Raw genomic sequence first — 54,491 nt, 5'->3', positions numbered from 1 at the left:
GCAGTGCGGCGCGCTGGCCCGGCTTGGCGGTGATGACGGCAAGGACGTGGATCATTGAAAAAGTCTCCGGTGCAGGTAGGTGAACAGACAGATGGATACGGCTGTCGAATCTAAGAGATCGGGCGCTTGCGCGTGGGTCCGGTCCGCGACAACCGCACCGCCCCATCGATTCGCGACGCGCCCCTATCATCGCCCGCATGTTCTTCCCGCTGCCGCGCAAGGCCACCGCGCCCTTCTGCCCTTCCGAGGTCAAGGGCAGCGTGGCGGTGCCGCAGGATCTGCCCTTCTTTCGCAAGTTGCTGCGCTACGCGGGCCCGGGGCTGCTGGTGTCGGTCGGCTACATGGACCCGGGCAACTGGGCCACCGACATCGAGGCCGGATCGAAGTTCGGCTACGGCCTGCTCTTCGTGGTGCTGCTCGCGAGCCTCGCGGCCATGTTGCTGCAAACGCTGTGCGTGCGGCTCGGGCTGGTCACGCAGAAAGACCTGGCGCGTGCGTGCCGCGCGCATTACTCGCCGCGCGTCAACCGCCTGCTGTGGCTCGGTGCCGAGCTGGCCATCGTGGCCTGCGACCTCGCCGAGGTGCTGGGCAGCGCGCTGGCGCTGCATCTGCTGTTCGGCGTGTCGATCCCGGTCGGCATCGGCATCACGGCCTTCGACACCTTGCTGGTGCTGGGCCTGCAGGGCGCGGGCTTTCGCCGCGTCGAGGCCATCGTGCTCGGGCTGGTGGGCACCATCGCCGGCTGCTTCATCGTCGAGCTGGCAATGGCCCCGCCCAACTGGTTCGGCGTGGCGATGGGCTTCGGCCCCAGCCTGGAGCGGCTGCAGCAGCCGGGCGCGCTGTACCTGGCCATCGGCATCGTCGGCGCGACCGTGATGCCGCACAACCTGTACCTGCATTCGTCCATCGTGCAGACGCGGCTGATCGCCGACACCGATGCGGCCCGGCACGAGGCGGTGCGCTTCTGCACGCTCGACGCGGTGGTGTCGCTGTCGCTCGCGCTGCTGGTCAACGCGGCGATCATGGTGCTGGCGGCCAGTGCCTTCCATGCCACGGGCCACCGCGAAGTGACCGAGATCGACGATGCCTACCGCCTCATCGAGCCCATCGTCGGCAGCGCGCTCGCGGCCACGCTGTTCGGCATTGCGCTGCTGGCCTCGGGGCAAAGCTCGACCTTCACCGGCACCATCGCGGGCCAGCTCATCATGGAAGGTTTTCTGGACCTGAAGATCCCGTGCTGGCAGCGCCGGCTGATCACGCGGGGGCTCGCACTGGGCCCGGCCTTTCTGGGCGTCTGGTGGTTCGGCGATGGTGGCGTGGGCAAGATGCTGGTGCTCAGCCAGGTGGTGCTGAGCTTCCAGTTGCCGTTCGCGATGTGGCCGCTGATCCGCTTCACCAGCAACCGCCAGATGATGGGCGGCTTTGCCAATGGGCCGGTGCGGAAGGGGCTGGCGTGGCTGCTGTTCGGCGCGATCAGCGCGGCCAATGTGTGGCTGGTGGCGTCGGTGCTCGTCGGCGGCGTGTAGGCGAAGCACGACGCCGGGTCAACCGCCGTAGGCACAGTTACCTGCCAGACACACACGCGCCCGGCAGTCGCCCTGCTCAGGCCATAGGATCGGGGCTTCCGCACTACCCGCGATCCCGCCATGTTCATCGTCACCCTCACCTACATCCGCCCGCTCGAAGAACTCGACGCGCTGATGGACGCGCACCTCACCTGGCTCAAGAAGCACTACGCCAGCGGCCTGTTCGTGGCCTCGGGTCGACAGGTGCCGCGCAAGGGCGGCGTGATCCTTGCGCGCTCCGGCGATCGGGACGGGCTCGACGCCGTGCTTGCGCGCGATCCGTTCGTGCAGAACGGCGTCGCACGCACCGACGTGATCGAGTTCATTCCCAGCATGACCGCCTTGAGCGTCGAAGTCCTCAAGACGTTCTGACGCGCGCCTAAGCCGCAGGAATTTCCTCGCGCCCGCCCGGATGCCGCGCAAAGCGCGCCGCATCGTGCGCGTGCACCGGCGCCGAATCGTCCCAGGGCCAGCCGCCGAACTGGGTGCGGCGGTAGTCGGCCATGGTCTGGCTGATCTCGGCCTGCGTGTTCATCACGAAGGGGCCGTACTGCGCCACCGGCTCGGCGATCGGGCGGCCCTGCAGCACCAGGAACTCGCTGGCTTCGTCGTTGCCGTTGGCAATTTCCACGTCTGCATTCGCGCGCAGCTCGATGGCGGCCGGGCCTTCCACACGCTGGCCGGCGATGTGCGCCACCGCGCCCTTGAAGAAATACAGCATGCGCCGCGTGCCCTCGCCCGTGGCGGCGGGCAGCGTCCATTGGGCGCCGGGCGTCATCTTGATGGTCCAGATCGCCACGTCGGCATCGGCCTGCGAAGCCCACGAGTCGGGCGGCGGTGCGAGCGGCTGGATCGGGTCTTGTCCGTTGGCGGCGTCGCCCAGGCGGCCCGCGATCACTGCGACGTCGGTGCGGCCGCCCTTCGCGTCGTCGGAGGCGAAGCGTGGGATCGCATCCGACCAGAACATGGTGAAGTGCGGCTCGGCCATCTTGTTCTTCGCCGGCAGGTTCAGCCAGATCTGGAACAGCTCCAGCGGATTCGGCGCGCCCGCGTCGAGCAGCGGGAACATCTCCGAATGCACGATGCCCTTGCCGGCCGTGAGCCACTGCACATCACCGCCGCCGAAGCGCGCGGTGGCGCCCAGCGAGTCGGAGTGATCGACCAGCCCCTTGCGCACGATGGTCACCGTCTCGAAGCCGCGATGCGGGTGCGAGGGAAAGCCCGGCACCGTGTCGCCGTGGTACATGCTCCAGCCGTCCTTGCGGCTGAAGTCCTGGCCGATCTGGCGCCCGGCCAGCGAGGCCTGCGGTCCCATCTGCCCATTGGCCTTCGGGTACGCGTCGTCGTGATAGACGCAGAACAGGAACGGGTCGATCGTCTGCCACGGAAAACCGAGGGGTGCGATCTGGACGATGGGGCTCTTGTTGTTGTCGGACATGCTGCTATTCCTTTCCGGGTGGGGCGCGGCCAATGATGCCGTGCCAGTGGATGGAATATCGGGGCGGCGGCGCCTTCCGGTAGGCACCGTCCGTGCAACAGTGAAGAGCGCGTATGGAACGATGGGCATCGTTCGGGGTCTTCAGCCGCGTGGCGTCACGGGTTCTGGTGCGTCACGACGGCGTTCGGGTCCATGTACATCAGCTCCCACAGGTGGCCGTCGATGTCCTGGAAACCGTGGCCGTACATGAAGCCGTAGTCCTGCGGTTCGCGCGGCACCGTGCCGCCGGCGGCCACCGCCTTGGCGACCATCGCATCGACCTCGGCGCGGCTCTCGCACGAGAGGCACACCAGCACCTCGGTGCTCGTGCGGGTGTCGGTGATGCTCTTGGTGGTGAAGGTCTTGAAGAAGTCCTCGACCAGCAGCATCGCGAAGATGCTGTCCTTCTCGATCACCATGCACGCGGCATTCGCGTCGGTGAATTGCGCGTTGAAGGAGTAGCCCAGCGCGGCAAAGAATGCCTTGGTCTTGTCGAGGTTCTTGACGGGAAGGTTCACGAAAATCTGTTTGTTGGCCATGAGGTTTTCCTGGTTCGATGAAGGTGAAGTCGGCGTTTTTGCAAGGTCTTGTGTACGCCGTCCACAAAAGATATCAAAGAAAATGGACGGCGTCCACATGATTTTTGAATCGCTTGCGCGGTCAGGGTGTGGGGAAAAAGACGGGGCATCATGGCCACCATGGAAATCGAGTTCAAGTTCTGCATTCCCGCCGACCGCCTGAAGGCCGTCGAAGCCGCCTTGCGGCGCGGCACCGTGGTCCGCACCCGCCTGCAGGCCCGTTATTTCGATACCGCCGACCAGCAGCTCGCCGCGCACGGCATGGTGCTGCGGCTGCGCAAGGAGGGGCGGCGCTGGGTGCAGACCGTCAAGGCCACGGGCGACAACGCGCTGCATCGGCTGGAGCACAACGTCGACCTGGGTGCGGCCAGCGCGACACCCGATATCGATCCGCAACGTCACCAGGGCACGCCGGTCGGCGACCGGCTCACCCAGCTGCTGGCCGATGGCGGCGCGCCGCTGGTCGAGCGGCAATCGACCGACATCGTGCGGCTCACGCGCGACGTGCGCGTCAGCGGGCCCGGCGGCGCGATCGTGGAGATGGCGCTCGACGTCGGCAAGGTCGTCGCCCATGCGGGCACGCCCGAGCAGCGCGAATCGCCCGTGTGCGAGCTGGAGCTGGAACTCAAGCGTGGCGATGTGCAGGGGCTGGTGTCGCTCTCACGCCGCTGGTCACAGCAGCACGGGCTGTGGTTCAGCACCGTCTCGAAGGCCGAGCGCGGCGCGCGCCTGCTGGCCGCGCAGGACATCGTGCCCGCCGTGAAAGCCGAGGCGCCGCGCTTCGCCACACAGCATCCCGACGGCCGCGCCATCCAGCAGGCCGTGGTCGCGTCCTGCCTGGCGCAGATGCTGCCCAATGCCAGCGAGATCGCGGCCGGCAGCACCGACGAAGAGCAGATCCACCAACTGCGCATCGGCATCCGGCGCCTGCGCACCGCGCTGCGCGAACTGGCGGGGCTCGACGTAGCCTCGGGCCTGTTCGATGCCGGTGAATGGGAGCCGCCGCTGGTCGACGCCTTCCGCGCGCTCGGCGCCCTGCGCGACCGCGAACAGGTCGTGAAGCTGGCGCAGCCGCAACTGCGCGATGCGGGCGCGCCGGACTTCGATCCGCTGGCTGGCGACGACACGGCCGCCCGTGGGCCGTCGCCCGGTGATGCGGTGCGTGCGCCGGCATTTCAAAGCGTGCTGGTTTCGCTGATCGGATTCACGGCCGCCGGATCTGCGGAGGCCGCGCCGACGCACAACGCCGAAGAAGCCCCCGAAACCCCGTCAGTGCCCGCTCCGATGAGCGCTGACGACGCCTACCGATTGCTGCGCAAGCGCCTGCAGCATCTGCACAAACAGGCTGTGCGCGACGGTGCCCGCTTCGAGTCACTGGACACCGAAAGCCAGCACCGCGTGCGCAAGCGGCTCAAGCGCCTGCGCTACCTCGCCGAGTTCATCGCGCCGCTGTTCGACGCGGAGGGAAAGTCGTCGTCAGCCGCCGAGCGCTACCTGAAGCACCTGCGCCCCGCGCAGGACGCGCTGGGCGAGTTCAATGACGAAGCCGTCGCGCTCGCGCTCTACCGCGAAGCCGCGGCGCGCGATGGGCGTGCGTGGTTTGCGGTCGGCTGGTTCAGCGCGAGGCATGCGGTCCATGCGAAGACATGCCGCAAGGCGCTGGGCGGGATTGAGGAGGCACCGCGGTTCTGGAAGAAGGGCGACTAGCTGCCTAGATCCAAGATCAACTGAGATCCTGGGAGCGATGGATCGATGTGGCGCCTCGCGAGGTTATGGGCGGCGAATCCGGCCGCCCAAGCAAAGAAGCCGATCCATGAAAGCCACAGGGCGAACACAATCAACATCACCAAAGCCCAGCGCTGATCGCTCAGCGCCTTTCTCATGAATTCGGGAGCGGTCTCTGACTTCAGAACGCCGCAAAGAACGCCGACCTCCTGTTCAGTGAACATCGTACGCGCTGCATTCGCACTCGCAGCTTGCGAGCAGTCGGCGACCCGTAATGCGTTCGCTGTGAGAGGCCAAAACGGCGTCGCTTCATTTGCGCTCCCCCAGAAATGCCGCTGTGTGCTGTTGAGCGTTAGAAGCGGCTTCGACGAGGAGAGGCTTACCACGCTGACGAAGCCGATTGTCACCGCCGTAAAAAGTCCGACGAGTCTCCAAGCCTGAGAAAACCGCGACGGCAGCTTGTGGACCTTGATCTGGCGAAGCTCTGGATCGAAGAGTTCTCCGCACACGCTCAACGTGCGCATCTGCACCCCATTTAGTTTCGTCCACTCAATCAGCTGGTGCGCCGCCTCCAGGCTGGTGACCGGCACGCCCGAAAACATGCGAAATGAAATCAGGCTTGTTTGCTCGTCGACGAATGCGCGGACTTCCGGGTCGGAAATCTCCTGCTTCCCATGAACCAACTGCCACAGGCGGCTGATCAGTACATGGCGTGATTCGGTGCGCCAGACAACCCATAGAAAAGCGGCCCCGATGAGCAAGGGCGCGACGACGCCGAAAACGCTGGAGATGTTGGAAGCGTTGGGGAAATCCATGACCTAGGCTACAGGTCAGTGGTGGTGCCCGTGCGCCCCATGCACATGCTTGTGCTCGATTTCCACTGGCAGCGCCGCGCGCACGTCCGTCACCTGCAGGCTGAAGCGCAGCGCCTTGCCGGCCCACGGATGGTTGCCGTCGAGCAGCACGACCGGGCCCTTGATCTTCATCACGGTGAACACATGCTCGGTGCCGTCGTCGAGTCGGCCCTGCAGTTGACCGCCGACCTTCACGCCCGGCGGAAACTCGGCCTTGGGGATGCTGCGCGCCAGCGCCTCATCGCGCTGGCCGAAGGCGTCTTCGGGCGAGAGGTCCACCACGGTCTGGTAGCCCTTCTCCTTGCCATCGAGCGCTTCCTCGATCTTGGGCAGCGTGTTCTCGTAGCCGCCATGCAGGTAGGCCATCGGCTCGGGGCTGGCTTCGATGAGCTTGCCCTGGGCGTCCGAGACTTTGTACTTGATGGTGACGACGGTGTCTTTTTCGATTTTCATGGGGTCGCATTTTCAGTGGAAACGAAAGAGCGCAGGCGGCTAGGCTTTCCCCGGCGGTGCAGGCTCCTGCAGCACGTCCATCTGGCCCAGCTTGCCGATCACCATGTCGATGAAGGTCGACACCGCCAGCGGCAGGTGCTTGCGGCTCGGGTAGACCACGCTCAAGCCCCGGCCCGTGTACTGGTACTGCGGCAGCACCGGCACCAGCCGGCCTTCCTGCGCGTCGCGTGTGGCCATTGACGGCGGCAGTTGCGTGATGCCCAGCCCGGCCAGCGCCGCCTTGCGCAGCGCCTGCGCGGTGTTGCCGGTGAAACGGCCTGTCACCTGCACTTCTTCTTCCTCCCCATCGGGGCCGGCGAGTCGCCAGGTGGTGTGGCCGGTGGGGTGCGGCGGGGTCACGCAGTCGTGGTTCACCAGGTCCTGCAGGCTCGCGGGCTGGCCGCGCCGCGCGATGTAGGCGGGGCTTGCCAGCAAGCCGCCGCTGCGCGTGGCCAGCCGCCGGCCGATATAGCCCGAATCGCGCAGCACGCCGCCACGGAACGCCACGTCGATCCGCTCCGCGATCAGGTCGGCGGGTGCGTCGCTGAGCACGAAGTCGAGCCTGACCAGCGGATGGGCCGCAAGGAAATCCGCGACCCACTCCATCGGGAAGAAATCGAAGAAATCCGCCGGTGCCGCCACCCGCACGAGCCCGCTCGGCGCCTGCCCGCCCGCTGCCAGTTCCTGCCCGGCCGCCACCAGCCCGTCGACTGCTGCCGCGCACCGGTCGTGAAATTCCTGCCCCGCGCTCGTCAGCGTCAGCTTGCGTGTCGAGCGCTGCATCAACCGGGTGCCCAGTTGCGCTTCGAGCTGCTGGATGCGCCGGCTCACGGTGTTGGGCGGCAGGCCCAGCCGCCGGCCGGCCTCGGCAAAGCTGCCGTGGCGCACTACCTGCACGAACACGGCGATGTCGTTGAGGTCGAGCATGGCGGGTTGATTCCTTCAAATTTTGGACGAGTGCAATCCGACTCTACCGTCTAGTCGATCAGTGGGTGCATGCCTAACCTTCTGCCCATGACTTCCCCACTCCCCACTTCTCCCACCCAGCGCCGCATCGTCTGGGGCGTTCGCATCCTTCTTGCGCTGGCCTTCGCCGCCGCCGGCGTATCCAAGCTGGCCGGCGTGCCGCAGATGGTCCAGGTGTTCGATGCCATCGGCTTCGGCCAATGGTTCCGCTACGTGACGGGCCTCGTCGAGGTCGGCGGCGCGGTGCTGCTGCTTGTGCCCGCAACCGGCTTTTTCGGCGGCCTGCTGCTGGCCGCAACGATGGTCTGCGCCGTCGCCACGCACCTCGTGCTGATCGGCGGCAACCCCGCGCCGGCCGTCGTGCTCGCGCTGCTGTCGGCTTTTGTCGCCTGGCGCCTGCGGCCCGTGCCGTCGTCGGCTGCCGCGACTGCCTGAGCCTTCTTCCCTACCCCCTTCAAACCAGGAGCGTCCCCATGACCCAACAACAACCCCGCATCGGCATCATCCTCGGCTCGACCCGCGAAGGCCGCTTCGGCGAGAAGCCCGCGCAGTGGATCCACGAGATCGCCAAGCAGCGCACCGACCTCGCCTTCGAGCTGGTCGACCTGCGCGACCATCCGCTGCCCTTCTTCAACGAGGCCGGCGCGCCCGCCTGGGGCCCGGTGAAGAACGAGGCCGCGCAGCGCTGGCAGGCCAAACTGGCCACCTTCGACGGCCTCGTCGTCGTCACGCCCGAATACAACCACGGCCCCAGCGCGGTGCTGAAGAACGCGATCGACTGGGCCTACAAGGAATTCATCCGCAAGCCGATCGGTTTCGTGGGCTACGGCGGCGTGGGTGCGGCGCGTGCCATCGAGCAACTGCGGCTGATCGCGGTCGAGATGCAGATGGCGCCGGTGCGCAATGCCGTGCACATCGGCATGGTCGAGTTCCTGGGCATCTGGCAGCAGGGCAAGACCTTTGAAGACTTCCCGCACCTGGGGCAGGCCGCCAAGGGCATGCTGGACGACATGGCGTGGTGGGCCAAGGCGCTGAAGACCGCGAGGGACACCGCATGACGACCGCGACTGCACTCGCCAGCGCCGCAGCCACCGAAACCCGCGCCATCGTCTACCGCACGCGCGGCTCGAAGCACGGGGCGATCACGCGGCTCGTGAGCCCGGGCGACCTGGGCGAATTCCTCAAGCCCTTCGTGTTCCTCGACCTGTTCGGCTTCAACACCGAAGGTGGCCACAAGGGCTTCGGCCTGCATCCGCATTCGGGCATTGCCACGTTGACCTGGCTGATCGAGGGCGACACGCTCTACGAAGACACGACCGGCGAACAAGGCGTGCTGCTGGGTGGCGGCGTCGAGTGGATGCGCGCCGGCAACGGCGTGTGGCACACCGGTGCGCCCGCGCCGGGCGTCAAGCGCGTGCAGGGCTTCCAGCTCTGGGTGGCCTTGCCGGCCTCGGAAGAAAACGCGCCGGCCCAGAGCATCTACCTTGCGCCCTCGCAGGTGCCGCAGGAAGGGCCCGCGCGTGTGCTGCTCGGACGCTATGGCGCGGCGCAAAGCGCCATTCCGGCACCGTCCCCGATGAACTACCTGGCCGTGCAGTTGAAAGACGGCGAACACTGGCGCTACACGCCGCCCGCTGGCCACACGGTGGGCTGGGTCGCGGTCAACGCGGGCCGGCTCGGCGCGGGCCACAGCGCGGGTGGCCCGGTCGATGCCGGCGAACTGGCAGTGTTCGAGGAATCCGACACGGCCCTGGACTTCGTGGCGCATGGCGACACGTCCTTCGTGCTGGGCTCGGCGGTGAAGCATCCGCACGACCTGGTGATGGGCCACTACTCGGTGCACACGAGCCGGGCGACTCTGGACCAGGGCGAGGCCGAGATCCGGCGCGTCGGGGCGAAGCTGCGGCAGGAAGGGCGGCTCGCTTGAGCCGACGCGCGTAAATCAGCATGCGCCCGGTGGGCGGCTGCGCCAGAATCGTTCGCTTCGAACGACTCCGCTGCAGCTCCCACCCACCATGAACATCGTCGACTCCTTCGCCGCCAACGCCACCCGCTTCGTCGACATCCGGCGCGACATCCACGCGCACCCCGAACTCGGTTTCGAGGAACACCGCACCTCCGAAAAAGTCGCAGGCCTGCTCGCCAAATGGGGCATCGAGGTGCACCGCGGCATCGCCGGCACGGGGCTGGTGGGCGTGCTGCGCAAGGGCACGGGCACGCGCACCATCGGCCTGCGCGCGGACATGGACGCGCTGCCGCTGCACGAGGCCAACGAGTTCGCCCACAAGTCCACCCACGCCGGCCGCATGCACGCCTGCGGGCATGACGGCCACACGACGATGCTGCTGGCTGCCGCGTGGCACCTGTCGCAGCAAGGGCCAGACGATTTCGACGGCACGGTGCACTTCATCTTCCAGCCGGCCGAGGAGATGGGCAAGGCCGGCGCCAAGAAGATGATCCAGGACGGCCTGTTCGAGCGCTTCCCCTGCGACGCGGTCTTCGCGCTGCACAACTTCCCGGTCGGCGACGTCGGCCGTTTCGCGCTCAACGAAGGCGCGCTGATGGCGTCGAGCAACACCTACAAGATCACGGTGCGCGGTCGCGGCACGCACGCCTCGATGCCGCACACCGGCATCGACCCGGTGGCGGCGGTGGTCACGCTGGCGCAGCAGTTGCAGACCATCGTGCCGCGCACCATCCCGAGCACCGAGCGCGCACTGCTCGCTGTCACGCAGTTGCAGGGCTCCGATGCGCCCAACGTGATTCCCGATGTGGCCACCGTGGGCGGCACGATCCGCACTTTCTCCATCGAAGCCATCGACAAGATCGAGGCCCGCCTGCGCGAAGTGGCCGCGGGCGTGGCGGCGGCGCACGGCTGCACGGCCGAGGTGTTCTTCAATCGCTCGTCGCCGCCCACGGTCAACCACCCGGCGGAGGCGCGCTTCGCGGCGGGCGTGATGCGCGAGGTGGTGGGCGACGACATGGTCACCGACGACTTCCCTGCCGTGATGGGCGCCGAAGACTTCGCCCACATGCTGCTCGCGCGGCCCGGCTGCTATGCCTTCCTGGGCAATGGCGACGGCGACCACCGGCTCGGTGGCCACGGGCCCGGCCCTTGCATCATCCACAACACCTCGTTCGACTTCAACGACGAGATCATCCCGATCGGTGCCAGCTACTTCGTGAAGCTGGCGCAGCGCTGGCTGCCGTCGGGCACCTGAAATTCCTTCTCTGTTGATGATGAAAAAGAAAGCGGCCCTCGCGATGCCTTCGACCCTGTTCTCCCGACGTTCTCTCTGCGCGCTCGCAACCGCTGCCGCGCTCTGTGCCTTCGCACCAGCCCATGCGCAGCAGCGCGTGCTGCACATCGTCGTGCCCTTCGGCACGGGCGCGGTGCAGGACACGGTGGCGCGCGCCTTCAACAACGAACTGGGCACGGCGCTCAATGCCAGCGCCATCGTCGAGAACCGCGCGGGTGCGGGCGGCACCGTTGGCGCGGCCATCGTGGCGCGCGCGCCGGGCGACGGCAACACGCTGCTCCTCGCAGCGGCCAGCCACAGCATCGCGGGCTTTCTCTACAACAAGCTCAGCTACGACCCGCTGAAGGACTTCGTGGGCGTGGCCAACGTCGGCAACGCGGGCTACGTGCTGGCGGTGACGAGCGGGCTCAACGTGTCGAACACGGCCGACTTCATCAAGGAGGTCAAGGCCCACCCCGGCAAGTACAACTACGCCTCGGCCGGCAACGGCAGCGCCACGCACCTCGCGATGGCGTCCTTTCTTGCCAAGGCGGGCCTGCAGATGACGCACATCCCCACCAAATCGACCGGCGAGGCCGTCAACGAAGTGCTCGCGGGCCGCGTGCAGGCCGTGATCTCGTCGAGCATCGGTGTCATCGGCTTCCAGGACGATGCACGCGTGAAGCTGCTGGCCTCTACCGGCCAGTCGCGCAGCCCCTTCCTGCCGAAGCTGCCGACCGTGGCCGAAAGCGGCCTGCCGGGCTACGCCTTCGATTCGTGGATCGGTTTGCTCGCGCCGGCCGGCACGCCCAAGGCCGAGGTCGAGCGCATCAACATCGCGGCCAACAAGGTGCTGGCCGACCCGGCGATCCAGGAGCGCTTCAAGCGCCTGGGCGTGGAGCCGCGCAGCCAGAGCCCGGAAGAATTCCAGAAACTGCTGCGCGCCGACTGGGACGCGATGGGCGCGGTGGTGAAGGCGTCGGGCGCGAAGATCGACTGACATGGTGTGACGGCCGGCAGGCTGTGTAGGACGCCGGCGGATTGACAACGCGCCGGCCTCGGCCATGCTCCCTGATGGGTTCCGATGCATCCAGCCTCGGACAGAAAGGGACTTTTTCATGGACTCGACGACACCGCTCAATCCCCCGCCGGGGCAGCAAGCGAGCAAGTCGCCCAAGGCGCTGTGGGCCGTGATCGGCCTGCTGGCCGCGGCCGTGGTGGCGCTCGGTGGCGTGCTGCTGCACAAGCAGGGCACCGACACCAGCGCCGCCGGCGCACCACCGCCGGCGGTGCTGGCTGCCGCATCGCCCCAGGCGCCGGACGATTTCAAGCCGCAAGCCATGCCCATGGCGCCTGTTGCGCCGCCCACGGGCGCGGGCGTAGCGCCGCCGGCAATGGCTGCCGCGCCGATGCCGGCGCCTGCCAGGGCACCTGAGCCGGCTCCGATGCAAGCCATCCAGCCCGGCCCGGCGCCGGGTGCGAACGCGCCGATGGTCGCAGCCCGGCCGGCACCGCCGCCTTGCGCGGTCTGCGGCCATGTCGAATCGGTGCGGCCAGTGCAACGGGAGCAGCGGACCACGGGCGTTGGTGCGGTGGCCGGCGGCGTGGTGGGCGGGCTGGTCGGCAACCAGTTCGGCCACGGCGGCGGACGCGCCGCGACAACCGTGCTGGGCGCGGTCGGCGGCGGCTTCGCGGGCAATGCCATCGAGAAGCATGTGCGCACGGTGACGGTCTACCAGGTGAGCGTGCGTATGCAGAATGGCACGCTGCGCACGGTCGAAACCAAGACGGCACCTCCCGTCGGCAAACCGGTCACGCTCAAGGGAGGGGTGCTGCGGCCTGCGGACGGCCGCAAGTGAACATGAAGGAGACGCAACCGATGGCGGAACTGTCCGACGACATTCACGAAGAGATCAAGCGGCTGTGCGCGCAAGGCGACGCGCAGGCGGAGGCCGGGCAGTTTGCCGCGGCCTCCCCGCTGTACTGGGCGGCCTTCGACCTGCTGCCCGAACCGAAGACCGACTGGGAGGCCGGCACCTGGACATTGGCCGCCATCGGCGATGCCAATTTCCTGTCCGGTGATTTCGAGGCCGGCCGCGACAACCTCTCGAACGCCATGCATTTCCCGGACGCGATCGGCAACCCCTTCCTGCACCTTCGGCTGGGCCAGTGCCAGTTCGAGCTGGGCAACCTGGACCGCGCGGCAGATGAGTTGATGCGCGCCTGCATGGGCGGCGGCCCCGAGCTGCTGGCCGACGAAGACCCGAAGTATCTGCAGTTTCTTTCGACCCGCGCCGAGGGCATCGCGCTGCCCGGAAAGCCTGCGAAGCGCTGGCAGTTCTGGAAGAAATGAAACGGGAGCGCGGCGAGGGGATCGCCCGCGCCCGTCGTTAGCCCCGGTATCACACAAACCAAGCGTCTGGAAGCGCGCTTGCCCTACGGATATCCATTGGATATATTATTAATATATTTAGATCGCGACGTTTTCCCGCCGCACATTCCACAGGAGCGACACCGTGAGCAATCCCCGCTGGCAAGGCATCTTTCCCGCCATCACCACCAAGTTCCACGCCGACGAAAGCATCGATGCCGAGGGCACTGCCCGCCACATCGACTTCCAGATCCGCAATGGCATCCACGGCCTGGTCACCTGCGGCTCGCTGGGCGAAGCCAGCACGCTGACGCTGGAAGAAAAGCTGCAGGTCGCCAAGATCGCGCTGGAGGCTGCCGCCGGCCGCATCCCGGTGCTGGCCAACGTGTCGGAGACCAGCACGCGCGAGGCGCTGCGCTACGTGGACGGCGCCAACAAGCTGGGCGTGGCCGGCTTCATGGTGATGCCCTCGGTGATCTATGTGGCCGATGCGCGCGAAGCCATGCTCAACGTGCGCACCATCGCCAATGCCGCGCAAAAACCCATCATGGTCTACAACAACCCGGTGGCCTACCGTGTCGACCTCAAGCCCGAGCACATGGTCGAGCTGGCCGACTGCGAATGGATCGCGGCAATCAAGGAGAGCACCGACAACATCCGCCGCATCACCGACCTGCGCAACACCGTGGGCGACCGCTACCAGCTCTTCCTGGGCGTGGACGACCTGGCCTACGAAGGCCTGGCGCTGGGCTGCGATGGTCTGTTGGCCGGTGTCGGTTGTGCCTTCCCGCGCGAGACCGTGGCGCTGTACGACCTGATGAAGGCCGGCGAGTTTGCACAAGCGCTCAAGCTGTACCAGTGGATGACGCCGATGCTGCACCTGGACGTGTCGACCAAGCTGGTGCAGAACCTCAAGCTCATCGACCTGCTGGTGGGCGTGGGCTCCGAGCACATGCGCCGCCCGCGCCTGCCGCTGATCGGCGAGGAACGCGCCTTCATCGAAGCGGTGGTCAAGAAGGCGCTGGCTACGCGTCCTGCCCAGTACCAGTCGGTCATGTAATCGCTTACAACAAAAGCCCTTTTCATCGTCCCTAACCTAGGAAGAAGCATGAAGACAAAAGCACACATGGTTCCGTTTCTAAGCCTCGTGGCCCTCGCCGTTGCAGGCCAGGCGTACGCGCAGGAGCAGGTGGTCAAGATCGGTCACAGCGGCCCGCTGTCGGGCCCCAATGCCTTCGCGGGCAAGGACAATGAAAACGGCGTGCGCCTGGCCGTCGAAGAACTCAACGCCAAGAAGATCAGCGTCGGCGGCAAGACGCTGAAGTTCGAGCTGGTCTCCGAAGACGACCAGTGCGATGCCAAGACCGGCGTGAGCGTGGCGCAGAAATTCGTGGACGACGGCGTGAAGTACGTCATGGGCCCGTACTGCTCGGGCGTGGCCATTCCGGCCTCGCGCCTGTACAGCGAGGGCGGCGTGCTGCTGTCGACCGTGGGCACCAACCCCAAGGTCACGCAGGGCGGCTACAAGAACCTGTACCGCATCATCGCCAGCGACAACCAGATCGGTGGCGCCATGGCGGTCTATGCGGCCAAGGTGCTCAAGGTCAAGAAGGTCGGCGTGATCGACGACCGCACCGCCTTCGGCCAGGGCCTGGCGGAAGAGTTCACCAAGGAAGCGAAGACGCAGGGCCTGACGATCGTCGGGCAGGAATTCACCACCGACAAGGCGGTCGACTTCACCGCCATCCTGACCAACATGAAGGCCAAGGCGCCCGAGGCCATCTTCTTCGGCGGCTACGCGCCGCAGGCCGCACCGATGGCGCGCCAGATGAAGCAGCTCGCGGTACCCGGCAAGCTGCTGGGCGGCGACACCGTCTGCAGCCCCGCCACCGGCAAGCTCGGCGGCGATGCGGTCAACGACCTGGTGTTCTGCGCACAGGGCGGCTCCATCCTCGAGAAGGCGCAAAGCGGCCCGGCCTTCAAGGCCAAGTTCAAGCAGCGCTTCAACGTCGATGCCGACGCCTACGCCGCTTCGTACTACGACCAGGTCATGTTCATCGGCCAGTCGATGCAGAAGGCCAACTCCATCGACCCCGACAAGGTGGGCGCCGAGCTCTACAAGACCACCTACAAGGGCGTGGCCGCCACCTACGCCTACGACGACAAGGGCAACATGAAGCAGGCACCGATCACGGTGTTCACCTTCAAGAACGCAGCCCCGGTTCCCCTGGCCAGCTACTGAGTCCGAAGACATGCACCGCATCCAGATCATCGACTCGCACACGGGCGGCGAGCCCACGCGCCTGGTCATCGGCGGCTTTCCCGATCTGGGTGGCGGCAGCATGGCCGAGCGCCGCGCGCTGCTGGCCGACCAGCACGACAAATGGCGCGCGGCCACCGTGCTGGAGCCGCGCGGCAGCGACGTGGTGGTGGGTGCGCTGCTGTGCGAGCCCGTATCCAAAGACGCGGCGGCCGGCGTCATCTTCTTCAACAACGCCGGGTATCTGGGCATGTGCGGCCACGGCACCATCGGGCTGGTCGCGAGCCTCGCGCACATGGGGCGCATCGGCGTGGGCGAGCACCGCATCGAAACGCCCGTGGGCATGGTCACGACCACGCTGCATGCCGATGGCTCGGTGAGCGTGCGCAACGTGCCGGCCTATCGGCACCTGCACCAGGTGGCGGTCGAACTGCCCGGCCACGGCACCGTGCGCGGCGACGTGGCCTGGGGCGGCAACTGGTTCTTCCTGGTGAGCGAACACGGCCAGCGCGTGGCGAGCGACAACCTCGCCGCGCTGACCGACTACACCGCGGCGCTGCGCAAGGCATTGGCCGCGCAGGGCATCACCGGCGCGGACGGCGCGGAGGTGGACCACATCGAACTCTTCGCCAACGATGGCGATGAAGGCGCGGACAGCCGCAACTTCGTGCTGTGCCCCGGCAACGCCTACGACCGCTCACCCTGCGGCACCGGCACCAGCGCCAAGATTGCCTGCCTCGCGGCCGACGGCAAGCTCGCGCCGGGGGCCGTGTGGACGCAGGCCAGCGTGATCGGCAGCCGTTTCGAGGCCAGCTACGCGATGGACGGCGACAAGGTCATTCCCACGCTGCGCGGCCGCGCACACATCAGCGCCGAAGCCACGCTGCTGATCGACGACGAAGATCCTTTCGGCTGGGGCATTCGGCTCTAGTGCCGGGCGGCATGGACGCGGATGTCATCGTCATCGGCGCCGGCATCGTCGGTGCCGCGTGCGCCCACGCGCTGGCACAAGCCGGCCGCCGGGTGCTGGTGCTTGATGCCCGCATCGGCGGTGCGACGGGCGCCGGCATGGGCCATCTCGTGGTGATGGACGACAACCCGGCTGAACTCGCACTGAGCCGCGATTCGATTGCGCGCTGGCGCGCCCTTGCGCCGCGCATGCGCGAGGACTGCGCGTACAGCCCCTGCGGCACGCTCTGGATCGCCGCGAACGACGAAGAAATGGCCGAGGCTGAACGCAAGCAGCAACGGCTGCGCGCGCACGGCATCGACAGCCGCCTGCGCGACGCGGTCGCGCTCGCGCAAGCTGAACCTGCATTGCGCCGTGGCCTGTCAGGCGCGCTCGAAGTGCCGGGCGACGGCATCCTCTATGCACCGAACGCGGCACGCTGGCTGCTCGATGAAGGCGGCGATGCAGTCCGTGTCGAGCAGGCGAAGGTCGAGGCCATCGAAGACGACGGCACGCTGCGGCTTGACGACGGCAGCCGCCGCACCGCGCTGCAGATCGTGCTGGCCAACGGCATCCAGGCGACGACGCTGTGCCCCGAGCTGCCGATACGCCCGAAGAAGGGGCACCTGCTGATCACCGACCGCTATCCGGGCACCGTGCATCACCAACTGGTCGAGCTGGGCTATGTGACCAGCGCGCACCACAGCGATGGCGACTCGGTCGCGTTCAATGTGCAGCCGCGCCCCACGGGGCAGTTGCTGGTCGGCTCGTCGCGCCAGTTCGACACGACCGACCCCACAGTCGAGGCGCCGATGCTCGCGCGCATGCTCCAGCGCACGCTCGATTACCTGCCGGGGCTCGCCCATCTGAGTGCCGTGCGTTCGTGGACCGGCATGCGCGCCGCCACACCCGATGGCCTGCCGCTGCTGGGCAAGCATCCGTGGCGCGACAGGCTCTGGCTGGCGGTCGGGCACGAAGGCCTGGGCGTGACCACGGCGCCGGGCAGCGCGCACCTGCTCGCGGCGCTGATGACCGGCACTGTTCCCGAATTCGACGCAGCGCCCTACGCGCCGCGCGGCTTGCTGGAGACGGCATGAGCGATCACACCTTGCTGCACATCGATGGCAACCTCGTTCGCGTGAAGACCGGAAGTTCGGTCGCGGCTGCACTGCGCATTGCAGGCGGCATGGGCGTGGCGCGCACCTCCGTCAGCGGCCAGCCGCGCGCGCCCTTCTGCGGCATGGGCGTGTGCCAGGAATGCCGCGTGCTGGTCGACGGCCGGCGCAGGCTCGCCTGCCAGACCGTCTGCGGCGAAGGCATGCGCGTGGAGACGGCGGAATGAGCGTCGCGGCACTGGAACACTGCGACCTGCTGATCGTCGGCGCGGGCCCGGCCGGCATGGCTGCAGCGGTCGCGGCAGCGCCCAGTGGCGCATCGATCGTCGTCATCGATGACAACCCCGCACCTGGCGGCCAGATCTGGCGCGACGGCCCCGGTGCGACGCTGCCCACGGCGGCGCGCAAATTGCGCGAGGCGCTTGCACGGCACGCCAACATTCGTGTGTGCAGTGGCACCCGCATCGTCGCCGTGTCGGCGCACCACGAACTGCTGCTCGAAGATGCCGAGCGCGCCACGCGCATGCATTGGAAGAAGCTCATCCTGTGCACCGGCGCGCGCGAGTTGCTGCTGCCCTTTCCCGGTTGGACGCTGCCCGGCGTGACGGGCGCGGGCGGCCTGCAGGCGCTCATCAAGGCGGGTATGCCGGTCGAGGGCGAACGCATCGTCATCGCGGGCAGCGGACCCTTGCTGCTGGCCGCCGCAGCCACGGCGCGCGCGGCGGGGGCGAAGGTGCTGTGCATTGCCGAGCAGGCGTCGTTCGCATCGGTCGTGGGTTTTGGCGCGAGCCTGCTGCGCTGGCCGGGCAAGGCCGTGCAGGCGGTGACGCTGGCCGATCCGCAGTACCGCACCTCATCGCGCATCGTCTCGGTACAAGGCGCAACGCAAGTCGAATCGGTGCGCCTTCGGCAGGGCGACCGCGAGATTGAAATGGCCTGCGCTCGCGTGGCCTGCGGCTTCGGCCTCACACCCAACACGCAGTTGGGCCAGATGCTCGGCTGCGCGCTCACGCCTGCGGGCTTCGGCGTTCAGGCCATCACGGTCGATACGCGGCAAGCCACCAGCGTCCCTGACATCTACGCAGCCGGTGAATGCACCGGCTTCGGAGGCAGCGAACGCGCGCTGGCGCAGGGCACCATCGCCGGCTACGCCGCCGTGGGCAACGAGCGCGCCGCCAAAGCGCACGAGGCCGAACGCGCCCGATGGAACGCCTTCGCCGCGCGGCTGCATCGCAGCTTCGCGCTGGCCCCCGACATCCGGCAGATGCCGCAGCCCGACACGCTCGTGTGCCGCTGCGAAGACGTGCCGCTGTCGGCACTCTCGAATTGCAGCGGCTGGACCGATGCCAAGCTGCACCGCCGCTGCGGCATGGGCGCCTGCCAGGGCCGTGTGTGTGGCGACGCCGCGCAGTTCCTCTTCGGATGGACGCCGCCCGCGCCGCGGCCGCCGCTGTCGCCGGTCCGCATCGCCACGCTGGCCGGCCTGGCAGGCAATGAGGAGGCCCGACAATGACGCCGCAGCAGCGGCATCCGCCGCAGAAGAAACCCATGGCCCCCCCGAAGAAGACCGACACCCGCCCACCGCCCAAGCGCCGCGCCGCCGACCTTGCGTACGACGCCATCGAGACGCTGCTGTCGACCATGCAGCTCGAACCCGGCAGCCAGATCGCCGAGGCCGACCTCGCCGAGCGCACGGGCCTGGGCCGCACGCCGGTGCGCGAGGCGTTGATGCGCATGGTGTCGATCGGCCTCATCGTGCAGCAGCCGCGCCGTGGGTTGCTGGTGTCGACCATCGACCTGGCCGACCACCTCGACGTGATCCAGACCCGGCGCGTGCTCGAACTGCTGATTGCCGCCTGTTCGGCGCGCCGCGCCACTGCACTGCAGCGCACGGCCATCGTGCGCTGCGCCGAGGCCATGGTCGAAGCGGCGGGCCGTGGCGACCTCAACGACTACATGAAGGCCGACCGCGCGCTCGACCTCGTCAACCACCAGGCCAGCCACAACGACTCGGCGGTGAAGGCGGTGGTGCCGCTCATCGTGCAGTGCCGCCGCTTCTGGTACGCCTACCAGCACGAGGGCGAGATCGTGGAGGGCGCCAACGCGCACCTCGAACTGGCGCAGGGCATCGCGACGGGCGACGAGGCGGCGGCCATCGCGGGTGCCAACCGGCTCATGGACTACCTCGAAGTCTTCGCCCGCAAGATCATCGACAAGTAGGTCCAAGGGCCTCGCCCCGACTTCGGGGAATTCCGCGTGTTCCCTCGCACCCATGCGGCGCATACTGGCCCGCATGGCCGCTGCACCCCGTGCTCAACCGGAAGATTTCTTCTCCACCGAAGAGTGGCAGGCGCTCACCACGCGCTCGTCATGGAAAGGGCTGTGGCTGGTGGTGCATTGCTGGGCCGTGATCGGCGCGGCGATGCTCATGGGCATCGTGTGGCCGTGGACCATTGCGCTGATGGTGCCGATCGTCGGCACGCGGCAACTGGGGCTGTTCATCCTCATGCACGACGCCGCGCACGCGGGCCTGCACCGCAACCGCAAGGTCAACGACTGGGTCGGGTACTGGCTGTGCTCGTCGACGCTGCGCGACTACCGGCCGTACCACCTGCAGCACCACCGCTTCGTGCAGCAGACCGAAGACCCGGACCTCGTGCTGTCGGCGCCCTTCCCGATCGCGCGTGAATCGATGTGGCGCAAGGTCGTGCGCGACCTGAGCGGCCAGACTTTCTACAAGCAGCGCTTCGGCCACATCGCCGAGGGCATTCGCAAGCGTGCGCAGGGCGAGTCCGCGCTGAAAGCGTTCGGCAGGGAAATCGCGAAAGACCGGCGCTTTCTCATCGCCAATGGCCTCGGCTTTCTGGCGTTCGCGCTGGCCGGCTACGGGTGGGCCTGGCTGCTGATGTGGCTGCTGCCGATGGCGACATGGCTGCCGCTCGTGAGCCGCGTGCGCAACATCGCCGAGCATGCGCTGGTGGCACAGAACGAGGCCGATCCGTTGCGCCAGGCGCGCACCACGCACGCCGGCTGGCTCGAACGCATCTTCGTGGCGCCCTACTGGGTCAACTACCACTGCGAGCACCACATGTTCACCAACCTGCCCTGCTGGGCCTTGCCGAAGGCGCACCGCCTGCTGCAGCGCCAGGGCGCGACGGCGCGCATGGAAGTGCAGCCCGGCTACCTGAGCCTGCTCAAGCGCGCCACTTCGCCGCAGCCCGCTTAGCTTAGTCAGCGCGTTGCAGGCGCTGCGCGCACCAGCGGCTGGGCGCCACGCTGCGCCTGCTGGCTGAGCCAGATGCTCGCGATCACGATGAAGATGCCCACGACCTGCAGCACCGACAGGCTCTGCCCCAGCAGCGCCCAGCCAAGAATCACCGCCGTCACCGGGCTCAGGAAGGCCAGCGGCGCGATGGCCGAGGGCTCCAGCCGTGCCACGCCACGGAACCAGACGATGTAGGTCAGCGCAGCGCCGACCAGCCCGAGCCAGGCAAAGCCGATCCAGTTGTTGAGGGTGAGTGCGGGCAGCGGCGGCTCCAGCAGCAATGCCACCGGCAGCAGCAACAGGCCGCCAGCGGTCAGTTGCCATGCGGTGAAGACCAGCGCCGACACTGGCGGCTGCCAGCGCCGGCTGAGCACCGTGCCGAAGGTCATCGACACGGCGGCTGCAATCGCGGCGGCGATGCCGACAGCGTCGAGCGCGGCATTCGGCGTCAGCACCAGCAGCGCGACGCCACCAATGCCGACCACCGCCGCAGCCACCGACAGCGCACGCACCGGCGAGCCCAGGAAGACACTCGCCAGGAACACCACGAGCAGTGGCTGCACCGAGGTGATCGTCGCCGCCACACCGCCCGGCAGCCGGTAGGCCGCGAGGAACAGCATCGCCCACAGGATCGAGAAGTTCAGCGCGCCCAGGATGAAGATGCGCCCCCACCATGCCCGCTCGGGCAGCTTGCGCACGATCAGCAGGAGCAGCAGCCCCGCCGGCAGCGCGCGCAGCAGTGCCACCGTCAGCGGGTAGTTCGCCGGCAGCAGCTCGGTGGTGACGATGTAGGTGCTGCCCCAGATGGCCGGCGCGGCCGCGGTAAGGAGGACGTCGGTGGCGCGGCGGGTCATGGCTGGCTCTCTCTTTGAATGGCGGTGTGTGCCGTCAAATCTAGTCAATTGACCCTTGGTTGTGAATGACTGAATAATGAATTGATCATTTACCCTCAGTCGTGAATCAAGCGTGGACCATCTCACCGCCCTCAAGGTCTTCCGCACCACCGCGAGCACCGGCAGCTTTGCCGGCGCTGCGCGGCAGATGGGGCTGTCGGCGGCAGCCGTCAGCAAGAACATCGCGGAGCTGGAAGCGCACCTGAAAGTGCGGCTCATCAACCGCACCACGCGCAGCATGAGCCTGACCGAAGCGGGCGCCGCGTACCACGAGCGGCTGTCGCGCATCCTCGACGACCTCACCGAAGCCGATGCCGCACTAGCCCCCATGGGCAGCAGCCCCGGCGGCGTGCTGCGCGTGAGCGCGCCGCTGACCTTTGCGCTGACCTGCATCTCGCCGCACATCCCGGCCTTCATGGACCGCTACCCGAACCTGCGGCTGGAGCTGAACCTGCAAGACAGCCGCACCGACCTGATCGGCGAGGGCTACGACCTGGCGATTCGCGGCAGCGACCGGCTCGAAGACTCCAGCCTCGTCGCGCGCGAGCTGATGACCATGGCGCATGTGCTGTGCGGCGCGCCCGCGTACTTCGCTGCCGCCGGCCGACCCGTGCAGCCCGAAGACCTGAAGGCCCACAACTGCGTGCAGTTCACGCTGTCGGGCCACGCGAACAAATGGACCTTCAGCCGTGCCGGCCGCAGCGTGGCCGTGGCCATCGACGGGCGCTACAAGGTCAGCTCCAGCATCGCCGTGCGCGACGCGCTGCTGGCCGGCTTCGGGCTCAGCCTGGTGCCGCGCATCTATGTCGCGCAGGAGCTGGCCGAGGGGAGGCTCGAAGCGGTGCTCGGCGACTGGGAGGCCGACAAGACGCCGGTCTACGCGGTTTACCCCTCGCGTCACTTGGCGGCCAAGACGCGCGCCTTCGTCGATTTTCTGGTCGAGCGCTTTTCTTCTTCTTTGCGCTGACCGTTCAGCAGCCGCCCGATGGGCGTGTGCCGCACCAGCAACTGGTAGCTGGCCAGCGCCACCAGCGAGGTGGCCGCGATGTTCAGGCCCATCTTCGTCAGTGCGCCGATGGGCGCGTTGAACAGCAGGATGCCGAAGCCGACGGTGCCCAGCATGTGCACCAGGTACACCCAGTACGAGCTTTGCGAGAGGTACGCCAGCACCGCGTTCTGGCGCGGCAGGTAGCGCACGAAGCCGCCGATCAGTGCCAGGCTCCAGAGCCACGCGCAGGCGTTGTAGGCCAAGGCGATCCAGAACGCGGGGTGCGGCAGTTGGTGCGGGCCGCTGGTCTTCGACGCACCGAGCAACACCACGGTCGCCGCGAAGAACGCCAGCCCGGCCAGCGCATGGCCCTTGCAGCGCGCCGCGAACAGCGCCAGCAGGCGATCTTGTTGCGCGTACAGATACCAGCCGAACACGAAGAACAATCCGCTCTGCACCCACTCGGCAAGCGGCGGCAGGAACGAGCTGCTGGTCGCCACGATGCCCGACGGATAGAACGAGCCGACGAAAGCCAGTGGCAGCGCGAGCACCGCGAAACCCCAGCGGCGCGAAGCCAGCCCGGTGAAGCCGCGCGCGATGGTCTCGCGCAATGGCGCCGGCACGAAGCGCTGCAGCCGCACGCCGGCCCTGGCCGCCACGCTGAGCCAGAACAGTTGGTACAGGAACCACAGGTGCATTGTGTTGAAGGGCGAGCCGCCCGGCTGGCGCGCGGGCGTCAGTGCGGTGTCGATGCCCGGCACGCCGCGCGCCGTCAGGTGGATGTAGACCATCGCGAGCACGGTGGTCAGCGCGAACAGCGGCGGCCAGAACAGCGCGAAGGGCAACGCCAGCCGCAGGCCACGGTTCTTCAGCATGCCGTTCGCGCCGCGCCGCTCGACCAGCAGCGCAACGAAGAAGCCGGCCAGCACGAAGAACACCGGCATGCGAAAGCTGTGGATGAAGATCAGCAGCAGATCGGCCACCGGCGATGTTTTCGGGTCGCGCCAGGGCAGCGGCGAGTCGGCGAGGGTGAGGTGGTTGATGGCCACGTGCAGCACGATGCCGAGCCACATCATCAGGGCGCGCAGGTTGTCGAGCGCGTGGAGCCGTTGGGGTGTGTTTGCGTTGTTCATGGAGGCCGACTGTTGGGCCTCACGCAACGTCAGGGTCAAGGGGTGGCGGGGCCGGCCGCCGGACTTTTTTGTTGGCGTATGGCGATGGCCTGCAGCAGGTAGTCGCGCACCGCGGGGCCGACCACGGCGGCCGCCTGCAACACGGGCTCGGTGGCCATGGCCTTCATCAGCCGCGCGGCCAGCGCCGGGTCGTGGTCGGTGAAGGCATCGAAGAGCCGCACCCAGGCGAGCGCGATGGCTTGCACTGCATCGTCCCCGGGCGGCACGTTGCGGGCCTGAAGCGCAGCGAGTTCTTCGCCGAGGCGGCGCCATTCGTCTTCGGGCGGCTTGCCCAGGCGCGCGAAGTCTTCGGTGTCCAGGTGGCGCAGCAGCGCGGCCATGCGCAGGCCGATGGCCGCGCCGATGTAGTCGATCAGTTCGGCCGGCGGCCCATCGTCGCGCCGCGCCACCGGCTCGCGCCGGTACATCTCGCCCCAGCGCGTGACGAGGTCGTAGTTGCCGTCCATCCACTGGCCCATGAGGTTCATCCAGCGGTAGGCGAGCGGCTGCACCTCGGGCGCATCGGAGGGCACGCCACGCGCCATCAGCGCGGCCACGTCGGCGATGAGCGGCGGCCACTGGCTGGCCACGGCGCTCCAGTTGGCCATCAGCGACTTGATCTCTGCGGGGCTGAAGTAGCGGCCGTAGGCGGTCATCTGCTCCAGCGTGGCGAGCCAGTCCTTCATGTCGGGCTGGGCACCTTCGGCGAGCCGCTCTTCGAGCAAGGCGAGCCGTTCGCGCAGCGCCGAGGCCTGGGCGATCTGCTGGTCGAGCGATGCGATCTGGCGCTGGATGATCGCGGGCAGCGATCCGCTTTCAGCGCCGAGCAGCCCGCCGATTTCCGCCAGCGGCAGGCCCAGCAGCCGCAGCGCCTGGATGGCGTGCAGGCGGCCGATGTCGGCGGCGTTGTAGAGCCGGTAGCCGGCCTCCGAACGTGCCGAGGGCGCGAGCAGTCCGATGGCGTCGTAGTGATGCAGCGCGCGCACCGTGAGGCCGGTGTATCTGGCGAGTTCTCCGACTTTGAGCAGCACGAAGGGCTCCTTGGGATCAGCGTTGAAGGCGGATCATCTCGTAGCCGCGCGCATCGGGCAGCGCGTCGACCACTTCTTCCGTGTTTTCCTGCCCGGCCGCGAAGCGATAGACGAGGTAGCGCTTGCGCGTTTCGATCCGTCCGCCGGGCGGGAACACCAGCAGGCGGTCCTTGGGGCCGAGGTACAGCCAGCCGGGCGCATTGCGCTCGGCGAAGGCGAGTTGCACGAAGCGGCCCGTGCGCGGTTCATGAAGGACGATCAGTCCCTTCGGATAGCCGGCCGACATGAACTCGCCCTGCACCACCATCGCGCGCTGGCGCTTGCCTGCGCATTGCACACGCACATCGGCACCGCGCGAATCGTCGGGCTCACCATCGAACAGCGGGCGCGGTGCCGCGCGGCCCTGTGTCAGGTGATAGACGGCGGTGTCGGCGATGGGATGGTTGCGCGAGACCGTCACGACGGCATCGCGCCCGCTGCCCAGTGCGCACGACATCGGCATGTGGCCGGCCAGCGCGGGAAGCGGAAGGAGCGAGGACAAAAGCAATGCCGCGGCAACGCGTTGCATGGCCGTGTCCGTGGCTCGGTCAGTCTTCGGTGGGGGCCGGCTCGGGGCCTTCCCAGCCCAGCAGCTCGGCCAGCCGCTGCACGATCCATCCGGCTTCGGCGGCCGACACGCCTGCTTCGGGCGTGGCCAGCCCGGCGTGAATGCGGCGCAGGATTTCGCTTTCGACCGGCACCTCGGTGTGGTGCTGGATCTGCGCATGGCCCACGAGGTGGTTGGCGAGGTCCTCGCAGATCTCGTAGCGCTCGCGCACCACGCCGATCGGTTCGCGCAGGCGCTGGCGCGCATCGCTGTAGACCACGAAGAACGAGGGCGGGATGAAGATCTGGTTGTCGTCGGACATCGCGGTCTTATGGCTGGCCCAATGACAAAACGCGCCCGAGGGCGCGTTCGTCGTGGCTCCGGAGAGCCATCGGGGGCTGGATCAGCCGCCCTTCTTGGCGCGCTTGCCAGGGTTCTTCTTGCTGCGCGTTGCGGTGCCGCGTTCCAGGCTGACCTTCTGGCCGCCGCCGGTCTTCGGCAGCGTGTAGCCGGGCAGCGGCGTCGGCTTCGGGGTGGCAACGCGTTCGGCTTCGGTACGGAATGTCTTGGGCATGAAAAGCTCGGGTAAAAGTAATGTTCGAACTCGCAATTAGGCCACATCGAGGATTTCATATGCCAATAACCGAAACAGGGGGTGTCGCCGAGCGCCCGCGCTTCGTTTCGGGGTCGCTGCTGCGCCATGTTTGCATCATGGCTGGCACCGGTGCCATCGGGCTGATCGCGGTGTTCGCGGTCGACCTGATCAACCTCTTCTACATCTCGCTGCTCGGGGAGAAAGCGACGGCTGCGGCGGTCGGCTTCGCGGGCGTGGTGGGCTTCTTTCATGCATCGCTGTGCATCGGGTTGACCATCGGCATCGCGGCGGTGGTGTCGCGCACGGTGGGCGCTGGCCGCACCAGTGATGCGCGCCGTATCGCCACTGCGAGCCTGGTGCTGATGGCGGCGCTGTCGGTGGTGGTGGGCAGCGGCACGGCCTTCTTCCTGCACTCTGCGTTGCATGCCCTCGGCGCCGAGGGCGAGACGGCCCGGCTCGCGCAGCGCTACCTGGCGGTGACGGTGCACACGCTGCCCCTGCTGGGCATCGGCATGGCGTGTTCGGCGCTGCTGCGTTCGGTCGGCGATGCGCGCCGCTCGATGGTGGTCACGCTGGCGGCGGCCTTCGTGACGGCGGTGCTCGACCCGATATTGATCTTCGGTTTCGGCCTGGGGCTCGACGGCGCGGCCATCAGCGCGGTGGTCTCGCGCGCGGTGCTGGCGGCCATCGGGCTGCATGGCGTGCTGGTGAAGCACCACATGCTCGGGCGCTTCGATGCGTCACGGCTGGCTGGCGATGCGCGCGCGTTGGCGGGCGTGGCGGGGCCGGCGGTGCTGACGAACCTTGCCACGCCGGTGGGCGCGGCCTTCGTCACGCATGCCATTGCGCAGTTCGGCCCTTCGGCGGTGGCGGGCGCGGCCACCATCGACCGGCTGACGCCGGTGGCTTTCGGGCTGGTCTATGCGCTCAGCGGCGCGGTCGGGCCGATCCTGGCGCAGAACCTGGGCGCGGGCCAGTACCGCCGCGTGCAGGAAGGGCTGCGCGACAGCCTGCTGTTCATGGTGGCGTCGGTGGCCGTCGCGTGGCTGGTGCTGGCCTTGGGCCAGGGCGTGCTGATCCGCGCGTTCTCGGCCGAAGGGCAGGCGGCGGAGTTGATCGCTCTGTTCTGCACCTGGCTGGCGCCCAGCTTCTTCTTCGCGGGCGGGCTGTTCGTGGCGAACGCCTCGTTCAACAACCTCGGGCATCCGCTGCTGTCGACCGCGTTCAATTGGGGGCGCGCGACGATGGGGACGATTCCGTTCGCCTGGTGGGGCTCGCACCACGGTGCGCCAGGCGTGCTGATCGGGCAGGCTGTGGGCTCGTCGCTGTTCGGGTTGTTCGCCGTGGTGGTGGCGTTCCGGCTGGCCGCGAAGCTGGCGCGGCAGCAGGCGCCAGACGTGGCGCCTGCGCCGGTGCTCGATGCACCGGTGGCGCCGACCTCGGCGCATGGCGAGGCCGCGGCGCTTGCCACGCCACAGCCCCCGGCCGTTACTGGTCCAGGTCCTGCAGCGTCAGCAGCCGCACCCTGACCGACTTGCCCTTCACGCGCCCGCTCGAGAGCTTGCGCACGGCTTCTTCGGCGATGGTGCGATCGACCGCCACGTAGGTCGAGAACTCGTTGACGTTGATCTTGCCGACCTGGTCCTTGGCATAGCCGCAGTCGCCGGTCAGCGCGCCCAGCACGTCGCCGGCGCGGATCTTTTCCTTGCGCCCGCCCACGATCTGCAGCGTGGCCATGGGCGGCTTCATCGGCTCGCCCTTGCCGGGCGTCAGCTCGGCCAGTTCGTGCCATTCGGATTCGCGGCCCTGCAGCTGCTCGATCTTTCCGACGCTGCCCATCTCGTTCATGCTGGCCAGGTTCAGTGCCAGGCCTTCGGCGTCGCCCGACTGGCCCACGCGGCCGGTGCGGCCGACGCGGTGGATGTGGATTTCGGAGTCGGGTGTCACGTCGACGTTGATCACCGCTTCGAGCTGCGAGATGTCCAGGCCGCGTGCCGCCACGTCGGTGGCCACCAGCACCGAGCAACTGCGGTTGGAAAACTGCACCAGCACCTGGTCGCGCTCGCGCTGCTCCAGCTCGCCGAACAGCGCCAGCGCGCTGAAGCCCTGGGCCTGCAGCACCTCGACGAGGTCGCGGCACTGCTGCTTGGTGTTGCAGAAGGCCAGCGTGCTCACGGGGCGGAAATGGTCCAGCAGCAGGCTCACGGTGTGCAGCCGGTCGCTGTCCTTCACCTGGTACCAGCGCTGGCGGATCTTGCTGCCTTCATGCTGCGCCTGCACCGTGATCTGCTGCGGGCTCTTCATGAACTGCTGCGCGAGCTTGGCGATGCCTTCGGGGTACGTGGCCGAGAACAGCAGCGTCTGGCGTTCCTTGGGGCACTGGCGCGCCACCTTCACGATGTCCTCGAAGAAGCCCATGTCCAGCATGCGATCGGCTTCGTCCAGCACCAGCGTGTTGAGCGCCGAGAGGTCGAGGTTGCCGCGGTCCAGGTGATCCATGATGCGGCCGGGCGTGCCGACCACGATGTGCGCGCCGTGCTCCAGGCTGGCGATCTGCCCGCGCAGCGCGACGCCGCCGCAGAGCGTGACCACCTTGATGTTTTCTTCCGCACGCGCCAGTCGGCGGATTTCGGTCGTGACCTGGTCGGCCAGCTCGCGCGTGGGGCACAGCACCATCGCCTGGATGGCGAAGCGGCGTGCATTGAGGTTGGCGAGCAGCGCCAGGGCAAAGGCGGCGGTCTTGCCGCTGCCGGTCTTGGCCTGCGCGATCAGGTCCTTGCCGAGCAGTGCCGGCGGCAGTGCGGCCGCCTGGATCGGCGTCATCTGCGTGTAGCCGAGCTGCGTGAGGTTGGCCAGCATCTGGGGCGAGAGCGCCAGCGCGGCAAAGCCGTTGTCGGCTGGGGCCTGGGCTTGCGGGCCGCCGGCTGTGGGATTGGGTGTGGTCATCGTTCAGCAGCCGGGAGGCCGAATGGGCCGGGGATGCGCAACAAAAACAAAAGCCTTGCCAGCGCCTTTTGCGAGGCGCCGCAAGGCTTTTCGTCAGTCGCGGATCAGCGGCGGGGTGAGTTGTTGCCGCCGGAGCTTGGCGGCGGGCCGCGGCGCTCCAGGTGACGGAAGGTGATACGGCCCTTGGTCAGGTCGTAAGGCGAGAGTTCGAGCGACACCTTGTCACCCGCCAGGATGCGGATGTGGTGCTTGCGCATCTTGCCGCCGCTGTAGGCGATCAGCTGATGGCCGTTGTCGAGCGTGACGCGGTAGCGCGAGTCGGGCAGGACTTCGGTCACTGCGCCGTTCATTTCGATCAGTTCTTCCTTGGGCATGGGTGATTACCTCTGAATCGTTCGATGTGTGTTGGAGATGAAATCGGGCGTGATTGTTTCAGCCCGCGCACGCAAGTGCGAGCGGAGCGTTGTGGCTGCGCGGGTTGCGTTCGCGCACCCAGCAAAGACCTTGGTCGAGGGCGTAGCGCACCGCGGTGGCATGGCTGGCAAAGCGCGGCGTGAAACGCATCACGCGGTCGTGCATGCCGCTGCCGTGGCCGGAGCGGATCGAGACGGAGGCGGCGAAATGGCCGTCGTCCTGATGTCGAATGAGCGGGGAAACAAGGTACTTGCCCACCGCGATACTGTGTTGAATGATGTCCATGGAGCCTTGGCGCAGCGCGTGAATGTAGAACAACGCGAAGAGCCTGAAAAATAATTGAAAACGGGCGTGGGCCGGCCGGAACGGCGCGGCGGACGCGCTATTCGCTTCAACAAGAACGAAGGCAGTGGTGGCAATCATGGGCGCCCGGTCTGGCGCTCCAACACACTGTGAAGCCGGCTGAAAGTGAGGGGGCCTGAAAAATCCAAGGGACAGTGCAGGTCAGCCGGCAATATGACGAAGTGCTTCGTCGTGGTATCGAAACGAACCCGCCATTATAGCTTGCGGGGCATGACAGTTGCTTGCTTTAAAAACAACGATTGAATGAATCAGGCCTCTCGCGGCCGTCATTCGTACGTTGTTTGCTATCGAAAATATAGTGAATTGCGGCGCAATCAGGCGGCGGCCGGGGCAGCCGGGAGCGAATTCGCAGCCCGCGCCCTGTGTGCAGCGTGCAACAACAGCATCAATCCCGCCAGTTGGCTGGCCCCGCCCACCCAGCCCACTGCGCTGACGCCGAACAGGTCGATGGCCGCCCCGCCGAGTGCCGAGCCCGCCGCAATGCCGAGGTAGATCGCCGAAGCGTGCAGCGACAGCGTCATCGGCGCGCGCTCCGGTGCCAGGCGAATCAACCGCACCGCCTGCGCCGGGCCGAAGCCCCAGCCGGCAAAGCCCCACAGCGCCGACAGGCCCACGATCAGCGGCAGTGCCAGCCCGTGCGGCAGCATCTGCGCCGAGAACGACAGCCCGCCCAGGATCACGACCAGCATCAGCGCGAAGCCCTGCGCCATGCGGTCCGCGCCGAAGCGGTCGGTGGCCCAGCCGCCGGCCGCGGTGCCGAAGGCGGCCGCCACGCCGATGGCGGCGAACACCGCGCTCACGCCCTGCGCCCCGAAGCCCAGCGTGCCCGACAGGAACAGCGAGAGGTACGTGTAGAAGCTGAAGCCGCCCGTGGCCCAGAGCATGCTGACCAGCAATCCCGGCAGCACGCCCGGCGCGCGCGCCACGGCAAAGGCCGGCGTGCGTTCGGTCGCCACTGCTGCTGCCAGTGCCAGCTTGCGCGGCAGCCCGAGTACCAGGCCCCAGGTCGCCAGCGCCGCCACTCCAGCGATCAGCAGATAAGCCATGCGCCAGCCGCCCCAACCTGCGATCCATGCGCCCAGCGGCACGCCGAGCGCCACCGCCAGCGTGCCGCCGCCGGTCACGATGGCCAGCGCCCTTCCGCGCAGTGCCGGCGAAACCATCGCCGCCGCCACCGCGCTCGCCGTCGGCAGGAACACGCCCGCCACCAGGCCGAGCGCCACCCGCGCCAGCGCCAGTTGCGCGAAGCCATGCGCCATCGCCGCTGCCAGCGTCAGGCCCGAAAAGGCCGCAAGGCTGGTGATCAGCAACGGCCGCCGGCCGAAGCGCGCGAACAGCGCGGCCATCAACGGCGAGCCGATGGCGTAGCTCAGCGCGAACAGCAGCACCAGTTGGCCGGCCCGCGTGGCGCTGACCTGCAGGTCGGCTGCCAGCACCGGCAGCAGGCCCGCGACCATGAAGCTTTCGGTGCCGATGGCGAAGGCGCCCAGCGCGAGCCACGCCAGGCCGAGTGGCAGGCGCTCGGCTTGCGGCTGCGGGGTTGTTGCGAATTCGGTGGTGTTCATGAAGGACTCCGTGGAATGGATGTTCCGAGGCCTTCAGAATAGGTTTGCAAGTGGCTCTTCAAAAGAACCACAATTGCCGAACATCATGGAGCCACTTTTCGAACTCGCGATCCGCCTGCCCGACAGCGGCTCGCGCGACCTGCTGCGCGAGGTGCACCGCCAGTTGCGCAGCGCCATCCTCGACGGCCGGCTGCAGCCCGGCGCGCGCCTGCCGGCCACGCGCGCGCTGGCGCTGCGCCTGGGCGTCTCGCGCAACACCATGCTCGCGGCCTACGACCTGCTGCTGAGCGAGGGCTACCTGCTGGCGCGCCCCGGCGCCGGCACCTATGTGGCCGACACCCTGCCCCAGTCGCGGCGCGGCCGCGCTGCCAGGGGCACGGCCGCAAAGCGCGATCCGCGCCTCGTGCCGCTGAATGTGCCGGGCGCCGACCTCGCACCCACCTTGCAACCGAGGCCTTCGCGCGACGACTTCCGTGTCGGCCTGCCCGACGTCGCAGCCTTTCCTTTCGACATCTGGCGCCGCCTGTCCGACCGCGCGCTGCGCCGCGTCGCGCGCGAGCCGGCCGACTACGCCGACCCGCAGGGCCAGGCCTCGCTGCGCGAGGCCATCGCGAAGCACGTGTCGTTCACGCGCGCGGTCGGCTGCACCGCCGACGACATCGTCGTCACCGCCGGCGCGCAGCAGGCCTTCGGGCTGCTGGCGCGCATCCTCATCGTGCCGGGGCGCACGGTGGTCGCGGTCGAGGAACTGTTCTACCCGTCGCTGCGCGAAGCCATGATGGCCGCCGGCGCGAAGGTGGTCACCGTGCCGACCGACACCGAGGGCCTGTGCGTGGAGCGCCTGCCGCCCGAGGCGCGCGTGATCTGCGTGACACCTTCGCACCAGTTTCCCACCGGCGTGGCGATGTCGCCGCAGCGGCGCGCCGCGCTGCTGGCCTTCGCGCGGGCCCGCAACGCCGTGGTGATCGAGGACGACTACGACAGCGAATTCCGCTTCGCCGGCCGCCCGCTCGACGCGCTGCAGACGCTCGACCGCGCCGAGTCGGTCTTCTACATCGGCACCTTCTCCAAGAGCCTGTTCCCCGCGCTGCGGCTGGGCTTCGTGGTCGCGCCGCCCTGGGCGCGCGCGGCGCTGGTGCGGGCGCGCGAGCTGGCCGACTGGCACGGCCCGGTGCTCGGGCAGGAGGCGCTTGCGGCCTTCATCGCCGAAGGGCACCTGGCGCGCCACATCCGCAAGATGCGCAAGCTGTACGGCGCGCGGCGCAGTGCGCTGCTGGCGGCACTGGTGCGGCATGGCGCGGGGCGGCTGGAACCGATCCCGTCCGATGCGGGGCTGCACCTGTCGGCCTGGCTGCGCGGAGACACGCGTGCCGACACCGTGGTCGAGCGCGCCGCTGCGGCCGGCATCACGCTGCCGCCGCTCTCGCGCTTCGCGCTGGACCCGCTGGCGCCCGATGCACCCAACGGCCTGGCCTTCGGCTACGGGCTGATCGGCGAATCGCAGATCGACGGCGCGATCCGCCGGCTCGTGCAACTGCTCTGAGCGCCGTTCTTGCGCGCACGCATTGGCGCTGTGCTCCTACAAGGCCGCCCGCGGGCGCGCCGGATCGTGAGTCGTTGCAAGCCCTCCACGCTGAAGGCAGAAGGAAGACCCACGATGAACACCGCCACCCTTTCCACTGCACCCGTTCGCTTCGACCCGTCCGTCGAGACCGTGACCGACGACGAAGCCAAGACCCAGGCCGAGCTGGTCGCCACGCTGCTCGGCATGTCCAGAACCATGGCCGACCACACCGGCCATGCGGCGCGCAGCGTGCATGCCAAGAGCCACGGCCTGCTGCACGGCGAGCTGCACGTGCTCGACGGCCTGCCCGAGCCGCTCGCACAGGGGCTCTTTGCCGCACCGCGCAGCTACCCGGTCGTGATGCGCCTTTCAACGCCACCGGCCGAGATGCTGGACGACCGCGTCTCGCTGCCGCGCGGCATGGCGCTCAAGGTGCAGGGCGTCGAGGGTGAGCGGGTCGAAGGCGCGGAGGGCGGCCACACGCAGGACTTCCTGTTCGTCGACGGACCCGTGTTCCCCGCACCCGACGCCAAGGGTTTTCTCAAGAGCCTCAAGCTGGTCGCAGGCACCACCGACAAGGCGCCGAATGCCAAGCGCGTGCTGTCGAGCGTCTTGCAGGGCGTGGAGAAAGTCGTCGAGGCCGTCGGCGGCCAGAGCGGCACGCTGATCGCGATGGGTGGCCACCCCGAGACCCATCCGCTCGGCGCCACCTTCTTCTCGCAGGTGCCGATGCGTTACGGCGCCTACATCGCCAAGCTGCAGTTGGCGCCGGTGTCGCCCAATCTGCTGGCGCTCGAAGGCAAGCCCATCGACCTGCATGACAAGCCCGACGGCACGCGCGAGGCGGTGGTCGACCTGGTGCGGCAGCAGCCCGCCGAATGGGAGCTGCGCGTGCAACTGTGTACCGACCTGGAGCGCATGCCCGTCGAAGACGCCTCGGTCGAATGGCCGCAAGAGCTGAGTCCCTTCGTGGCCGTGGCGCGCATCCGCATCGGCCCGCAGGCCGGCTGGAGCGACGACCTGGCGCGCGAGATCGACGACGGCATGGCCTTCAACCCCTGGCATGCGCTGGCCGCGCACAGGCCGCTGGGCAATGTGATGCGGGCGCGCAAGGCGGCGTACGCGGCCTCGTCGAACTACCGCAGCGAACGCAACGGCTGCCCGCTGCACCGCTGAAGTTTCAGCCCAGGCCGAGCATCTTCCGGTTGGCCGTCACGTCGACGCCGCCGGCTGCGAAGTCGTCGAAGGCCCGATCGGCCACGCGGATGATGTGATCGGCAATGAAGTTCGCGCCTTCGCGCGCGCCGTCTTCCGGGTGCTTGATGCAGCACTCCCACTCCAGCACCGCCCAGCCCGGAAAGTCGTACTGCGCCATCTTCGAGAAGATGGCCTTGAAGTTGACCTGCCCGTCGCCCAGCGAGCGGAAGCGCCCGGCCCGGTTGATCCAGTTCTGGAAGCCGCCGTACACGCCCTGCTTGCCGCTCGGGTTGAACTCCGCGTCCTTCACGTGAAAGATCTTGATGCGCTCGTGGTAGTGGTCGATGTAGGCCAGGTAGTCGAGCTGCTGCAGCAGGAAGTGGCTCGGGTCGTACAGCAGGCAGGCGCGCGGATGGTTGTTCACGCGCTCCAAAAACATCTCGTAGCTCACGCCGTCGTGCAGGTCTTCGCCGGGGTGGATCTCGTAGCCCACGTCCACGCCCACCGCGTCGAAGGCATCGAGGATCGGGCGCCAGCGGCGCGCGAGTTCGTCGAAGGCTTCCTCGATGAGTCCCGGCGGGCGCGGCGGCCACGAGTACAGGTAGGGCCAGGCCAGCGCGCCCGAGAAGGTGGCGTGCGCCGTGAGCCCCAGGTTGGCTGACGCCTTGGCCGCGAAGTGCAGTTGCTGCACCGCCCATTGCTGGCGCCTGACCGGGTCGCCGCGCACCTCGGGCGCCGCGAAGCCGTCGAAGCCCGCGTCGTAGGCCGGGTGCACCGCGACCAACTGGCCCTGCAGGTGCGTCGAGAGTTCGGTGATCTCCAGCCCGTGCTTCGCGAGCGTGCCTTTCACTTCGTCGCAGTAGGTCTTGCTCTCGGCGGCCTTCTTCAAATCGAACAGGCGCGCGTCCCAGCTCGGGATCTGCACGCCCTTGTAGCCCAGCCCGGCCGCCCAGCCGGCAATGCCGTCGAGCGTGTTGAAGGGGGCGGTGTCTCCCGCGAACTGGGCCAGAAAAATGGCGGGGCCCTTGATGGTTTTCATTGGCTTGTCTTCCTTATTCGGTGGGGCGGCGTTGAAAGCATACTTGGCGTGTCGTCCGACCCCGTGCGAGAGGCCAAAGAGCCACAATGGATTTTCCTTTTCGCACACCTCGCTCAGTTCGCACTGACAGTCCCGCGATGACACAACCTGTTTCCGCCCGGCTCAAGATCGGCCTGTCCGCCTGCTTCTCGCATGCCGACCCGGCCCGCTCGCTCTTCACCAACAAGACGCTGCAGTACGTCGAGCAATCGATCGCGCACTGGCTCATGTCGGCCGGCGCCATGGTCGTGATGGTGCCCTGCCCCACCGGCGAAACCGCGCGCGGCGACACCAAGCTGTCGCATTACGCCGAGTGGCTCGACGGCGTCGTGATGCACGGCGGCGCCGACGTCTGGCCAGGCAGCTATGGCGAAGTGCCGCTGAAGGACGCCTGGATCGGCGACCGCGTGCGCGACTTGTACGACCTGGCGCTGGTCGAAGCCTTCGAGGAAGCCGGCAAGCCGATCTTCGGCGTGTGCCGCGGCCTGCAGCTCATCAACGTGGCCTTCGGCGGCACGCTCTACCAGGACATCGAGGCGCAGCATGACGGCGGCCTGCGGCACCGCGACCCGGTGACCTACGACCAGAACTTCCACGAGATCGAGATCGTGCAGGGCACGCGGCTGTCGAAGCTGTTCCCCGAAGTGAAGAGCGCGCGCGTCAACAGCATCCACCACCAGGGCGTGAAGGACATCGCACCGGGCTTCGACATCGAGGCCTGGAGCCTGCCGGACCGCGTGCCCGAGGCCATCCGCCGCCGTCCGGAAAAGGGTCGCAGCTACATCGCCGCGACTCAGTGGCACCCCGAGTTCCACAAGTACGGCAGCACCGAGACGGTCGACGATTCGCCGATCCTGCACGACTTCCTCTGGGCCTGTGCCACTGCCCGCGTGGCGCCGCGCACCTCCATGCGCGAGATGCCGGGGCGCATCCGCAACCGCGCGGCCCGACTGCTGCGACAGGCATTGCTGCGGCGCTGAACCGCGCGGGCGGCCTTCAGGCCGGCTCGCGCAGCAGGTGCTTGAGCAGCTTGCCGGTGGCCGTGCGCGGCAGCGTCTCGCGCAGCTCGTAGACACGCGGGATCTTGTAGCGCGCCAGCTTCTGTTCGAGAAAGCCGGCCAGCGCACCCGCATCGATCGCACGGCCCGAGCGCGCCACCAGCACCGCCGTCACCGTTTCGCCCCATTCGGCATGTGGGCGGCCGATGACGGCCACGTCCTGCACGTCGGGGTGCGCACCGAGCACGTCTTCCACTTCCTTCGAATAGACGTTCTCGCCGCCCGTGATGATCATGTCGCGCAGCCGGTCGACGATGAACAGGAAGCCGTCTTCGTCCACCCGCGCGAGATCGCCCGTGCGATACCAGCCGTGCGCGTCGAAGGCCTCGGCCGTGGCCTGCGGGTTGTCGAGGTAGCCCTGCATCACCGCCGGCGAGCGCAGATGGATCTCGCCGACCTCTCCTGCCGCGCAGCGCCGCCCGTCCGCGTGGCGCACCTCCACCGCCACGCCGGGCACGCCCGCGCGACCGATGGAGCCGGCCTTCGCGATCGCGTCTTCCGGGTACAGCACCGTGCCCAGCGGCCCCGATTCGGTCATGCCGTAGACCTGCACGAAACGGTCGCTGCGGTAGCTCTCGGCCAGCTTGCGCGCCATGTCGGCGCCCAGCGGGCCGCCGCCGTAGGCCCACAGGCGCATGGCGCTGAAGTCGTAGCCGGCCACGTCGGGCACGACCGACAGCGGCGCGAGAAAAGCGATGGGCGCGCCGAAGGTGAAGGTGATGCGCTCGGCCGCCAGCGTGTCGAGAAAGGCCTTGGGCGCGTACTCGCGCAGCAGCACCACGGTGCCGCCCATCAGCAGCGTGCCCAGCAGCCAGTTGTTGAGCGGCGACGAATGCCACACCGGCATCGCGATCAGCGTACGCTCGTTGCGCGAGAGGGACATGCCGGCGGCTGTGCACACCGCCGCCATGAACACGTTCTGGTGGCTGTGCAGGCAGCCCTTGGGCTTGCCGGTGGTGCCCGAGGTGTAGAGAACTTGCGCCAGCGCATCGCCTGCAGGTGCCGGTTCGTCGGCCAGCGGCTCGGCCCGCGCCAGCAGGTCTTCGAGCAACGGCATGCCCTCGGCCGCGTTCTCGGTCGCGATCCAGTCGCAACGGTGCTGTACGCGCGCGGCTTGCGGCGCGAGCGTGCCATCGAAAACGCACAGCCGCGCGCCGGAATGGGCCAGCATGTAGTCGATCTCGGGCGCCTGCAATTTGTGATTGATCGGCACCACTGCTGCGCCGAGGCGCCAGGCCCCGAACATCGCGATGACGAAGCCCGGCGAGTTGAAGCACAGCAGCGCCACCTTGTCGCCGGGGCCGATGCCTTGCGCACGCAGCACGGTCGCCGCACGGCGCGTGAGGCCGGCCAGTTCGGCGTACGTCCAGGCGCGGCCTGCCAGGCGCAGGCATTCCTTGTTTGGCTGGATGCGGGCGTGCTGGTCGAGAAGGGAAACGAAATCCATCCCTGCGGCCCTCAATGCCAGGCGGCGCGCACCAGCGCGCCGGGGTCGCTGGTGCCGGCGCTGATGCCGGTGACCGGGCCCCAGTCGGGGTCGAAGCGGCTCGACACGAAGGCGGCCGAGGCCTCGACGCTCGCATGTTCCAGCATCAGGCAGGCCTGCGTTGCGCGCACCAGCCGCTGCGTGAAGCGGCGCGCCTGGCGCTCCAGCTCCTGCGGCGGCAGTTGCACCATGCGGCGCAGCACGTCGATCTCGGTCTGCAGGCGCGGCTCGCCGGTGGCGATGTCCTGCAACTGGTCGAACACCAGGTGCACGTCGTCCGGGTTGCGCGAGACGGCGCGCAGCACGTCCAGGCACATCACGTTGCCCGAGCCTTCCCAGATCGAGTTGACCGGCGCCTCGCGGAACAGCCGGCCCATCGGGCCGTCTTCCACATAGCCGTTGCCGCCGAAGACTTCCATCGCCTCGCCGGTGAGGGCCACGGCGCGCTTGCAGTTCCAGAACTTGGCGGCGGGCGTGAGCAGGCGGCGCCAGGCCGTGTCCAACGGCGCGGCGGAACCGAAGCGCGAGGCCAGCTCCATCGCCAGCAGCGTGGCACTTTCGGATTCGAGCGCCATGTCGGCCAGCAGCTCGGTCATCACCGGCTGGTCGACCAGCGCCTTGCCGAAGGCGAAGCGGTTGCGCGCATAGTGCGCGGCCTGCGCGAAGGCCTGCCGCATGAAGCCCGCGCTGGCGAGCGCGCAGTCCAGGCGGGTCACGGTCGCCATCTCGATGATGGTCGGGATGCCGCGGCCCTCGTCGCCGACGCGCACGCCCCACGCGTCCTTGAACTCGACTTCGCTGCTGGAGTTGGAGCGGTTGCCGACCTTGTCCTTCAGCCGCTGGATGTGGATCGGGTTCTTGCTGCCGTCGGGCCGCCAGCGCGGCACGAAGAAGCACGAGGAGCCGTGCTCGTCGGTCTTGGCCAGCACCAGGTGCCCGTCGCACATCGGCGCCGAGAAGAACCACTTGTGGCCGGTGATCAAAAACTCGTCGCCCCACGGCCCGCTGCCCGCGGGCACGGCGCGCGTGGTGTTGGTGCGCACGTCGCTGCCGCCCTGCTTCTCGGTCATGCCCATGCCGACGGTCATCGAGGTCTTGCCTTCGAGCGGGATGTCGCGCGCATCGTGCTCGTTCGATGCGAGCTTGGCGCTCAGGTCGCCGTACAGCGCGGCGTTGCGGCGCATCACCGGGATGCAGGCCTTGGTCATGGTGGTCGGGCAGGTCGAGCCCGACTCGATCTGGCTGTGCATGTAGAGCGAAGCGCCGTAGCCGACCCAGGCCGAGGGCCGCTCGTCGAAGAACGGCAGGTTGGCGATGCCGTTGCGCCGGGCGATCGACATCATCGTGTGCCATGCCGGGTGGAACTGCACCTGGTCGATGCGCTCGCCGATGCGCGAGTGTGTGTGCAGCTCGGGCTCGTGGCGGTTGGCGTCCTCGGCGGCGCGCAGCGTGGCTTCGGCGCCGTATTCGGCGCCCTGGCGTACCAGTTCGTCATCGCGCCATGTGGCGCCCCCGCGCGCGACTGCGCGGCGCAACGCGGGGTCGCTGGTGTAGACGTTGTAGTCCTTGAGTTCGGGAACTTGGTTGTCGGGGTGGATGCCGGTGGTGGTCATGTGCTTGTCTCCGTGGTCGGTGAAGGTTCAGGCGGCCGCGCGCTCGCGCAGCACCAGCGTCTGGGTGGCGATGCCGATCGGGCCGCGCTCGTCGTACAGGTGGGACACGGTGAGGCCGGCGCCATCGCCGTGCGCCTCGGTGGTGGACCGCAGGCCGATCCATTCGCCTTCGGGCATGCGGAACAGGTTCAGGCTCATGTCGGCGTTGGCGAACAGGAAGCGATCGGGCGGCAGCACCCAGCTCAGGCCGTTGCCGAAATCGGCGGCGGCCGCCGCCCGCATGGCGGGCGAGGTGGCCACGCCCTGCACCAGCGGCACCGCAAGGCGGAACCACGCGGCGCAGGGGCCCGGCCGGCTGGCGTCGCCTTGCGCCACGCGCGATTCCATGGCGGTCTGATAGAACGAAATGCCTTCGGGCAGGCCGGGAATGCGTATCCGGTCCTTGCAGTCCCGAGGCAGCGGCAGCAACGGGTGCGGCGATGCGCCCGGCAAATCGGCCGGCAGCGTCAACGGCTGTTGGTGCAGCAGCAGCGCATGCGCCCGCGCCACGACCACATCGCCCGCCAGCAGGTCGATGCCCACGCGCACCGTGGCGCGCGACGACTGCACCTGCGCGCGCGTGACCAGCGGCGCCACGGGCACCGGCTTGACCAGCTCGACCGTGAGCCGCGCGAGCTGCCAGCCGGGCCCCGGCGCGGCGCGCTCGGCCACATGCGCCAGCAGGCCGCAGGGCGCGCCGCCGTGCTGCGCGCGCGGGTCCCAAGGGCCGCGCGACAGTTCGCCGGGCTGCCAGGCGTCGCCTTGTTCTGTGTAGACGGCGGTGCTCGATTTCTCGGGGACGGAGTCGGTGTGGGTCATTGCAGAATGCCGTTCGATGGGTCTAAAAATTCTAGGAACAACCGAGGCACAAGGTGTTCGGGTTCGGCGCCGATGACAAGCGCCCGCGCACCGGCCGCCGCTCCGAGGAGAAAGCCGCGCCAGTCCCGCGCGCGCCACACCTCGCAGGCGTTGCAGGAAGCCTTTGTTCGGCTTTTGGTCGAGCAGGGTTATGCGGCGATCACCATCCGCGAGATCGTGGCCGTGGCAGGCACGGGGCTCGGCAGCTTCTATGAATACTTCGCGAGCAAGGACGACCTGGCGCGCGTGTGCCTGCACCTGCGCTCCAAGGCGTTGCTGCTGGGAATGCGCGAGGCTGTTGCCGCGCATGCGGGGCGGCCGCTGCGGGAGATCGTCGATGCGGTGATCGATGCGCAGATCGACGGGCACCGCGAACAGCCGCTGGCCTGGGGCGCGCACTACCTGCTGGAGCGGCACCTTTCCAGTCCCGAGGCCTATCGCAAGATGTACGACCGTTTCGTGGCCGAGTGGGTGGGCGTGCTCGATGCCGCCGGAGACCTGGCGGCCGATTGCCCGAAGAAGGAAGCGGCCCGCGTGTGCCAGACCATCATCTACGGCCTGGTCGCGCACACCCACATCGGCACGGGCGGGCGGCCCGACCTGCAGGCGCTGTCACGGCAGTTGCGCGGCGCGCTGCACGGCTATCTGGCCGGCGTGGCCTGAAGGATCAGGATCAGCGCGACTGGGTCTTGTAGCCGCTGACGCCGGCGTCGATGGTGCCGAACACCGTGACGCCACTGCCCGACGAAGCCGGTGAAGACGACGAACTGGCGCTCGTACCCGACGAGCCCGTGCTGGCACAACCCGATACCAGCAGGCCCATCGCGATGGCGAAAGCAGCAGCAATGAATGGCTTCACGGAAAACTCCAGGGGATGGTGGGACTGCGGCCACTATAGGCCGCCGCTCTTTTCCGCCCTGTAACAACATGCCCGCCGGCAGCAGGGTTGTTGTGCAACCCGGCGCCGGCAGGCGGTCGATCAGCGCGGGTCGGTCGCCAGCAGCAGCCCGACCATCGACCGCAGATGTTCCTGCAGCCGCGCCGCGCTGGTTTCATTCAGCGCCAGTGTGGCCTCGTCCATGTAGAGCTTGCGGTTGATCTCGACCTGGATGCTGTGCCGGTTCTCTGCCGGCTTGCCATGCCTGCGGACCAGCTCCACGCCCTTGTACGGGTGGTTGTAGTCCACGCTGTAGCCGAAGGCGCGCAGGTGCTCGCAGAGTTTTTGCGACAGCGCCGGATCGGCCGTGCTGCCGTCTCGGTCGCCGATCACGAAGTCGGCATGCGCCAGCCCCGGGAAGTCGGTGGCATGGCTGCCCGCAATGGCCGGCATCGAATGGCAGTTGATGTGGATGCTGTAGCCGTGCCGCGCATGCGCGTTGTCGATGGCCTGTGCCACCGCCGCGTGGTAAGGGCGCCAGCACTGGTCGATGCGCTGGCGAACCTCGTCCACCGTGAGCGGCCGGTCATAGATCGGCAGGCCTTCGTCGGTGAGCTTCCAGATCAGGCCCTTGCCCAGGCGCACCTTGGACAGCACGCGCGGATCGGTCGACACCGGGTCGGTCCACGCACCGTCGAGCATCGTGGTGTCGATCTCGCTCATGTCGCGGTTGGCGTCGAGGTAGCTGCGCGGAAAGTGCGCCTCGACCCAGGCCGCGCCCATCTCGGGCGCGAAGGCATAGAGCTTCTCGACGTGCGTGTCCTCGGCCCGGCGCAGCGTGGCCAGGTCGCACACCGGCTGGAAGTCCTCGGGGTAGACCGTGCCGCTGTGCGGCGAGTCCAGCACCAGCGGCGTGTGCCCGGCGACGCTTGTCACCTGGGCGCGGGTTTGAATCAGTTTCAGAACTGGATGCATAGGCAGCTGTCGTTCAGTCCAATCGGATGCGCGCGAAGGCGGCCACCTTCTTCATCTTCTCGATCTCGCTCGCGATCTGCTTGGTGAACTCGGCCGGCGTGGTGCCCGAGGCGTACAGCCCCTGCAGCGCCAGGCGCTCGCGCACCGAGTTGTCCTTCAGCGCGGTGACCACGGCCTGCTGCATGCGCAGCGCGATCTCGGGCGAGGTGCCAGCGGGCGCGACCATGCCGAACCACGACGGGGCGTTGTTGGCCGGGTAGCCCAGCTCGGCGTAGGTCGGCGTGTCGGGCAGCACGTCGAGACGGCCGCTCCAGGACACGGCCAGCGCCTTCAGCTTGCCCGACTTCACGTGCGGCAGCGACGACGCGACCTGGTCGAAGTACACCGGCACCTGGCCCGCGAGCACGTCGTTGATGGCCGGGCCCGCACCGCGGTAGGGGATGTGCACCATCGAGGTTCCGGTGCTGCTCTTGAACAGCTCGCCCCACATGTGGCCGATGGTGCCGTTGCCCGGCGAGGCGTACGACACCTTGCCCGGGTTGGCCTTCAGGTACTTCACCAGCTCGGCGAAGCTGGAGACCGGCAGCACGGCCGGATTGATGACGACCACGCCCGGTGCCTTCACCAGCTCGGTCACCGCGACGAAACCCTTGATCGGGTCGTAGGGCAGCTTCGCGTAGACGGCCGGGTTGACGCCGTGCGTGGACAGCGTGGCCACGCCGAAAGTCAGGCCGTCCGGGGTGGCGCGGGCCAGCTCGGCCATGCCGATGGAGCCGCCGGCGCCGGCGCGGTTGTCGATCACCACGGGCTGCTGGAGGATCTTGCCCAGGGGCTCGGAGAGCACGCGGGCCGTGATGTCGGTGGCGCCACCGGGCGGGAAGGGCACGACCAGGCGGATCGGCTTGCCTTGGGCAAAAGATATTCCTGGGATGACGGAAGCGGCGGCCAGTGTGGAAATGAAATGACGACGTTGCATGAGGTTCTTCCAATGAAACAGGGAGCGGTGGAGCGATTTGCTGCAGTACTCGAAGCAAAGGATATACCCGCTAACATTCTGATCTGGAATGTTTTAATGGGCATCTCGCCATGTCACTGCGTCGTCTCAACCCGCCTCTGAACCTGCTGCGCGCCTTCTCGACGGTGGTGCGCTTCGGTGGCGTCTCGCGCGCGGCCGAGGCGCTGCACCTCACGCAGGGCGCTGTCAGCAAGCAGGTGCAAGAGCTGGAACGCTGGATCGGCGCGCCGCTGTTCGAGCGCAGCCGCAAGCGGCTGGCGCTCACGCCTGCGGGGGAGCGCTACGAGAAAGCGGTGCGCGCCCTGCTCGCGCAACTGGAGGCGGCCACGCTGGAGCTGATTACCAGCGGCGACGGCGGTGGCGCGCTGCACCTGTCCACCCTGCCCACCTTCGGCGCCAAGTGGCTGATTCCACGGTTGCCCGATTTCCAGCGCCGCCATCCGCAGATCACGCTGCATTTCGTGCCCTTCGTGCATGGCTACGACTTCGAGCGGCCCGAACTCGACTGCGCCATCCTGTTCGGCGACGGCCACTGGCCCGGCGCCCGCTCGCACTACCTCGCGGGGCAGGACGTGGCGCTGATCGCGCCGCGCGCGGCGCAGGCCGAGGCCGTGATCAAGACCCCGCAGGACGTGGCCCGCTGCACGCTGCTTCGCCACGTGACGGTGCCGCAGTCGTGGGTGCAATGGAGCGAGGCGCACGGCGTGCGCGGGCTCGACCCGCTGGCGGGCCCGCAGTTCGACCAGTTCCAGACCATGATCCGCGCGGTGATGGTGGGCATGGGCGTGGCGCTGGTGCCGCGCTGCCTGGTGCAGGACGAAATTGCCTCGGGCCTGGTGGACGAGCCGTTGCCCGGCGGTGGCTACCGCGGCAACGAGGGCTACTGGTTCTGCTACCCCGAAGGGCGCGGCCAACTCGCCACGCTCGATCACTTCCGCAACTGGCTGCTGGCCGAAGTCGACCGCAGCGGGGAGGCAGCGGCGCCGGTCCTGCGCTGACCGGCATTTGCTGCGCGCGTTGATTACTCGGGCTTGGCGCCCGAAGCCTTCACCGCCGCACCCCAGAGCCCGATCTCGCTCGCCACGAAGCGGTCGAACTCGGGTCCGCTCGTGGGCGCCGGCTCGGAACCCCGGTCACGGATGAAGCGCGCCATCTGCTCGCTCTTCAATATGTCGGTCACCTCGTGGTTCAGCCGCGCCACGATCTCGGGCGGCGTGCCGCGCGGTGCCATCAGGCCGAGCCAGCCCACGGCCTCGAAGTTCTTCGTGCCCGCCACGCCGGACTCGCGCACGGTGGGCACATCGGGCAATTGCGACGAGCGCGTGGCCGACGTCACCGCGAGCGCAATCGCCTTGCCCGCCTTGATGTGCGGCAGCGCGGCCGTCACCGAATCGACCATCAGCGGAATCTGGTTGCCCAGAAAGTCCGACTGCGCCGGCCCGCTGCCCCGGTAAGGAATGTGCGTGATGAACACGTGCGCCGCTGATTTGTACATCTCCCCCGACAGGTGCTGCGTGCCGCCGATGCCGGCGCTCGCGTAGCTGAGCCGGCCGGGCTCGGCCTTCGCGCGCGCCGTGAGGTCGGCCAGCGTGCGGATGCCGCTTTCGGGCGTGGCCAGAAACACCAGCGGCACCTTCGCGATCAGCGAGATGCCGACCAGGTCCTTGCGCGGGTCGAAGCCCGGCTTGGCATACAGCGTCTGGTTCACCGCCATCGCGCTGCCAGCCACCACCAGCGTGTAGCCGTCGGGCGGCGCGCGCACCACGAACTCGGTGCCGATGTTGCTGCCCGCGCCAGCCTTGTTGTCGATGATCACGGGCTGGCCCAGTCGCTTGCCGAGCTGTTCGGCGAGTGCGCGGGCAAAGATGTCGGTGGCCTGTCCGGGCGGGAAAGGCACGACCAGCTTGACGGGCTTGTCAGGCCACGCGGCGGCGTGGGCCAGGCCCGCGCCGCCCGCCAGCATCGCTGCTGCCGCAGCCAGTGCGGCGGCAAGGTGACGGCGCTGCATGGCTCAGAGCGCCGAGAGGTGCTTGCCCACGATGCCGGCAAGCTCGAACATCGTCACCTGGTCCTTGCCGAACACAGGTTTCAGCTTGGCGTCGGCATTGATCGCGCGCTTGTTCTGCGCGTCCTGCAGGTTGTTGGCCTTGATGTAGTCCCACAGCTTCTTGATGACCTCGGTGCGCGCCACCGGATCGGCGCCGATCACCGCGGCCAGCGAGTCGCTGGGCTTCAAGCCCGTGCCCGGCTTGCGTGGCGTGGCCGCCTTCTTCGCGGCGGGTGCCTTCTTGGCGGCGGGCGTCTTCTTCGCTGCCACCTTCTTGGCGGCCGCGGTCTTTGCCGCTGGCTTGCCGAAGGTCTTGCGCGGCGGGAACTTGCTGCCGCCTTCACGCGGTGCGAACTCGAAGGTCACCTTGCCCTCTTCAGCATTCCACGTGAGGAAGGCCTTGAAGGCGCGGCGCGTGCGCATGCTCACGAACTTGTCGAGCAGGTCGGTCTTGCCGGTGGCGAGCAGCTTTTCCATCTGCGCGCGCTCCACCGGTTGCTGCAGGATGATCTTGCCGGTCTTGAAGGTGCAGCTGGGCGTCGGCTGCGCAGTGGTCGGCACCGACTTCTCGCAGACGTAGTTGCTGCCGTGGTCGAACACCGGCGCGCCGCACACCGGGCACGGGCCCACGGTGTCCTGCTCGCTGAAGTCGACGATCTCGCCGCTCTCGGCGTTCTTGTCGTCGCCGAAGTCGAACTCCAGCTTCCAGTTCTTCGCTTCCTCGTCGTACTTGATGACGATCTCCGAAGTGAAAGGCCAGCCGGCCTTGGAGCGGAAGCCGTCGATCGGGCCGATGTGCTTGTCGCGCAGCAGCGCCTCGGCCTCGGCCACCTCGAAGGTGCGCCCGGCCGGCGACTTGCCGAACGAGAAGCCGCAGGCGTCTTCGCCGGTGCCGGTCTTGCCGGTGCAGGCGTAGCGGCGGTAGTTTTCCTTCACCACGCCACCGCAATTGGGGCACGGCGTCTCGAGCGTGGCGTAGTCGCCCGGCACGGTGTCGCGGTCGTATTCCTTGGCCTTCTTGACGATGTGCTCGGTCATCGCCGCGATCTCGCGCATGAAGGCGTCGCGGCTGAGCGCGCCCTTTTCCATTTGCGCGAGCTTGTATTCCCATTCGCCCGTCAGCTCGGCTTTCGACAGTTCTTCCACGCCCAGGCCGCGCAGCAGCGTCATGAGCTGGAAGGCCTTGGCCGTGGGGATCAGCTCGCGGCCTTCGCGCAGCATGTACTTCTCGGCGATCAGCCCTTCGATGGTGGCCGCGCGCGTGGCTGGCGTGCCCAGGCCCTTCTCCTGCATGGCCTCGCGCAGCTCGTCGTCGTCGATGGTCTTGCCGGCGCCTTCCATGGCGCCGAGCAGCGTGGCTTCAGAGTAGCGCGCGGGTGGGCGCGTCTTCAGGCCCTTGATGTCGGCCGACTCGGTGTTGACGATCTCGCCCGGCTTCACCGGCACGAGGCGCTTGCCGTCCTTGTCGTCTTCCTTCTCGTCGTCCTGCGCTTCCTTGCCGTAGATGGCGAGCCAGCCCGGCTTGACCAGCACCTTGCCGTCGGTGCGGAACGGGTACTTCTTGCCGCCCTGCTCGACCGTGCTGATGCGCGTGGTCACCTGGTGCTCGGCGCTCGGGAAGAACACCGACAGGAAGCGGCGCACCACGAAGTCATACAGCTTCTGCTCGGCTTCGCTCAGGCCGCTGGGTGCCTGCAGCGTGGGGATGATCGCAAAGTGATCCGACACCTTGGCGTTGTCGAAGATGCGCTTGTTGGGCTTGACGTAGTTGCCGTCGACCGCCTGCTGGGCGAACGGCGCCAGGTGCTTCATGCCGCTGTTGGCGAGCATGCCCATGGTGTCCTTGACCACCGGCAGATAGTCTTCCGGCAGCGCGCGCGAATCGGTACGCGGGTAGGTCAGCGCCTTGTGGCGTTCGTACAGGCTCTGCGCCAGCGCGAGCGTGGTCTTGGCGCTGAAGCCGAAACGGCCGTTGGCCTCGCGCTGCAGCGAGGTCAGGTCGAACAGCGCGGGCGAGGCCTGCGTGGTGGGCTTGCTTTCTTCGGTCACCGTGGCGGGCTTGCCGCGCGCGGCATTGGCAATGGCCAGCGCGTCCTGCTCGTTCCACACGCGGTCGGCGCGCTGCTCGGGGTCGGGCTCGCCGTTGGCCTGCAGCGGCGCGTTGGCCTTCTTCCAGTTGGCGTCGAACCACTTGCCCGGATACTCGCCGGCCTCGGCCGCGAAGCTGCCGTGCACTTCCCAATAGTTGCGCGAGACGAACTTGCGGATCTGCTCCTCGCGCTCGACCACCACCGACAGCGTGGGCGTCTGCACGCGGCCCACGGTCGTCAGGAAGAAGCCGCCGTCGCGCGAGTTGAACGCCGTCATGGCGCGCGTGCCGTTGATGCCCACCAGCCAGTCGGCCTCGGAGCGCGAGCGCGCGGCGTCGGCCAGGCCCTGCATCTGCTTTTCGGTGCGCAACTGGTCGAAGCCGTCGCGAATGGCCTGCGGCGTCATCGACTGCAGCCACAGGCGCTTGACCGGCTTGCCCAGCGGCGTCTTGCCGCCGGCGTACTGCTCGATCAGGCGAAAGATCAGCTCACCCTCGCGGCCCGCGTCGCAGGCGTTGATGAGTTGCGTCACGTCCTTGCGCTTGGCCTGCTTGACCACGGCGTTCAGGCGCGTCTTTGTCTTGTCGACCGGCTTCAGGTCGAAGTGGGGCGGAATCACCGGCAGGTTGGCAAAGCTCCACTTGCCACGCTTGACGTCGAATTCCTCGGGCGCCTGGATCTCGACCAGATGGCCGACAGCGCTGGTCACGACATAGCTGTCGTTCTCGAAATGTTCGTCATGTTTGTCGAATTTGCCGGCCACCGGCGTGAGTGCACGGACGATGTCCTGTGCCACCGACGGCTTTTCTGCGATTACCAAAGTCTTTGTCATCTGAGGGCTCTCTATACTCTGCGGCTTCCCGCGTGCGCACGCGCACACGCGCATGTGTGCATATTCAAACTAACAGACTTCGGCGATGCCTTCCAAAACCCCACTTTCCGCCGGCCGCCGAATTCAGATGCGGCGCTCCGATGTTCATGGCAACGGCGTGTTCGCCGTGCAGGACCTGGCCGAAGGCGAAACGCTCATCGAATACAAGGGCGAGGTCATCAACTGGAAAGAGGCGCTGCGCCGCCATCCGCATGACCCGACGCAGCCCAACCACACCTTCTACTTCCACATCGATGACGGGCGTGTGATCGACGGCAACGTCAAGGGCAACGACGCGCGCTGGATCAACCACTCGTGCGAGCCGAACTGCGAAGCCGATGAAACCGATGGCCGCGTTTTCATCAAGGCGCTGCGCAACATCTCCGCGGGCGAAGAACTCAACTACGACTACGGCCTGGTCATCGACGAGCCGTACACGCCCAAGCTCCTGTCCGAATTTCCCTGCTGGTGCGGCTCCGAGCAGTGCCGCGGCACGCTGCTGACGCCCAAGGACGAAGACGAAGAGAAGAAGAAAAAGAAGAAGGCGAAGAAAAAGGCTGAAAAGAAAAAGGCCGAAAAGAAGGAAGCCAAGAAGGCTGACAAGAAGGCTGACAAGAAGGCCGGGAAAAAAGCCGACAAGAAGGCGGACAAGAAATCCGCCAAGAAAGACAAGTCCGACAAGGACTGAGCATGAACAGCCGCAGCACCACGGCCGCCTGGTTCGAAGACCGGATCGCAGCAGCGGTCGCGCCGCTGCTGCCGGGCTTCACGGTCGAGGCCGTGGCCGAGGTCGATTCGTCCAACACCGAGCTGATGCGCCGTGCGCGCGCCGGCCGCACCGAGCCCGTGCTGCTGGTGGCCGAGCGCCAGACGGCAGGACGCGGCCGCCTCGGTCGCCCCTGGCAAAGCGCGCCGCAGCAAGAGGTCGCTGCCTCGCTCACCTTTTCGCTGGGCCTGCCGCTGGCGCCCGCGGACTGGTCGGGCCTGTCGCTCGCCGTCGGTGTCAGCGTGGCCGAAAGCCTCGACCCGACGGGCGAACACAAGATCGGGCTCAAGTGGCCCAACGATGTGTGGGTCAACGACAGCAAGCTGGTCGGCATCCTGATCGAGACCGCGATGCCGCAGGCCGCGCGGCAGGACGGGCAGCGCTACGTCGTGATCGGCATCGGCATCAACATCGGCGCGCGCGAAGGCGACGGCATGCGCACGCCGCCCGCGTGGCTGCGCCAGTGGCGGCCCGAGGCGAGCGCGCCCGAGGTGCTGCGCGAGATGGCCGAGCCGCTGGTGCGCACCGTGCTGGCCTTCGAGAAAGGCGGCTTCGCGCCATTCGCCGAACGCTTTGCCGCGCGCGACGTGCTGCGCGGGCGCGAGGTGGTGCTGAGCGACGGCACCGCCGGCCTGTGCGAAGGCGTGGCCTGGGGTGGCGAGTTGCAGGTGCGCACCGACGCCGGCCTGCAACTGATCACCAGCGACGAAGTGAGCGTGCGCCCTCGCGGCATGGCCTTCTGACGCGGATGAAATTGCGCCTGGTACTCGTCGCCCTGCTGCTGGCCAACGCCGGCTACTTCCTGTGGGCGCGCGGTGATCTGGTCGGTTTCGGCCTGGCCCCGGCCGGCCTCAACGAGCGCGAGCCGCAACGGCTTGCGCGGCAGATCCGGCCCGAGTGGCTGCAGATCCGCAAGGAACCCAAGGTCAGCGCACCCGCGCCCTGATCCACCCGAGCCGGCACCGCGCGCGAGCATGCGCCGCACTGGCACTGCACTTTTCAGCGGACAGGCTCACTCCAGGTGCTCGCCCTCGAAGCGCACCGTGAAGAGCGCTCCCGGCGAATGCTTGCCGGGGTGCGCGTCTTCGAGCTTCACCTGCGCGCGGTGCTGGTTGGCAATCTCGCGCACGATCGGCAGGCCCAGCCCCGAGCCGTCGGCCTCGTTGCCGAGCACGCGGTAGAAGGGCTCGAACACCAGCTCGCGGTCGGACTCCGCGATGCCCGGGCCGTTGTCTTCCACCTGCAGCAACAGCACATGGCCGAAGGGGTCGGCCAGCACGCGCACGGTGATCCGGCCGGGTCGTTCGGGGGGCGCCGAGGGCGTGTAGTTGAGCGCGTTGTCGACCAGGTTGCGCACCAGCTCCTTGAGCAGCGTCGGGTTGCCGTCGAACATGACGCCGGGCGCACCCGTCTGGGCGCCCTCGTAGCCCAGGTCGATGCGCTTTTCGATCGCGCGCGGCACGGCCTCGCGCACCACCTCGATGGTGAGCCGCGCCAGGTCGCAGGGCTGCTGGTGGGTCATGGCGCTGGTGCCTTCGGCCCGCGCGAGCGACAGCAACTGGTTCACCGTGTGCGTGGCGCGCACGCTGGCGCGGCCGATCTGCTTGAGCGACTGCTTCAGCTCGTCGGCATTGGCGCCTTCGCGCTGGGCCAGGTCGGCCTGCATGCGCAGGCCCGCCAGCGGCGTCTTGAGCTGGTGCGCCGCATCGGCCAGAAAGCGCTTTTGCGTGTCGATGGAATCGTTGAGCTTGTTCAGCAGCTCGTTCACCGACGACACCAGCGGCACCACTTCGAGCGGCACCGAAGATTCGTCGAGCGGGCTCAGGTCGCCGGGGCGCCGTTCGCGAATGCGCGCCTCCACCACCGACAGCGGCTTGATGCCGCGCACCAGCGCCAGCCAGATCAGCAGCACCGCCAACGGCAGGATCGCGAACTGCGGCAGCAGCACGCCCTTGATGATCTCGGCGGCGAGCACCGACTGCTTCTCGCGCGTCTCCGCCAGTTGCAGCAGGCTGGCCGGCACCTCTTCGCGGCCGCTGGCGATCCAGAGCGAGGCCACGCGCACCGGCTTGCCGTGGACCTCGCTGTTGTGCAGCAGCACGACGTTCGGGCCCGGCGGCTCGTCGACATTGGGATGCGGCAGATCGCGCTCGCCGCCGAGCAGCGCGCCGTGGCCGTCGACCAACTGGTAGTACACGTGGCCGGCATCGTCGGCCCGAAGGATCTCGCGTGCCGATTGCGACAGCGCGAACTGCGTTTCGCCCTCCTTCACCGTCACCAGTTCGGCCAGCGCCTTGATGTTGTGTTCGAGCGCGCGGTCGAAGGGCGCGTTGGCGATGCCCTGCGCCACCAGCCAGGTGACGCCGATGCTCACCGGCACCAGCAGCAGCAGCGGCGTGAGCATCCAGTCGAGGATTTCGCCGAACAGGGAGCGCTGGGCGCGCTGGAACAGCTTCACTTGACTCGCCCCCGGGCTTCGCGCACTTCGTGTCGCCCCGCCAACCCTCTACCGGTGGCAATGCCGCTTGCGGCGCGGCGAAGCCGGTTCCGCGGCATTTCCCGCAGGTACGGGCACATCAGGACTGGATCTTTTCCAGGCAGTAGCCCAATCCGCGAACGGTCGCGATGCGCACCGGCCCCTTCTCGATCTTCTTGCGCAGCCGGTGGATGTAGACCTCGATGGCGTTGAGGCTCACCTCTTCGCCCCATTCGCACAGCCGGTCGACCAACTGGTCTTTGCTGACCAGCCGGCCGGCGCGCTGCAGCAGCACTTCGAGCAGGCCGAGTTCGCGAGCCGACAGCTCGATCATCTTGCCGTCGATGGTGGCCACGCGGCCGGCCTGGTCGTAGACCAGCGGGCCGTGGCGGATCGCGTTGCTGGTGGTGCCCATGCCGCGCCGCGTGAGGGCGCGCACGCGTGCTTCGAGTTCCTGCAGGCTGAAGGGCTTGGCCATGTAGTCGTCGGCGCCATGGTCCAGGCCTTTCACGCGCTCTTCCACGCTGTCGGCTGCGGTCAGCACCAGCACCGGCAGTTGCGAGCCGCGCGCGCGCAGGCGCTTGAGGATCTCGATGCCGTGCAGGCTGGGCAGCCCGAGGTCGAGGATCAGCAGGTCGAATTCGTCATGGGTCATGAGCGCGGTGTCGGCCTGCGAGCCGTTCGCCACGTGGTCGACCGCCGCGCCCGAAGTGCGCAGGCTGCGCAGCAGGGCATCGGCCAGCACCTGGTCGTCTTCGGCAATCAGAATTCTCATGTGCCACCTCCGGCCGGTTCGGGCGCCGCGCCGGCGCCGTTCGCATTTGTCTCTCAGGCGGAGTCTAGCCCGCTGTGTAGGCTTCCAGTCCGATGGTTACCACGGTGGCGATGTCATCGCCGACGCTGCTGCGGAACTCGCGCTCGGCCTGCGTCACCGCGCTGCGGAAGGCGTCGAGCCAGGCCAGGCCGTCGGTGGTGAAGAGCACGCGGCGCGCGCGCGCATCGAGCGGATCGGGCCCGCGCGTGACCAGCCCCCAGGCCTCGCACTGGTCGACCAGCGCGCCCATCGCCTGCTTGGTCATGCCGGCGCGCTCGGCCAGCTCGGTCAGGCGCGAACCCTCGCGCGCCAGGTGCCGCGTGATGTGCACGTGCGCGGCGCTCACCTGGGCGCGGGCGGCGAGGTTCGACAGGGCCAGCGGCACGTCGAGGTCGTGCGCCATCAGTGCCAGCACGCGCTCGTCGAAGCGGCGCATCGCATGGCCCAGCAGACGGCCCAGGTGGGTCTGCCGCCAGGCATCGGGATCGGTCGGGAAAGCGGCTTCGGACATGGCGCCGAATGGTAAAGCAAACTGACCAAAAAATGAGTTTACTCAAAACAACCAGCCTCTACACTACTGTTCAAGCATCCAGCCTGTGGTTAAAAGCAGATGGATGAAACCGAACACCAACCGTTGATTTTCAAGGAGATTTCCACATGGACGCAGTCGTCAAGGGCGCAAGCATCTCGGTCGCCAACAGTGAAAAGGCCAAGGCCCTGCAGGCCGCGCTGGCCCAGATCGAAAAGCAGTTCGGCAAGGGCACGATCATGCGGCTGGGCGAAGGTGAAGCGCTCGAAGACATCCAGGTGGTCTCCACCGGCTCGCTGGGCCTGGACATCGCCCTGGGCGTCGGCGGCCTGCCGCGCGGCCGTGTGATCGAAATCTACGGCCCGGAATCCTCGGGCAAGACCACGCTCACGCTGCAGGTCATCGCCGAAATGCAAAAGCAGGCCGGCACCTGCGCTTTCGTCGACGCCGAACATGCGCTCGACGTGCAGTACGCCCAGAAGCTCGGCGTGAACCTGTCCGACCTGCTGATCAGCCAGCCCGACACCGGCGAGCAGGCGCTCGAAATCGTCGACTCGCTGGTGCGCTCGGGCGCCGTCGACCTGATCGTCATCGACTCGGTCGCCGCGCTCACGCCCAAGGCCGAAATCGAAGGCGAAATGGGCGACTCGCTGCCCGGCCTGCAGGCCCGCCTGATGAGCCAGGCGCTGCGCAAGCTCACGGCCACGATCAAGAAGACCAACTGCATGGTCATCTTCATCAACCAGATCCGCATGAAGATCGGCGTGATGTTCGGCTCGCCCGAAACCACCACCGGCGGCAATGCGCTGAAGTTCTACGCCTCGGTGCGCCTGGACATCCGCCGCATCGGCACCATCAAGAAGGGCGACGAAGCCATCGGCAACGAAACCAAGGTGAAGGTGGTGAAGAACAAGGTCAGCCCTCCGTTCAAGACGGCGGAGTTCGACATCCTGTTCGGCGAGGGCATCAGCCGCGAAGGCGAAATCATCGACATGGGCGTCACCGCCAAGATCGTCGACAAGTCGGGCGCCTGGTACGCCTACAACGGCGAAAAAATCGGCCAGGGCCGCGACAACGCCCGTGAGTTCCTGCGCGAGAACCCCGAGCTGTCGCGCGAGATCGAGAACAAGGTGCGCGAGTCGCTGGGCATTCCGCTGCTGGCCGCCGATGCCGGTGCAGAGCCCGAAAAGGCCGAGAAGCCCGCCAAGGCGCCGAAGGCCGACAAGGCAGCGGCAGAGTAAGTTCGACGGCGGCCCTTCGCAAGTTGCGCGGGCCGCGCGAGCGACCCCCGCATGGCTTTCGCAGCCCCTTCCCTCAAAGGCCGCGCGCTGCGGCTCCTGAGCCAGCGCGAGCATTCGCGCGCGGAGCTGGAGCGCAAGCTGGCCAAGCATGAAGAAGAGCCCGGCACGCTGGCCCGCGCGCTCGACGAACTGGCCGCCAAGGATTTCATCAGCGAGCCGCGTGTGGTGGCTTCGGTGCTGAACCAGCGCGCCGCCCGCTCGGGCGCGTTGCGGGTGCGGCAGGAGTTGCAGGCCAAGGGCATTGCGCCCGAGGCCATCGCCGAAGCGGTGGCCGGCTTGCAAGACACGGAAGTCGAACGCGCCACGGCGCTGTGGCGTCGCCGCTTCGACGCAGCGCCCGCTGACGCCAAGGAGCGGGCCAAGCAAATGCGGTTTCTGCTGGCGCGCGGTTTTTCGGGCGCGGTGGTGGCCAAAGTCCTCAGGAGCGA

Annotated in this window: 58 protein-coding genes (2 of these 58 cut by a window edge); 30 read left to right on the top strand and 28 right to left on the bottom strand. The window is 67.9% G+C overall.

Translation table 11 applies throughout. The features are described from left to right. Positions 1–55, bottom strand: the 5' portion of a protein-coding gene (locus H7F35_RS11370; protein ID WP_187112962.1) for a putative quinol monooxygenase. Its footprint begins 254 nt before the window's first position; only the first 55 of its 309 coding nucleotides appear in the window; its start codon is at positions 53–55; its stop codon lies beyond the left edge, outside the window. Positions 56–197: 142 nt separating this feature from the next. Between H7F35_RS11370 and H7F35_RS11365 the strand changes: the two genes are divergently transcribed. Further along, entirely contained in the window at positions 198–1,526 is a 1,329-nt protein-coding gene (locus H7F35_RS11365; RefSeq protein ID WP_187112961.1) for an Nramp family divalent metal transporter, read from the top strand. Positions 1,527–1,646: 120 nt separating this feature from the next. After that, a complete protein-coding gene (locus H7F35_RS11360; RefSeq protein WP_187112960.1) occupies positions 1,647–1,937 on the top strand; it encodes a YciI family protein in 291 nt (96 codons plus the stop codon). A gap of 7 nt (positions 1,938–1,944) precedes the next feature. Here H7F35_RS11360 and H7F35_RS11355 read toward each other — a convergent pair whose 3' ends face one another. Both H7F35_RS11355 and H7F35_RS11350 read right to left on the bottom strand, forming a co-directional pair. Then, complete coding sequence (locus tag H7F35_RS11355) at positions 1,945–3,003, bottom strand: pirin family protein (protein WP_187112959.1); 1,059 nt, start codon at positions 3,001–3,003, stop codon at positions 1,945–1,947. Positions 3,004–3,158: 155 nt separating this feature from the next. Further along, on the bottom strand, positions 3,159–3,581 hold the full coding sequence (locus tag H7F35_RS11350) for a VOC family protein (protein WP_187112958.1): 423 nt from the start codon (positions 3,579–3,581) through the stop codon (positions 3,159–3,161). A 150-nt stretch (positions 3,582–3,731) separates the two neighbouring features. Between H7F35_RS11350 and H7F35_RS11345 the strand changes: the two genes are divergently transcribed. Next, positions 3,732–5,327: a CYTH and CHAD domain-containing protein gene (locus H7F35_RS11345; protein ID WP_187112957.1), complete on the top strand. Its 1,596-nt coding sequence runs from the start codon at positions 3,732–3,734 to the stop codon at positions 5,325–5,327. On the opposite strand, the gene H7F35_RS11340 is transcribed toward H7F35_RS11345, so the two are convergent. From H7F35_RS11340 to H7F35_RS11330, 3 genes are read right to left on the bottom strand one after another with little or no spacing between them, the layout of a single operon-like run. Further along, the gene (locus tag H7F35_RS11340) at positions 5,324–6,160 is read right to left on the bottom strand and encodes a DUF6216 family protein (RefSeq protein WP_187112956.1); all 837 of its coding nucleotides are present in this window, start codon (positions 6,158–6,160) and stop codon (positions 5,324–5,326) included. The genes H7F35_RS11345 and H7F35_RS11340 overlap by 4 nt on opposite strands. A 15-nt stretch (positions 6,161–6,175) precedes the next feature. After that, complete coding sequence (locus H7F35_RS11335; protein ID WP_187112955.1) at positions 6,176–6,652, bottom strand: peptidylprolyl isomerase; 477 nt, start codon at positions 6,650–6,652, stop codon at positions 6,176–6,178. A 39-nt stretch (positions 6,653–6,691) separates the two neighbouring features. Then, positions 6,692–7,618 carry a LysR family transcriptional regulator gene (locus tag H7F35_RS11330; RefSeq protein WP_187112954.1) on the bottom strand — a complete coding sequence of 309 codons (927 nt, stop codon included), beginning with the start codon at positions 7,616–7,618 and terminating at the stop codon, positions 6,692–6,694. 87 nt (positions 7,619–7,705) lie between these two features. Here H7F35_RS11330 and H7F35_RS11325 point away from each other — a divergent pair, with 87 nt between their 5' ends. The 15 genes from H7F35_RS11325 (at position 7,706) to H7F35_RS11255 (ending at position 20,817) form a co-directional block, all read left to right on the top strand. Then, positions 7,706–8,092, top strand: a complete 387-nt coding sequence (locus H7F35_RS11325; protein ID WP_187112953.1) for a DoxX family protein — start codon at positions 7,706–7,708, stop codon at positions 8,090–8,092. 38 nt (positions 8,093–8,130) lie between these two features. Then, positions 8,131–8,715: an NADPH-dependent FMN reductase gene (locus tag H7F35_RS11320; RefSeq protein ID WP_187112952.1), complete on the top strand. Its 585-nt coding sequence runs from the start codon at positions 8,131–8,133 to the stop codon at positions 8,713–8,715. Further along, positions 8,712–9,584, top strand: a complete 873-nt coding sequence (locus H7F35_RS11315) for a pirin family protein (RefSeq protein WP_187112951.1) — start codon at positions 8,712–8,714, stop codon at positions 9,582–9,584. The genes H7F35_RS11320 and H7F35_RS11315 overlap by 4 nt, the downstream gene beginning before the upstream one ends. Positions 9,585–9,672: 88 nt before the next feature. Next, a complete protein-coding gene (locus H7F35_RS11310; protein ID WP_187112950.1) occupies positions 9,673–10,878 on the top strand; it encodes a M20 aminoacylase family protein in 1,206 nt (401 codons plus the stop codon). Between the two features lie 43 nt (positions 10,879–10,921). Further along, positions 10,922–11,896, top strand: a complete 975-nt coding sequence (locus H7F35_RS11305; protein ID WP_261803602.1) for a tripartite tricarboxylate transporter substrate-binding protein — start codon at positions 10,922–10,924, stop codon at positions 11,894–11,896. A gap of 118 nt (positions 11,897–12,014) precedes the next feature. After that, entirely contained in the window at positions 12,015–12,755 is a 741-nt protein-coding gene (locus H7F35_RS11300) for a glycine zipper 2TM domain-containing protein (RefSeq protein ID WP_187112948.1), read from the top strand. Positions 12,756–12,775: 20 nt separating this feature from the next. Then, the gene (locus H7F35_RS11295) at positions 12,776–13,249 is read left to right on the top strand and encodes a tetratricopeptide repeat protein (RefSeq protein WP_187112947.1); all 474 of its coding nucleotides are present in this window, start codon (positions 12,776–12,778) and stop codon (positions 13,247–13,249) included. A 163-nt stretch (positions 13,250–13,412) separates the two neighbouring features. Further along, on the top strand, positions 13,413–14,327 hold the full coding sequence (locus H7F35_RS11290) for a dihydrodipicolinate synthase family protein (protein ID WP_187112946.1): 915 nt from the start codon (positions 13,413–13,415) through the stop codon (positions 14,325–14,327). Positions 14,328–14,375: 48 nt separating this feature from the next. Further along, positions 14,376–15,509: a branched-chain amino acid ABC transporter substrate-binding protein gene (locus H7F35_RS11285; protein ID WP_187112945.1), complete on the top strand. Its 1,134-nt coding sequence runs from the start codon at positions 14,376–14,378 to the stop codon at positions 15,507–15,509. 10 nt (positions 15,510–15,519) lie between these two features. After that, complete coding sequence (locus H7F35_RS11280; protein WP_187112944.1) at positions 15,520–16,458, top strand: 4-hydroxyproline epimerase; 939 nt, start codon at positions 15,520–15,522, stop codon at positions 16,456–16,458. An 11-nt stretch (positions 16,459–16,469) separates the two neighbouring features. After that, positions 16,470–17,573 carry an NAD(P)/FAD-dependent oxidoreductase gene (locus tag H7F35_RS11275; RefSeq protein WP_187112943.1) on the top strand — a complete coding sequence of 368 codons (1,104 nt, stop codon included), beginning with the start codon at positions 16,470–16,472 and terminating at the stop codon, positions 17,571–17,573. Next, positions 17,570–17,818: a (2Fe-2S)-binding protein gene (locus H7F35_RS11270; protein ID WP_187112942.1), complete on the top strand. Its 249-nt coding sequence runs from the start codon at positions 17,570–17,572 to the stop codon at positions 17,816–17,818. Before H7F35_RS11275 ends, H7F35_RS11270 begins: the two co-directional genes overlap by 4 nt. Further along, positions 17,815–19,104 carry an FAD/NAD(P)-binding oxidoreductase gene (locus H7F35_RS11265; RefSeq protein WP_187112941.1) on the top strand — a complete coding sequence of 430 codons (1,290 nt, stop codon included), beginning with the start codon at positions 17,815–17,817 and terminating at the stop codon, positions 19,102–19,104. Before H7F35_RS11270 ends, H7F35_RS11265 begins: the two co-directional genes overlap by 4 nt. A gap of 35 nt (positions 19,105–19,139) precedes the next feature. Further along, the gene (locus H7F35_RS11260) at positions 19,140–19,811 is read left to right on the top strand and encodes a GntR family transcriptional regulator (protein WP_261803601.1); all 672 of its coding nucleotides are present in this window, start codon (positions 19,140–19,142) and stop codon (positions 19,809–19,811) included. Positions 19,812–19,884: 73 nt separating this feature from the next. Beyond that, positions 19,885–20,817, top strand: coding sequence for a fatty acid desaturase family protein (locus H7F35_RS11255; protein WP_187112939.1), 933 nt, complete (start codon positions 19,885–19,887; stop codon positions 20,815–20,817). 5 nt (positions 20,818–20,822) lie between these two features. Here H7F35_RS11255 and H7F35_RS11250 read toward each other — a convergent pair whose 3' ends face one another. Beyond that, positions 20,823–21,710 carry an EamA family transporter gene (locus H7F35_RS11250; RefSeq protein WP_187112938.1) on the bottom strand — a complete coding sequence of 296 codons (888 nt, stop codon included), beginning with the start codon at positions 21,708–21,710 and terminating at the stop codon, positions 20,823–20,825. 112 nt (positions 21,711–21,822) lie between these two features. Between H7F35_RS11250 and H7F35_RS11245 the strand changes: the two genes are divergently transcribed. Then, a complete protein-coding gene (locus tag H7F35_RS11245; protein WP_187112937.1) occupies positions 21,823–22,716 on the top strand; it encodes a LysR family transcriptional regulator in 894 nt (297 codons plus the stop codon). Here H7F35_RS11245 and H7F35_RS11240 read toward each other — a convergent pair. The 5 genes from H7F35_RS11240 to H7F35_RS11220 form a co-directional block, all read right to left on the bottom strand. Then, a complete protein-coding gene (locus H7F35_RS11240; protein WP_187112936.1) occupies positions 22,647–23,870 on the bottom strand; it encodes an acyltransferase family protein in 1,224 nt (407 codons plus the stop codon). The genes H7F35_RS11245 and H7F35_RS11240 overlap by 70 nt on opposite strands. A gap of 35 nt (positions 23,871–23,905) precedes the next feature. Beyond that, a complete protein-coding gene (locus H7F35_RS11235) occupies positions 23,906–24,940 on the bottom strand; it encodes a MerR family transcriptional regulator (RefSeq protein WP_187112935.1) in 1,035 nt (344 codons plus the stop codon). A 16-nt stretch (positions 24,941–24,956) separates the two neighbouring features. After that, a complete protein-coding gene (locus tag H7F35_RS11230; protein ID WP_187112934.1) occupies positions 24,957–25,508 on the bottom strand; it encodes a hypothetical protein in 552 nt (183 codons plus the stop codon). 19 nt (positions 25,509–25,527) lie between these two features. Next, complete coding sequence (locus H7F35_RS11225; RefSeq protein ID WP_187112933.1) at positions 25,528–25,848, bottom strand: hypothetical protein; 321 nt, start codon at positions 25,846–25,848, stop codon at positions 25,528–25,530. 81 nt (positions 25,849–25,929) lie between these two features. Next, positions 25,930–26,100, bottom strand: coding sequence for a hypothetical protein (locus H7F35_RS11220; protein ID WP_013544285.1), 171 nt, complete (start codon positions 26,098–26,100; stop codon positions 25,930–25,932). 59 nt (positions 26,101–26,159) lie between these two features. Between H7F35_RS11220 and H7F35_RS11215 the strand changes: the two genes are divergently transcribed. Further along, positions 26,160–27,650, top strand: a complete 1,491-nt coding sequence (locus H7F35_RS11215) for an MATE family efflux transporter (RefSeq protein ID WP_187112932.1) — start codon at positions 26,160–26,162, stop codon at positions 27,648–27,650. Here H7F35_RS11215 and dbpA read toward each other — a convergent pair. From dbpA to H7F35_RS11195, 4 genes are all read right to left on the bottom strand, one after another. Beyond that, positions 27,610–29,067 carry an ATP-dependent RNA helicase DbpA gene (gene dbpA, locus H7F35_RS11210; protein ID WP_187112931.1) on the bottom strand — a complete coding sequence of 486 codons (1,458 nt, stop codon included), beginning with the start codon at positions 29,065–29,067 and terminating at the stop codon, positions 27,610–27,612. The two genes, H7F35_RS11215 and dbpA, sit on opposite strands and share 41 nt — an antisense overlap. Before the next feature lie 104 nt (positions 29,068–29,171). Next, a complete protein-coding gene (gene infA, locus H7F35_RS11205) occupies positions 29,172–29,441 on the bottom strand; it encodes a translation initiation factor IF-1 (protein ID WP_187112930.1) in 270 nt (89 codons plus the stop codon). Positions 29,442–29,499: 58 nt separating this feature from the next. Further along, the gene (locus H7F35_RS11200; protein WP_187114242.1) at positions 29,500–29,766 is read right to left on the bottom strand and encodes a hypothetical protein; all 267 of its coding nucleotides are present in this window, start codon (positions 29,764–29,766) and stop codon (positions 29,500–29,502) included. 392 nt (positions 29,767–30,158) lie between these two features. Next, positions 30,159–31,409: an MFS transporter gene (locus H7F35_RS11195; protein WP_187112929.1), complete on the bottom strand. Its 1,251-nt coding sequence runs from the start codon at positions 31,407–31,409 to the stop codon at positions 30,159–30,161. Positions 31,410–31,494: 85 nt separating this feature from the next. Between H7F35_RS11195 and H7F35_RS11190 the strand changes: the two genes are divergently transcribed. Together H7F35_RS11190 and H7F35_RS11185 are read left to right on the top strand one after the other, a co-directional pair. Beyond that, positions 31,495–32,952, top strand: a complete 1,458-nt coding sequence (locus H7F35_RS11190) for a PLP-dependent aminotransferase family protein (RefSeq protein ID WP_187112928.1) — start codon at positions 31,495–31,497, stop codon at positions 32,950–32,952. Between the two features lie 114 nt (positions 32,953–33,066). Further along, positions 33,067–34,149, top strand: coding sequence for a catalase family protein (locus tag H7F35_RS11185; RefSeq protein WP_187112927.1), 1,083 nt, complete (start codon positions 33,067–33,069; stop codon positions 34,147–34,149). A 4-nt stretch (positions 34,150–34,153) separates the two neighbouring features. Here H7F35_RS11185 and H7F35_RS11180 read toward each other — a convergent pair whose 3' ends face one another. Continuing rightward, positions 34,154–35,209, bottom strand: coding sequence for a sugar phosphate isomerase/epimerase family protein (locus tag H7F35_RS11180; protein WP_187112926.1), 1,056 nt, complete (start codon positions 35,207–35,209; stop codon positions 34,154–34,156). A gap of 137 nt (positions 35,210–35,346) precedes the next feature. On the opposite strand from H7F35_RS11180, the gene H7F35_RS11175 reads away from it, so the two are divergent. After that, a complete protein-coding gene (locus tag H7F35_RS11175) occupies positions 35,347–36,228 on the top strand; it encodes a gamma-glutamyl-gamma-aminobutyrate hydrolase family protein (protein WP_187112925.1) in 882 nt (293 codons plus the stop codon). A 16-nt stretch (positions 36,229–36,244) separates the two neighbouring features. Here H7F35_RS11175 and H7F35_RS11170 read toward each other — a convergent pair whose 3' ends face one another. The 3 genes from H7F35_RS11170 to H7F35_RS11160 are packed head-to-tail and all read right to left on the bottom strand — an operon-like array spanning position 36,245 to position 40,263. Further along, positions 36,245–37,753 (bottom strand): class I adenylate-forming enzyme family protein, encoded by a 1,509-nt coding sequence (locus H7F35_RS11170; protein ID WP_187112924.1) that lies wholly within the window; start codon positions 37,751–37,753, stop codon positions 36,245–36,247. A gap of 11 nt (positions 37,754–37,764) precedes the next feature. After that, the gene (locus H7F35_RS11165; RefSeq protein ID WP_187112923.1) at positions 37,765–39,405 is read right to left on the bottom strand and encodes an acyl-CoA dehydrogenase family protein; all 1,641 of its coding nucleotides are present in this window, start codon (positions 39,403–39,405) and stop codon (positions 37,765–37,767) included. A gap of 27 nt (positions 39,406–39,432) precedes the next feature. Continuing rightward, a complete protein-coding gene (locus H7F35_RS11160) occupies positions 39,433–40,263 on the bottom strand; it encodes a thioesterase family protein (RefSeq protein ID WP_187112922.1) in 831 nt (276 codons plus the stop codon). 72 nt (positions 40,264–40,335) lie between these two features. Between H7F35_RS11160 and H7F35_RS11155 the strand changes: the two genes are divergently transcribed. Beyond that, the gene (locus H7F35_RS11155; protein ID WP_187112921.1) at positions 40,336–40,965 is read left to right on the top strand and encodes a TetR/AcrR family transcriptional regulator; all 630 of its coding nucleotides are present in this window, start codon (positions 40,336–40,338) and stop codon (positions 40,963–40,965) included. 10 nt (positions 40,966–40,975) lie between these two features. Here the strand turns inward: H7F35_RS11155 and H7F35_RS11150 are convergent, their stop codons facing one another. From H7F35_RS11150 to H7F35_RS11140, 3 genes are all read right to left on the bottom strand, one after another. Continuing rightward, the gene (locus tag H7F35_RS11150) at positions 40,976–41,161 is read right to left on the bottom strand and encodes a hypothetical protein (protein WP_187112920.1); all 186 of its coding nucleotides are present in this window, start codon (positions 41,159–41,161) and stop codon (positions 40,976–40,978) included. Between the two features lie 120 nt (positions 41,162–41,281). After that, complete coding sequence (locus H7F35_RS11145; RefSeq protein ID WP_187112919.1) at positions 41,282–42,154, bottom strand: N-formylglutamate amidohydrolase; 873 nt, start codon at positions 42,152–42,154, stop codon at positions 41,282–41,284. A gap of 13 nt (positions 42,155–42,167) precedes the next feature. Further along, positions 42,168–43,130, bottom strand: coding sequence for a tripartite tricarboxylate transporter substrate binding protein BugE (locus H7F35_RS11140; protein ID WP_187112918.1), 963 nt, complete (start codon positions 43,128–43,130; stop codon positions 42,168–42,170). Between the two features lie 110 nt (positions 43,131–43,240). Between H7F35_RS11140 and H7F35_RS11135 the strand changes: the two genes are divergently transcribed. Beyond that, the gene (locus tag H7F35_RS11135; protein WP_187112917.1) at positions 43,241–44,167 is read left to right on the top strand and encodes a LysR substrate-binding domain-containing protein; all 927 of its coding nucleotides are present in this window, start codon (positions 43,241–43,243) and stop codon (positions 44,165–44,167) included. Positions 44,168–44,190: 23 nt separating this feature from the next. Here H7F35_RS11135 and H7F35_RS11130 read toward each other — a convergent pair whose 3' ends face one another. Together H7F35_RS11130 and H7F35_RS11125 are read right to left on the bottom strand one after the other, a co-directional pair. After that, on the bottom strand, positions 44,191–45,177 hold the full coding sequence (locus H7F35_RS11130; RefSeq protein WP_410010774.1) for a tripartite tricarboxylate transporter substrate binding protein: 987 nt from the start codon (positions 45,175–45,177) through the stop codon (positions 44,191–44,193). A 3-nt stretch (positions 45,178–45,180) separates the two neighbouring features. Then, positions 45,181–48,138: a DNA topoisomerase III gene (locus tag H7F35_RS11125; RefSeq protein WP_187112916.1), complete on the bottom strand. Its 2,958-nt coding sequence runs from the start codon at positions 48,136–48,138 to the stop codon at positions 45,181–45,183. 85 nt (positions 48,139–48,223) lie between these two features. Between H7F35_RS11125 and H7F35_RS11120 the strand changes: the two genes are divergently transcribed. Genes H7F35_RS11120 through H7F35_RS11110 form a run of 3 tightly spaced genes read left to right on the top strand, consistent with a single transcriptional unit; the run spans position 48,224 to position 49,889 of the window. Beyond that, positions 48,224–48,865 carry an SET domain-containing protein gene (locus tag H7F35_RS11120; RefSeq protein WP_187112915.1) on the top strand — a complete coding sequence of 214 codons (642 nt, stop codon included), beginning with the start codon at positions 48,224–48,226 and terminating at the stop codon, positions 48,863–48,865. A 2-nt stretch (positions 48,866–48,867) separates the two neighbouring features. Continuing rightward, positions 48,868–49,686 carry a biotin--[acetyl-CoA-carboxylase] ligase gene (locus tag H7F35_RS11115; protein ID WP_187112914.1) on the top strand — a complete coding sequence of 273 codons (819 nt, stop codon included), beginning with the start codon at positions 48,868–48,870 and terminating at the stop codon, positions 49,684–49,686. 5 nt (positions 49,687–49,691) lie between these two features. Next, on the top strand, positions 49,692–49,889 hold the full coding sequence (locus H7F35_RS11110) for a sporulation protein (RefSeq protein ID WP_187112913.1): 198 nt from the start codon (positions 49,692–49,694) through the stop codon (positions 49,887–49,889). A gap of 66 nt (positions 49,890–49,955) precedes the next feature. Here the strand turns inward: H7F35_RS11110 and H7F35_RS11105 are convergent, their stop codons facing one another. The 3 genes from H7F35_RS11105 to H7F35_RS11095 all read right to left on the bottom strand — a co-directional run bounded on the left by H7F35_RS11105 (position 49,956) and on the right by H7F35_RS11095 (position 52,744). Further along, the gene (locus H7F35_RS11105; RefSeq protein ID WP_187112912.1) at positions 49,956–51,401 is read right to left on the bottom strand and encodes a sensor histidine kinase; all 1,446 of its coding nucleotides are present in this window, start codon (positions 51,399–51,401) and stop codon (positions 49,956–49,958) included. 118 nt (positions 51,402–51,519) lie between these two features. Further along, positions 51,520–52,194: a response regulator transcription factor gene (locus H7F35_RS11100; RefSeq protein ID WP_093242554.1), complete on the bottom strand. Its 675-nt coding sequence runs from the start codon at positions 52,192–52,194 to the stop codon at positions 51,520–51,522. A gap of 64 nt (positions 52,195–52,258) precedes the next feature. Beyond that, a complete protein-coding gene (locus H7F35_RS11095; protein WP_187112911.1) occupies positions 52,259–52,744 on the bottom strand; it encodes a MarR family winged helix-turn-helix transcriptional regulator in 486 nt (161 codons plus the stop codon). Positions 52,745–52,890: 146 nt separating this feature from the next. Here H7F35_RS11095 and recA point away from each other — a divergent pair, with 146 nt between their 5' ends. Both recA and recX read left to right on the top strand, forming a co-directional pair. Beyond that, positions 52,891–54,003, top strand: coding sequence for a recombinase RecA (gene recA / locus H7F35_RS11090; RefSeq protein WP_187112910.1), 1,113 nt, complete (start codon positions 52,891–52,893; stop codon positions 54,001–54,003). A gap of 51 nt (positions 54,004–54,054) precedes the next feature. Then, positions 54,055–54,491 carry the 5' portion of a recombination regulator RecX gene (gene recX, locus H7F35_RS11085; RefSeq protein ID WP_187112909.1) on the top strand. The gene runs 22 nt beyond the window's last position, so the window shows 437 of its 459 coding nt (coding positions 1–437); it begins with the start codon at positions 54,055–54,057; its stop codon lies off the right edge, out of view.

The sequence above is a fragment of the Variovorax sp. PAMC26660 genome (genome assembly GCF_014302995.1).
GTDB lineage: Bacteria > Pseudomonadota > Gammaproteobacteria > Burkholderiales > Burkholderiaceae_C > Variovorax.
This window is presented reverse-complemented; position numbering and strand designations above follow the sequence as displayed.

Bases quoted from the DNA above. Each gene is read 5' to 3' on its own strand.
- H7F35_RS11345 (WP_187112957.1), top strand. From the start codon at position 3,732: ATGGCCACCATGGAAATCGAGTTCAAGTTCTGCATTCCCGCCGACCGC.
- H7F35_RS11265 (WP_187112941.1), top strand. From the start codon at position 17,815: ATGAGCGTCGCGGCACTGGAACACTGCGACCTGCTGATCGTCGGCGCG.
- H7F35_RS11215 (WP_187112932.1), top strand. From the start codon at position 26,160: ATGCCAATAACCGAAACAGGGGGTGTCGCCGAGCGCCCGCGCTTCGTT.
- H7F35_RS11140 (WP_187112918.1), bottom strand. From the start codon at position 43,130: ATGCAACGTCGTCATTTCATTTCCACACTGGCCGCCGCTTCCGTCATC.
- H7F35_RS11340 (WP_187112956.1), bottom strand. From the start codon at position 6,160: ATGGATTTCCCCAACGCTTCCAACATCTCCAGCGTTTTCGGCGTCGTC.
- H7F35_RS11190 (WP_187112928.1), top strand. From the start codon at position 31,495: ATGGAGCCACTTTTCGAACTCGCGATCCGCCTGCCCGACAGCGGCTCG.
- H7F35_RS11310 (WP_187112950.1), top strand. From the start codon at position 9,673: ATGAACATCGTCGACTCCTTCGCCGCCAACGCCACCCGCTTCGTCGAC.
- H7F35_RS11335 (WP_187112955.1), bottom strand. From the start codon at position 6,652: ATGAAAATCGAAAAAGACACCGTCGTCACCATCAAGTACAAAGTCTCG.
- H7F35_RS11120 (WP_187112915.1), top strand. From the start codon at position 48,224: ATGCCTTCCAAAACCCCACTTTCCGCCGGCCGCCGAATTCAGATGCGG.
- H7F35_RS11250 (WP_187112938.1), bottom strand. From the start codon at position 21,710: ATGACCCGCCGCGCCACCGACGTCCTCCTTACCGCGGCCGCGCCGGCC.
- H7F35_RS11115 (WP_187112914.1), top strand. From the start codon at position 48,868: ATGAACAGCCGCAGCACCACGGCCGCCTGGTTCGAAGACCGGATCGCA.
- H7F35_RS11110 (WP_187112913.1), top strand. From the start codon at position 49,692: ATGAAATTGCGCCTGGTACTCGTCGCCCTGCTGCTGGCCAACGCCGGC.
- recA (WP_187112910.1), top strand. From the start codon at position 52,891: ATGGACGCAGTCGTCAAGGGCGCAAGCATCTCGGTCGCCAACAGTGAA.
- H7F35_RS11145 (WP_187112919.1), bottom strand. From the start codon at position 42,154: ATGCATCCAGTTCTGAAACTGATTCAAACCCGCGCCCAGGTGACAAGC.
- dbpA (WP_187112931.1), bottom strand. From the start codon at position 29,067: ATGACCACACCCAATCCCACAGCCGGCGGCCCGCAAGCCCAGGCCCCA.
- H7F35_RS11295 (WP_187112947.1), top strand. From the start codon at position 12,776: ATGGCGGAACTGTCCGACGACATTCACGAAGAGATCAAGCGGCTGTGC.
- H7F35_RS11170 (WP_187112924.1), bottom strand. From the start codon at position 37,753: ATGGATTTCGTTTCCCTTCTCGACCAGCACGCCCGCATCCAGCCAAAC.
- H7F35_RS11280 (WP_187112944.1), top strand. From the start codon at position 15,520: ATGCACCGCATCCAGATCATCGACTCGCACACGGGCGGCGAGCCCACG.
- H7F35_RS11155 (WP_187112921.1), top strand. From the start codon at position 40,336: ATGACAAGCGCCCGCGCACCGGCCGCCGCTCCGAGGAGAAAGCCGCGC.
- H7F35_RS11270 (WP_187112942.1), top strand. From the start codon at position 17,570: ATGAGCGATCACACCTTGCTGCACATCGATGGCAACCTCGTTCGCGTG.
- H7F35_RS11160 (WP_187112922.1), bottom strand. From the start codon at position 40,263: ATGACCCACACCGACTCCGTCCCCGAGAAATCGAGCACCGCCGTCTAC.
- H7F35_RS11230 (WP_187112934.1), bottom strand. From the start codon at position 25,508: ATGCAACGCGTTGCCGCGGCATTGCTTTTGTCCTCGCTCCTTCCGCTT.
- H7F35_RS11195 (WP_187112929.1), bottom strand. From the start codon at position 31,409: ATGAACACCACCGAATTCGCAACAACCCCGCAGCCGCAAGCCGAGCGC.
- H7F35_RS11220 (WP_013544285.1), bottom strand. From the start codon at position 26,100: ATGCCCAAGACATTCCGTACCGAAGCCGAACGCGTTGCCACCCCGAAG.
- H7F35_RS11165 (WP_187112923.1), bottom strand. From the start codon at position 39,405: ATGACCACCACCGGCATCCACCCCGACAACCAAGTTCCCGAACTCAAG.
- H7F35_RS11275 (WP_187112943.1), top strand. From the start codon at position 16,470: ATGGACGCGGATGTCATCGTCATCGGCGCCGGCATCGTCGGTGCCGCG.
- H7F35_RS11100 (WP_093242554.1), bottom strand. From the start codon at position 52,194: ATGAGAATTCTGATTGCCGAAGACGACCAGGTGCTGGCCGATGCCCTG.
- H7F35_RS11315 (WP_187112951.1), top strand. From the start codon at position 8,712: ATGACGACCGCGACTGCACTCGCCAGCGCCGCAGCCACCGAAACCCGC.
- H7F35_RS11095 (WP_187112911.1), bottom strand. From the start codon at position 52,744: ATGTCCGAAGCCGCTTTCCCGACCGATCCCGATGCCTGGCGGCAGACC.
- H7F35_RS11175 (WP_187112925.1), top strand. From the start codon at position 35,347: ATGACACAACCTGTTTCCGCCCGGCTCAAGATCGGCCTGTCCGCCTGC.
- H7F35_RS11355 (WP_187112959.1), bottom strand. From the start codon at position 3,003: ATGTCCGACAACAACAAGAGCCCCATCGTCCAGATCGCACCCCTCGGT.
- H7F35_RS11125 (WP_187112916.1), bottom strand. From the start codon at position 48,138: ATGACAAAGACTTTGGTAATCGCAGAAAAGCCGTCGGTGGCACAGGAC.
- H7F35_RS11260 (WP_261803601.1), top strand. From the start codon at position 19,140: ATGGCCCCCCCGAAGAAGACCGACACCCGCCCACCGCCCAAGCGCCGC.
- H7F35_RS11130 (WP_410010774.1), bottom strand. From the start codon at position 45,177: ATGCAGCGCCGTCACCTTGCCGCCGCACTGGCTGCGGCAGCAGCGATG.
- H7F35_RS11360 (WP_187112960.1), top strand. From the start codon at position 1,647: ATGTTCATCGTCACCCTCACCTACATCCGCCCGCTCGAAGAACTCGAC.
- infA (WP_187112930.1), bottom strand. From the start codon at position 29,441: ATGCCCAAGGAAGAACTGATCGAAATGAACGGCGCAGTGACCGAAGTC.
- H7F35_RS11325 (WP_187112953.1), top strand. From the start codon at position 7,706: ATGACTTCCCCACTCCCCACTTCTCCCACCCAGCGCCGCATCGTCTGG.
- H7F35_RS11255 (WP_187112939.1), top strand. From the start codon at position 19,885: ATGGCCGCTGCACCCCGTGCTCAACCGGAAGATTTCTTCTCCACCGAA.
- H7F35_RS11300 (WP_187112948.1), top strand. From the start codon at position 12,015: ATGGACTCGACGACACCGCTCAATCCCCCGCCGGGGCAGCAAGCGAGC.
- H7F35_RS11225 (WP_187112933.1), bottom strand. From the start codon at position 25,848: ATGTCCGACGACAACCAGATCTTCATCCCGCCCTCGTTCTTCGTGGTC.
- H7F35_RS11180 (WP_187112926.1), bottom strand. From the start codon at position 35,209: ATGAAAACCATCAAGGGCCCCGCCATTTTTCTGGCCCAGTTCGCGGGA.
- H7F35_RS11350 (WP_187112958.1), bottom strand. From the start codon at position 3,581: ATGGCCAACAAACAGATTTTCGTGAACCTTCCCGTCAAGAACCTCGAC.
- H7F35_RS11185 (WP_187112927.1), top strand. From the start codon at position 33,067: ATGAACACCGCCACCCTTTCCACTGCACCCGTTCGCTTCGACCCGTCC.
- H7F35_RS11135 (WP_187112917.1), top strand. From the start codon at position 43,241: ATGTCACTGCGTCGTCTCAACCCGCCTCTGAACCTGCTGCGCGCCTTC.
- H7F35_RS11330 (WP_187112954.1), bottom strand. From the start codon at position 7,618: ATGCTCGACCTCAACGACATCGCCGTGTTCGTGCAGGTAGTGCGCCAC.
- H7F35_RS11305 (WP_261803602.1), top strand. From the start codon at position 10,922: ATGCCTTCGACCCTGTTCTCCCGACGTTCTCTCTGCGCGCTCGCAACC.
- H7F35_RS11320 (WP_187112952.1), top strand. From the start codon at position 8,131: ATGACCCAACAACAACCCCGCATCGGCATCATCCTCGGCTCGACCCGC.
- H7F35_RS11285 (WP_187112945.1), top strand. From the start codon at position 14,376: ATGAAGACAAAAGCACACATGGTTCCGTTTCTAAGCCTCGTGGCCCTC.
- H7F35_RS11365 (WP_187112961.1), top strand. From the start codon at position 198: ATGTTCTTCCCGCTGCCGCGCAAGGCCACCGCGCCCTTCTGCCCTTCC.
- H7F35_RS11200 (WP_187114242.1), bottom strand. From the start codon at position 29,766: ATGGACATCATTCAACACAGTATCGCGGTGGGCAAGTACCTTGTTTCC.
- H7F35_RS11240 (WP_187112936.1), bottom strand. From the start codon at position 23,870: ATGAACAACGCAAACACACCCCAACGGCTCCACGCGCTCGACAACCTG.